The organism is uncultured Tateyamaria sp. (assembly GCF_947503385.1).
Taxonomy (GTDB): domain Bacteria; phylum Pseudomonadota; class Alphaproteobacteria; order Rhodobacterales; family Rhodobacteraceae; genus Tateyamaria.
On record NZ_CANNDO010000013.1, the window covers coordinates 1 to 43,992 of the forward strand.

Annotated in this window: 31 protein-coding genes and 7 pseudogenes; 24 read left to right on the forward strand and 14 right to left on the reverse strand. The window is 57.0% G+C overall.

Translation table 11 applies throughout. The annotated features are described in order from the left end of the window. Window positions 1-262: 262 nt before the first annotated feature. Window positions 263-2,107 (reverse strand): adenylate/guanylate cyclase domain-containing protein, encoded by a 1,845-nt coding sequence (locus Q1A85_RS21785; RefSeq protein ID WP_366140626.1) that lies wholly within the window; start codon window positions 2,105-2,107, stop codon window positions 263-265. A 72-nt stretch (window positions 2,108-2,179) separates the two neighbouring features. Here Q1A85_RS21785 and Q1A85_RS21790 point away from each other — a divergent pair. Continuing rightward, window positions 2,180-2,812, forward strand: a pseudogene (locus Q1A85_RS21790) (tyrosine-type recombinase/integrase). 197 nt (window positions 2,813-3,009) lie between these two features. On the opposite strand, the pseudogene Q1A85_RS23020 reads toward Q1A85_RS21790, so the two are convergent. Then, window positions 3,010-3,222 (reverse strand): annotated as a pseudogene (locus Q1A85_RS23020) (integrase core domain-containing protein); the annotation flags it as partial. A 303-nt stretch (window positions 3,223-3,525) separates the two neighbouring features. On the opposite strand from Q1A85_RS23020, the gene Q1A85_RS21795 reads away from it, so the two are divergent. Both Q1A85_RS21795 and Q1A85_RS21800 read left to right on the forward strand, forming a co-directional pair. Continuing rightward, window positions 3,526-5,019, forward strand: a complete 1,494-nt coding sequence (locus Q1A85_RS21795) for an exosortase/archaeosortase family protein (protein ID WP_299694855.1) — start codon at window positions 3,526-3,528, stop codon at window positions 5,017-5,019. Continuing rightward, on the forward strand, window positions 5,016-6,845 hold the full coding sequence (locus Q1A85_RS21800) for a hypothetical protein (protein ID WP_299694858.1): 1,830 nt from the start codon (window positions 5,016-5,018) through the stop codon (window positions 6,843-6,845). The genes Q1A85_RS21795 and Q1A85_RS21800 overlap by 4 nt, the downstream gene beginning before the upstream one ends. 525 nt (window positions 6,846-7,370) lie before the next feature. On the opposite strand, the gene Q1A85_RS21805 is transcribed toward Q1A85_RS21800, so the two are convergent. The 5 genes and pseudogenes from Q1A85_RS21805 to Q1A85_RS21825 all read right to left on the reverse strand — a co-directional run bounded on the left by Q1A85_RS21805 (window position 7,371) and on the right by Q1A85_RS21825 (window position 13,807). Further along, complete coding sequence (locus tag Q1A85_RS21805; protein WP_299694862.1) at window positions 7,371-8,027, reverse strand: hypothetical protein; 657 nt, start codon at window positions 8,025-8,027, stop codon at window positions 7,371-7,373. A 1-nt stretch (window position 8,028) separates the two neighbouring features. Beyond that, window positions 8,029-9,405 (reverse strand): hypothetical protein, encoded by a 1,377-nt coding sequence (locus tag Q1A85_RS21810; RefSeq protein WP_299694865.1) that lies wholly within the window; start codon window positions 9,403-9,405, stop codon window positions 8,029-8,031. Between the two features lie 124 nt (window positions 9,406-9,529). Continuing rightward, window positions 9,530-9,901, reverse strand: coding sequence for a hypothetical protein (locus Q1A85_RS21815; protein WP_299694868.1), 372 nt, complete (start codon window positions 9,899-9,901; stop codon window positions 9,530-9,532). 7 nt (window positions 9,902-9,908) lie between these two features. Next, window positions 9,909-11,993 carry a type VI secretion system tip protein TssI/VgrG gene (gene tssI / locus Q1A85_RS21820; protein ID WP_299694870.1) on the reverse strand — a complete coding sequence of 695 codons (2,085 nt, stop codon included), beginning with the start codon at window positions 11,991-11,993 and terminating at the stop codon, window positions 9,909-9,911. 624 nt (window positions 11,994-12,617) lie between these two features. Then, window positions 12,618-13,807, reverse strand: a pseudogene (locus Q1A85_RS21825) (IS3 family transposase). A 17-nt stretch (window positions 13,808-13,824) separates the two neighbouring features. Between Q1A85_RS21825 and Q1A85_RS23025 the strand changes: the two are divergent. The 18 genes and pseudogenes from Q1A85_RS23025 to Q1A85_RS21910 form a co-directional block, all read left to right on the forward strand. After that, window positions 13,825-14,055 carry an integrase core domain-containing protein gene (locus Q1A85_RS23025; RefSeq protein ID WP_366140627.1) on the forward strand — a complete coding sequence of 77 codons (231 nt, stop codon included), beginning with the start codon at window positions 13,825-13,827 and terminating at the stop codon, window positions 14,053-14,055. 225 nt (window positions 14,056-14,280) lie between these two features. Beyond that, entirely contained in the window at window positions 14,281-15,852 is a 1,572-nt protein-coding gene (locus tag Q1A85_RS21830) for a CoA-transferase (RefSeq protein ID WP_299694873.1), read from the forward strand. Then, complete coding sequence (locus tag Q1A85_RS21835; protein WP_299694876.1) at window positions 15,849-16,616, forward strand: enoyl-CoA hydratase/isomerase family protein; 768 nt, start codon at window positions 15,849-15,851, stop codon at window positions 16,614-16,616. Before Q1A85_RS21830 ends, Q1A85_RS21835 begins: the two co-directional genes overlap by 4 nt. A gap of 3 nt (window positions 16,617-16,619) precedes the next feature. Next, window positions 16,620-18,143, forward strand: a complete 1,524-nt coding sequence (locus Q1A85_RS21840) for an aldehyde dehydrogenase family protein (RefSeq protein WP_299694879.1) — start codon at window positions 16,620-16,622, stop codon at window positions 18,141-18,143. A 51-nt stretch (window positions 18,144-18,194) separates the two neighbouring features. After that, the gene (locus Q1A85_RS21845; RefSeq protein ID WP_299694882.1) at window positions 18,195-19,439 is read left to right on the forward strand and encodes an ABC transporter substrate-binding protein; all 1,245 of its coding nucleotides are present in this window, start codon (window positions 18,195-18,197) and stop codon (window positions 19,437-19,439) included. Window positions 19,440-19,530: 91 nt separating this feature from the next. After that, entirely contained in the window at window positions 19,531-20,424 is an 894-nt protein-coding gene (locus Q1A85_RS21850; RefSeq protein WP_299694885.1) for a sugar ABC transporter permease, read from the forward strand. Next, entirely contained in the window at window positions 20,424-21,305 is an 882-nt protein-coding gene (locus Q1A85_RS21855; protein ID WP_299694888.1) for a carbohydrate ABC transporter permease, read from the forward strand. Before Q1A85_RS21850 ends, Q1A85_RS21855 begins: the two co-directional genes overlap by 1 nt. A gap of 102 nt (window positions 21,306-21,407) precedes the next feature. Beyond that, window positions 21,408-22,658, forward strand: coding sequence for an ABC transporter substrate-binding protein (locus Q1A85_RS21860; RefSeq protein WP_299694891.1), 1,251 nt, complete (start codon window positions 21,408-21,410; stop codon window positions 22,656-22,658). Between the two features lie 56 nt (window positions 22,659-22,714). Next, entirely contained in the window at window positions 22,715-23,827 is a 1,113-nt protein-coding gene (ugpC, locus tag Q1A85_RS21865) for a sn-glycerol-3-phosphate ABC transporter ATP-binding protein UgpC (RefSeq protein ID WP_299694937.1), read from the forward strand. Beyond that, complete coding sequence (locus Q1A85_RS21870; RefSeq protein WP_299694894.1) at window positions 23,827-25,311, forward strand: GMC family oxidoreductase; 1,485 nt, start codon at window positions 23,827-23,829, stop codon at window positions 25,309-25,311. Before ugpC ends, Q1A85_RS21870 begins: the two co-directional genes overlap by 1 nt. A 23-nt stretch (window positions 25,312-25,334) precedes the next feature. Next, window positions 25,335-26,903, forward strand: a complete 1,569-nt coding sequence (locus Q1A85_RS21875; RefSeq protein WP_299694897.1) for a GMC family oxidoreductase N-terminal domain-containing protein — start codon at window positions 25,335-25,337, stop codon at window positions 26,901-26,903. After that, window positions 26,900-27,208, forward strand: a complete 309-nt coding sequence (locus tag Q1A85_RS21880) for a Dabb family protein (RefSeq protein ID WP_299694900.1) — start codon at window positions 26,900-26,902, stop codon at window positions 27,206-27,208. Before Q1A85_RS21875 ends, Q1A85_RS21880 begins: the two co-directional genes overlap by 4 nt. A 24-nt stretch (window positions 27,209-27,232) precedes the next feature. Beyond that, the gene (locus Q1A85_RS21885) at window positions 27,233-28,237 is read left to right on the forward strand and encodes a LacI family DNA-binding transcriptional regulator (RefSeq protein ID WP_299694903.1); all 1,005 of its coding nucleotides are present in this window, start codon (window positions 27,233-27,235) and stop codon (window positions 28,235-28,237) included. Window positions 28,238-28,253: 16 nt separating this feature from the next. After that, window positions 28,254-29,420 carry a Gfo/Idh/MocA family oxidoreductase gene (locus Q1A85_RS21890; RefSeq protein WP_299694906.1) on the forward strand — a complete coding sequence of 389 codons (1,167 nt, stop codon included), beginning with the start codon at window positions 28,254-28,256 and terminating at the stop codon, window positions 29,418-29,420. 102 nt (window positions 29,421-29,522) lie between these two features. Beyond that, complete coding sequence (locus tag Q1A85_RS21895) at window positions 29,523-31,502, forward strand: FAD-binding protein (RefSeq protein WP_299694940.1); 1,980 nt, start codon at window positions 29,523-29,525, stop codon at window positions 31,500-31,502. Beyond that, window positions 31,499-32,455 carry a sugar kinase gene (locus Q1A85_RS21900; RefSeq protein WP_299694909.1) on the forward strand — a complete coding sequence of 319 codons (957 nt, stop codon included), beginning with the start codon at window positions 31,499-31,501 and terminating at the stop codon, window positions 32,453-32,455. Before Q1A85_RS21895 ends, Q1A85_RS21900 begins: the two co-directional genes overlap by 4 nt. Beyond that, window positions 32,452-33,107 (forward strand): annotated as a pseudogene (gene eda, locus Q1A85_RS21905) (bifunctional 4-hydroxy-2-oxoglutarate aldolase/2-dehydro-3-deoxy-phosphogluconate aldolase). Before Q1A85_RS21900 ends, eda begins: the two are co-directional and overlap by 4 nt. Window positions 33,108-33,478: 371 nt before the next feature. Further along, window positions 33,479-34,030: pseudogene (locus Q1A85_RS21910) on the forward strand (IS5 family transposase); the annotation flags it as partial. Window positions 34,031-34,242: 212 nt separating this feature from the next. Here Q1A85_RS21910 and Q1A85_RS21915 read toward each other — a convergent pair. The 7 genes and pseudogenes from Q1A85_RS21915 to Q1A85_RS23030 form a co-directional block, all read right to left on the reverse strand. Continuing rightward, window positions 34,243-35,547 carry a ferredoxin reductase family protein gene (locus Q1A85_RS21915; protein ID WP_299694912.1) on the reverse strand — a complete coding sequence of 435 codons (1,305 nt, stop codon included), beginning with the start codon at window positions 35,545-35,547 and terminating at the stop codon, window positions 34,243-34,245. Continuing rightward, window positions 35,544-35,747 carry a hypothetical protein gene (locus tag Q1A85_RS21920; protein WP_299694915.1) on the reverse strand — a complete coding sequence of 68 codons (204 nt, stop codon included), beginning with the start codon at window positions 35,745-35,747 and terminating at the stop codon, window positions 35,544-35,546. The genes Q1A85_RS21915 and Q1A85_RS21920 overlap by 4 nt, the downstream gene beginning before the upstream one ends. 13 nt (window positions 35,748-35,760) lie before the next feature. Continuing rightward, window positions 35,761-36,885, reverse strand: coding sequence for an ABC transporter permease (locus Q1A85_RS21925; RefSeq protein ID WP_299694918.1), 1,125 nt, complete (start codon window positions 36,883-36,885; stop codon window positions 35,761-35,763). Continuing rightward, window positions 36,886-39,582 (reverse strand): ribosome-associated ATPase/putative transporter RbbA, encoded by a 2,697-nt coding sequence (gene rbbA, locus Q1A85_RS21930; protein WP_299694921.1) that lies wholly within the window; start codon window positions 39,580-39,582, stop codon window positions 36,886-36,888. It lies immediately after the preceding gene. After that, window positions 39,579-40,574: an HlyD family efflux transporter periplasmic adaptor subunit gene (locus Q1A85_RS21935; RefSeq protein WP_299694925.1), complete on the reverse strand. Its 996-nt coding sequence runs from the start codon at window positions 40,572-40,574 to the stop codon at window positions 39,579-39,581. Before Q1A85_RS21935 ends, rbbA begins: the two co-directional genes overlap by 4 nt. 823 nt (window positions 40,575-41,397) lie before the next feature. Beyond that, entirely contained in the window at window positions 41,398-42,141 is a 744-nt protein-coding gene (locus Q1A85_RS21940) for a LysR family transcriptional regulator (protein ID WP_299694928.1), read from the reverse strand. 9 nt (window positions 42,142-42,150) lie between these two features. Next, window positions 42,151-42,315, reverse strand: a pseudogene (locus Q1A85_RS23030) (LysR family transcriptional regulator); the annotation flags it as partial. A 94-nt stretch (window positions 42,316-42,409) separates the two neighbouring features. On the opposite strand from Q1A85_RS23030, the gene Q1A85_RS21945 reads away from it, so the two are divergent. The 3 genes and pseudogenes from Q1A85_RS21945 to Q1A85_RS21955 all read left to right on the forward strand — a co-directional run. After that, window positions 42,410-42,886: a cytochrome c gene (locus Q1A85_RS21945; RefSeq protein WP_299694931.1), complete on the forward strand. Its 477-nt coding sequence runs from the start codon at window positions 42,410-42,412 to the stop codon at window positions 42,884-42,886. A gap of 6 nt (window positions 42,887-42,892) precedes the next feature. After that, window positions 42,893-43,777, forward strand: coding sequence for a cytochrome c (locus Q1A85_RS21950; RefSeq protein ID WP_299694934.1), 885 nt, complete (start codon window positions 42,893-42,895; stop codon window positions 43,775-43,777). A 70-nt stretch (window positions 43,778-43,847) separates the two neighbouring features. Next, a pseudogene (locus Q1A85_RS21955) lies at window positions 43,848-43,992 on the forward strand (IS5/IS1182 family transposase); the annotation flags it as partial.

Below are 43,992 nucleotides of genomic sequence, written 5' to 3' on the forward strand. Positions count from 1 at the left end.
TGAGACCGTTGATCTTGGTGGTAGCAGCTTGAGCTTGAGTGGCCTTCTGCCTTGAACAAAGGCAGCTCGCGGCCCATTCCGGACCTTCGACGCACGCTCGGGATGCTGTAGTCGCAGCCCGCATTCCTGCCATTCGCCGCGCCTGCAAAATCGGAATATGATCGAACGCACAATCTGCGGGACAAGGCGCGCTTTCGCTGCGATTGCGCCAACGGGTACCTGTTGACGATCTAGACCTACGCTCAACGGGTCAAACAGTCGGTTAGGTCTTCAAGCCGATGTCGGGCAAGTGCTCCAGTTCCATCTGCCAGACCGGCCAAACTCGGCTCCTGTCAAAAATTTCGGCGATGGCTGACATTGAAAGTGCCGGAAACAGAGTATGCGCAGCTGAGATGTGCTGTTGCGCAATCTGCCTCTTGCCCCGCCGCAGTTCTGCCAAAGCGAGAAACAAGCTTGGCCACCAATTGGCACCAGCAGCACCTGCTGATCTTTCCAAGGTGGAAATGCCAAGTTGTAGGTCTGATGCATCATCCAGCAACTGACCAATACCCAGAAAGAAAAGGTGCCCAGATCGAAACTTGGATGATTGCGCCAGTTCCAGTGTCCGTTCCGCATTCGAGATCGCGAGCAACGCTTCAGGATCGTGCATCCGTGCCCACTCTGGCGCCGCAAACGTGTACGCAATGGATCTTCCATGAGGTACGCCCCAGGCGTTTGGATTCAAGCGTTCAACTTGCGCCGCCGCTTCAAGAGCGGCTTCGGTTTTCCCCATCATGCCGTTCACACTGGCCAACATGACATAGCCACCTGGCGTTTTGGGGTCCATCCGAACGACGTCCAAGGCAGGTTGCAATGCCGCCGCGAGCGTTGCCTGTACGGGCCATGCACCGCTCATGGCCTTACGGTAACCCACGAAAGACCTCTGTATATGAGCCGACGTGTTCCTTGGTTCGAGCGCAACCGCCCGCTTGAGCATGGCTTCCGCTTCCTCAAATGCGTCGGATTGGCCTGATGACATCAGATCATTGGCGCGCGCACTGAGCTCGGCCGCGTTCAACTGTTCTGGCGGACGCATCTGGGCTTGCATTTTTTCGTGTGCGTCGATCTCTGCGCTGATCCGCAAAGCAAGCGCCAAACTAAGCTCATCTGTTAGTTCGAACTCATCGATGACGACCCGATCAAACCGTTCGCTCCAAAGCCGCCGCCTGTCATGTCGAACGGAAAGATGGACTGTGAGCCGTATCCGATCCCCGGACCGGCGCAGTGTAGCGTTCAAGACATACTTCGAAGGTGCGCCCTCGTTTTCCGGTCGGAGGACATGTAGCCAGCGGTACTTCTCGAGCTCGATTGCGGTCGCTTCCACGATCTCTGGGGCGAAGGTATCGAGTGATGCCTTTTCGACGAAATTCTCGAGTTGGATAGAAATTGGTTCAGATGTCACCGCAGTCTGAGGAATGCCTCCAAACGCCCAGACCTTCACCGGCTCTGCAATGTTCTTGAGTACCCGCGCTCCCGCATTCTCAAAGGACACTTGCAAGTCTTCGGACAGGTTCGCGAACACAGCATCTGAAATGGCAATGCCGCCCGGTTTTGCGAGCGCCTCGAGCCGCGACGCGATATTGACGCCGGTCCCAAAGACATCTTCATCCACAAAGCTGGCCAGTCCTTGGTGAAGACCGATGCGGAGTGCTGCGGTTCCATCATTGGCTAACAGGTCTTGTATCTTGAGTGCCGATGCGCACGCGTCCGAGCATCCATCGAATGCGGCCAGCCACCCATCCCCAAGACGTTTGATAACCACACCGCCGCCCGCTGCAATGCATGGCTCGACAATACAGTCGCGGACGTTTCTCAGGGCGTCCAACGCGACGCTGTGATCCTCATCCATCATCCGCGAATATCCCACGATGTCCGCCGCCAGAATGACTGTTTCTAACTCTGAAGAACCCAACTGAAACCTTCCAAATTTGCCATCGCATGTCCGAAGCGAGCTGCAATCCGTGCATAGCATGTAACCTATGGCAACTGACCATGAATGCAGACGTCCGTACAGAGTGCAGCATCCCGCAGAGTGGGCTCGTAGCCGACTTCGGATGCGGCGCGGCATGTTGTGATAGGATGTTTCGGTCAACGTCGGGTTGTCGTTTTTGGGAGGGCGTGGCGGATCGGAGGATCAGTCATGGAAACACCAAACTTACCTGACATTCGTGCGCTTCGGCCTGCCTGGAACAAAGGACGCATTGTCGGTCAGAAACGACCATTGAAGCCAAAGCATGTCTGCGCAATCCGGGTGCGACTTGAACTGGCCGAGAACCACCGTGATCTCGCGCTGTTCAACATGGCCATCGACAGTAAATTGCGTGGCTGCGACCTGGTGAAGATGAAAGTCGTCGACGTCATGGCGTCTGGTCAGATCAAAGAACGGGCATCGGTTTTGCAAAGCGAAACCAAAAAACCGGTGGGGTTCGAAATTTCTGAAGGCACACGTGCCTCGGTTGAGAAATGGATGGAAGATGAACTCATGGTCGGTTCCGAGTTCCTCTGGCCGCGTCGGTTCCATGAGCGCCTGCACATCTCAACCCGGCTGTATGCAAGGTTTGTCCGCGACTGGGTTACGTCGATCGGTCTCGAGGCGAGTGCTTACGGTACCCATTCGATGCGCCGAACCAAGGTCACCCAGATCTACAAGAAGACCGGCAACCTTTGAGCCGTTCAGCTTCTTCTCGGTCACACCAAGATGGACAGCACCGTCCGGTACTTAGCCGTAGAACTCGAGGATGCCCTGGCCATCGCCGAAGCCATTGAAATCTAGCGTATTTGGGTCGCCTTCACTGGCGGCCCATTCCGGACCTTAGACCTAAGTTTAAAATTCTGCGTTTGCAGCCCATTTGTGGTCATGCGCTGCAATCGCAGCAGAGAGTCTTTTCAACCACAATCACTCATGTGACGCTTTGGCCTGCGCAGCCTCTACGAATTCGACGAACTCTCTGAGTTAGCGACCAGAAGTGTCTAGCTCTCAATGATCGGACCACAGATTTGTAGTTTCTCTAGTACGATTTCTAGCAGGGCCGGACGCAGGTTGAGCGCTTGATGGGGACGGGTATGGCTGATCTGTCGAAGCGAATGATTCATCACGATCGGGGCTTGCTTCGTTGTTGTTAACCACTCGGCATTCAGTACGTCTCGACGCAGCGCCCTATTGCAACGCTCATTGTATCCGGAGCGGGCCCTATGCGTTGCCGCATATCGGGCTGTGGTGCACTACCACTGACGTGATTTGCAGTGCGCATATGGCGGAATGCGCCGGTTCGCTTCACTTCCCGCACACCACATCGTGCAGATTTAAGAACCAATGACTGCACGGACATAATTTCTAAGTGAAGTACGTTTCCTTCACCCGGCCTTTGGCACTAGTGTTTAAGCAAAACTCGTTGATGCGTTTGGATAAGTCGTATGTCTCTTGCACAGGAAGGCTCACACGCCCCAAATCCTGTTACATCGTTCCGGTTTCCAGGCATTCTAGGGTTGTTTCTGATCCTTTTGTGGACAGGGCTATCATTTATTGTCGGTTCTTGGGCGCGCCCAGAATACTCCCACGGGCCGCTTTCCGCTTTACTCTTTGTTATGCTTGTCCTGAGGCAAGTAGGGCTGACAGAAGGCGACTTCTGTCGCGATCGCCCTCATTGGGGCGCATTTTTTATCCTTGTCGGCGCCTTGTTCTTGGCTGGTACCGCAGCTTTTTTTTCGTTGGGCGCGTGGTCCGGATTGGCCGTATTTCTGGTCATCTGTGCAGTGGCGGCTTGCATACTGAGGAGATCGATAATTGCGAGATTTCTGCCCGCAGCGCTGGTTTTGTTGACGACACTACCGCTGTCAGAGAGTGCTTTTCTGCAACTCCAGAATGCGCTGCAAAGAATTACGGCGATCGGGTCGGTGCAGTTGTCACAATTCTTTGGGTTACCCGCGGCCCTAGAATACAACGTCATTGATGTAGCAGGCGTTTACTTGGTTGTGGCACAGGCCTGTTCGGGCTTGTCCTACATCCTGCCGCTGCTCAGCTTTGCCGCCACGCTGGCGGCAGTGTTGCGCTGCGACGGGTGGGTCAAAGTCATAGTTGTTCTCATGGCGGCGCCCATTGCCATCGGGATGAACGTCATCCGCGTCACCTTCATCATTTTCACGGTGAACCTGCTCGGCGATCATTCCCACGTCGAGGGTTTTGCGCATTTTTTGGAAGGCTGGTTGATTTTTATTGCCTCCGTCGCCGTCCTGTTTGGCCTGGCCTTTGGACTGACGCGACTTTCGGGAGAAAAAAAACTATTTGCGGATCAGTTTGATCTCGATTTTGCACCGGTTTTTGAAGGTGCACGGCGGGCTTGGCGAACTTCTACTGCCCAACTCTTCCCGCCCGTGATCTACCTCGCTCTGGCAGCCTCAATTACTCTCTCTTTCGCTGGTCGGTGGTTTGCGCCACCTCCGCCCACAGTCGAAGTGCAAGACGCTGGAAATCACGGACCTTGGTACATTGTGCGAAACACTTCATCCGAGATGACATTCCTGTCGGACGAGATGGATCAAACGGTCTCGAAAGTTTTGGTCCGGGATGCGCCCTACGGTGTTGTGCGCTATGCGCGGTTGGTCCGCGGCAAGGAATTCTTCGAACCCACTCTGCCCACACAATTTTTGTCGGATGCCCCCGATTGGGAGGTTGAAAGCCTAAGGTATGTCTCGATTCCCCAAGAAACAGGCGGGAAGGTGCCTGATCGGGTCGCCGCGCTGACCATTGTACGGGGGTTCAACCGACAACTTGTGTATTACTGGTATGAGGGTCGCTGCGGACGCTATCCTGACCTGACCTCCACCCGCATCGGCGCGCTTTGCATCCAATCAGACCACGCCACTGACGGGAAAGGGTGGGTTCGCCTGTCGACTCCAATTTCAGCTGAACCGGGGGCCGAGGAGACCGCCACACAAAGATTAACTAGCGTCTTGAGAGAAATTTCGGCGGTAGCGCCATGACATTTTCGGAATTCGTCGCAACGTTTGTCACGCCGGGCAAAGAAGCCTTGGCAATAGCCGTTGCAATATGTGCCCCGATCGCCGCGCTGGATGGCGCGGCAAAGCTTCGAACAAGGCTTAGTGCTTATTTTGAACGGACGGAAGACGTGTCATGGCAAGAGGGTTTCATCGACCGATTTGATCAATGGTTCGGACGCTCGTTCCTCAGCTTCAAAGGCTTTTTCTGGTCCTCCGCCATTTCGTTACTCTCGGTTTTGATCGTTTCGGTCACGTTGTGGATTTATCTGCCCGCACGGGTGTTCTGGACCAATCCTGATCCGGACATGTTCAAGTTCGTAATCATTGGCGCGCTGATAAATATCCTCCCCGACTACCTATCTTTGCGCCTGACCCGGGTCTGGATTGGGCTTATGGCGCGGTATCGTGCTTTCTGGGCACAGGTTATCCTCATTGCGGTTGATCTTGGATCTTCGGCTTTCATCATATGGTCCAGCCTAACGGTTGTTCGATATTTCCGAGGTGAGCCCGGCATCTCAATTCTCGAAATGGCGGTACTTTTTTCACCCTATTCGGCGTATTTCTATTCCACCTTCACGACGTCGTTGGCGGCCTTGGTTTTTTTCTTCGTGATTGCGGCGCGACGATTGGTTCTGAGCTATGTCGCCCGCCTAGGCACCGTATTTGCCCGCAAATCGATTGACCCAAACCTATCCCGACAGAAGGCGCCTTTCCGGGTCCTTGCGGTATCGTTGTTTTTCGTCACGTTGCTTTTGTTTTACGCGGCGCTGGTCGCGGTGAGCCCCAGCCCCTCTGGCGTGACCAAGTTAGATGAGTTTCTGTGCGACAAATCTGGCGAACGTTTGTGCCTCTATGCCACCCGATTGTCTCCTGATGACGCATCGAGGCTGGTGATGTTGCGGCGCGCATGTCACGGCACCTTGACGCTCGAATGCGTTGCAAATGCCGAAGCAATCATCGACGTGCCACGCCCCAAAATGGAAAGGCTCATGAGCTATGCCTGTGATTTGGAGGAGCCAGACGGCTGTCTCGTTGCTGGGCGGATGGCTTTTGTCGCCGGTGACAATGCCAGTGGCGGAACATATTTCGGTCGTGCTTGCGACCTTGGGGAACGGTCCGCCTGCATCGTCGCACGGCAGACAGACCCGGGCTCCAATGGGCCAAGCAGCCAAAGCAATGGACCACGCCTTGCTCAGTTGGAGTTGTCTTGTGACGACGGCGGTGGCGTGGAATGCGCTCAGGCAAGCCGCCTGATGATGGAGATTGAAGACAGTTTGTCCGATGCAGCTTTCAACCGCATGCATCAGGCTTGTGATCTCGGGCTGGCTGCGGCCTGCGCCGAAATTGGCTTGTGGTATTTGCAAGGCGTTCGCGGCGACGTGGACGTTGCGCGCGGCAGGGCCTTCATTGCATATGGATGCGCAAGTGGCGCCGCCGAGGGATGCATGCGTTTGGTGACGGTTTGGATGTCCGAAGGGTTTCAAAACCCGGTCCAGGTCGACCTTGCGGTCCTAATGACAAGGTCTGCCTGCGCGGGACGCCACGAACTTGGCTGCGACGTGTTCACCAGAATTGTTCCGTCGCACGGGGAAAGTGGCGGCGAAACGATGATCGAAGCGCTGCGCGCCATCCTTTTGGAAGACCCAGACAACCACGTCGCGCGCCGCCGATTCTTGGATATCTTGATCACCGCGGGTGACTTCCAGGCAGCCGAGTCCGAGCTTCGCAAAGGCCTGCGGCGCCCGGGTGCGGAGGGAGTCTTTGGGGACGTTGAGCAGCGGCTAAAAGATGATCGCCAAGGCAATTGATCGGTAAACGGCCCATTCCTGCCTTTGGCCAACCGGTTTAGATGCTGCGGTCGCAGCCCGCTATGCGGTCATTCGCTGCAAGTGCGAATTCCGGGCTTCTTCAAATTCACACATCGCGGGACAAAGCCGACCTTGAGTTTTCGCACTTTGCTGGCGCAGCAGTCTCTCGCCGATGCGGCATCGCGCTTCTCCTATCGCAAAACAGGTCGTCGATCAGGTCATTCGCGAGCGTAAAATTCGCCACCTTTGGTTTAACTATTGGCGTTGGGTTGACCCCTGATGCAAAATCATCAATGAAATTTTGCGCAGTTTATTCGAGTACACGCCCCGACATAACTAGAAAATGATCAACCGTTTCTAATCAGAATTGATGCCAAATTAATTGGCCGTATGAGCACCAAAATATGAGTCCAAATATCGTCAAACTGCGCCCAATATTGCCCTTTTCTGTGCTGAGCGGACTCACTGTTGCGTAGTGCGCGCCTGCTGGGTTTCGCGTCGGCATTACACCGAGTCATTGACGCCTCAGCTTTGGTTGCTAGCCTCAACAAATTCAGTTTGCGGTGAGAAAATAATGGTTTGGTTCTCTGCAAGCAGGATGTAACCACCGTCCCTCTGGAAGGCGTAGGCTGCGTCGAGGTCAATTTGCAGGCCCAGCACAGGGTTCAAAACCCAATGCGTGACCTCGAATGAACGTGTTAACTCCATGATGGCTTCCTGAAGCGCAAAGAGGCGACTGTCAGCGGACGCCAATAAATCGAGAACGACGTCGTTCAGGAGGTCGGGCACCTCGCTGCGCTGGACTTTGCGGTCACGGAACATCGCTTCGAACGTGTCGCGGTCGTCGACCGTGACGAGTGGCGCGTTGCGCAGGCGGTCGGCTTCATCCATTTCGCCTTCTTCGGTCGCGAATTTAACTAACGAAGCTACGTACGCTCGGGCTCGCGCGATCTGCTGTTCTAATGGGGCGTAGCCCCGGCTAACGTAGTAAGCGCGTCCCAATTCCCATTCAGTCACCAACTGGCGCACATTACGCGCGATGGCGCGTCCCTCTGGTAACGACGAGAACAATGTCTCCACATTGTCCAGAGCGCCATTCTCGTAGAGAAGATGGCTGAAATGGTCGTCTTCAAACGCCGCTGGCTGCGCCAGAAAATCGGTCCAGTCGGTTTGCAAGCTCATGCTATCCTCCTGCCGCATTAATAGCATTTCGTAGGCTCTCGGGGAAGCTTGCAACCCCATCATCCAGCCAATCTTCGGCAAAGTCACCTAACGCTCTAAGCAAGCCGTTTCGGGTTGTTGCATTGTCAATCACATCTCCCAATGCATTGTGCATGTTGCCTGAATTCGGCCCGCTTCCTGGACCTCCATCTTGTGGACGGTGACTCCAGCGTTCTCCGGGCCGCCCTGGTACAGGCCCTGACAGTCCATCCGTCGCATCGACAAATTCCATAATGTCGTCAGCTGTAAACCCAAGCCTTTTCAAGTGCGGTGCACGCGAGCGCATCAGCCATTCATGGTGGCGGCCACCATTCAAAAGTCTGTTCCTGATGGCTCTCTGGTGGGTCGGGTCGCTCCACAGGTCGTCGAGCTCAGCCGGCGAGAGATCGTCGAACCATGCATTGAACCGTCGTGCACCCGGGACGCGGCCATTGGTTAGCAGTTCGTCCCGGCTGCGCGGGGTATCGCCCTCGCGTGGGTGGCGAAAGACGGGGTCGGGCTCCCTGGTGGCGCCGGCGCTGCCACTCGGGCGTTCGGTACTTGGGTTTTCGACTTCCGCGCGTTCGGTCAGATCGCCGCGCTGCGACCGGGTCCGCAGATTTTCCTCGTCCAGAACTTGTCTGACGATGCGCTGGTCGATATCTGCGTCGGGAAGGTTAATCACCCTGATAATATCGGCGTCGGGCACCGCGTTGCTTGCCACGTTCACCGCCCGGATCACCACACGCGATGCTGTGGCCGAAACCCGCCGCGCTACAATGCGGATTGCAGCCGCTGCGCCGCCGGTTGCCACGGCCAGAGCTACGTCGATCGCCAATTCCGCTGCCAAAAAATCCGCGTCGGCGCGCAGACGCGCCATGGCCGACATCAGACCCTCATTGTCGAAATCGTCCCAAAACTGGTCCCAACGCGCCTCGCAGGCATCCCAGAGCGACTGCAGCATGTCGGCCCCGACATTCGAGATGAGGTTATCGGGATCCGTCGTTCGGAGCCGATCTCCTATTGCAGACCAGTCTTCGCCAACCCGCTGTGCATAAGTGTCGTCGGGCGAGACACCGCGCACGATGCCGCCCAAGGCCTGATACCAAAGACCAAGCATGGTGCTTCCCGCGTCCAACGGCGACGAATTTTGTGTCCAGTGCGTCCGTTGTGATCGCTCTAGAAGGTGGTCGAAGTAGTTTCCTGCCGCCTCTGCGACGGCCGCCCTGTATTCTTCCGTAGGCCCATCGATCACGCCCGCGAGAATGCCGAGCACCTGCAGTTGGGCCGCGTAGGCCATGAGGTTCTGGTAAATCTCATCGTTATAGGCCCGCTGTGCATCCAGAAGCAATTGTGGCACTGAAAGATCGACATGGGAACTGACCCCACCGGCAGCCTGTTGTGCCCGCGGGCCTAGCTCGCCCACCTGCTGCCATACTGGGTTGGGAAGCGAGAGACCTGCTGGAGGTGACCGCATCACTGGGTCAGTTCCGCGATCTGAGGTCGTAGCTTTCGGTAAACCACTCGCATAAATCGCGCGTCGTTGTCGCGTGCGGCGAAAGAACAGTTCTGCTCACGGTGGCCATCGGCCCCCCGCTGCCCAAGCCGGTCGAGAGCAGCGTGCGCGCCATCAGCGTAAGAATGTCCAACTGCTCTGCGCCCACTGGACCGTCACGCGTTACCTTCATCAGGCTCACGACCCGGCGGCGCATGTCGTTGGGAGCAAGATTAAGGTCCTCAAACGATCCGAGCGGCGCGGTACCCGACTCTGTCGTGAAAGCAGCGCGAGCCTCGTCCCTGATGCTGCGGCGTTTGCCTGCACGTTTCTTCCACGCGCTTTTTCCATACTCGGTCATGCGCGCCTCAATTCAAATCTATTCTTCCGGCTTTCGCCGCGATCGAAGACTTGCCATTTATAGTGATATCAACGCCGGAAATATCGATCTTTCCGTCCTCGGTCATCACCAACTTGGACTCACCTACAATTATTTCGAAGACTTTACCGACCACAATTGACTTGTTGTGCCCGACCTCCTCAATCGCACCGATCCCAACGGACGTGTTCTGGATCCCACCTACAACCACCTGATACCCGCCGCCCACCGTGACTGCCTTGCCAGCGCCGACCACTTCGGTTGAACTCACCATAACGGTTTCAGCCTTGTTCTTCCCCACACCGATCACGAGGTTACCCTCGCCCATATTCAGAATATCCGGCAAACCCAGGTTGTTTGCCATGTCACCAATTGCATTTGTGAACTTGGAGAACGCAGAGGTAACGGCATTCTGCAGCTTGTTGGGGCCGACCATCAGGGTCATATTGCCCCCGATGACCTCTTGGTGGTTATTGCCGATCTCGATGGACTTATTGTTGCCGACGCTTTCCGACTGATTGCGATCAACCCGCTTCGAGCGATTGTTTTCTATGTGGAGCTCGTGGTCCTTTTCGGCGTGCAGATAGATCTTTTCTTGCCCCTTTTCATCTTCGAATGTGAGTTCGTTGAACCCGTCGCCTTTATGAGTATCGGTTCTGAAAACGCTCTTTGTCTTGTGTTCCGGTAGAGGATAGGGTGCATCGTTCTTACCATTGAAGACACAGCCGGTGACGATGGGCTTATCGGGGTCGCCGCGCAAGTGTTCTACGATCACCTCCATGCCGATACGCGGGATGACCATGCCGCCCCAGCCCTTGCTCGCCCAGTTCTGGCTCACCCGCACACGCATCGTATGCGCGCCCTCAAGATCCCAGTGAAAGCGGCACAGGATGCGGCCATATTCGTCGCAGTCAATCTCACCCTCGCCAACCACGACGGCGGTTTCGGGCCCCTGCACGCGGGGGCCCTTGGTGCACTGCTCGGGCCGGTACGGCGTGTCGTCGGGCATCAGGACATAGGCGCCCGCATAGGGCGCCTCGTCCCCACCCGCTTCCCCTGACCCGTAGGCTTGCGCCCGGAAGCGGTGCGTGGCCTTCAGGCACACGAAACCGCGGCCCGTCGCGTCTGCCACCTCGTCCCCGCCCAGGGTCACACGCCAGCCTGCGCCCAGCGACACAACATCACCCGCAGCCTCGTGCCGCGGCGCCTGACCGCGCTCGGCATCCACCCGCGTTCCAACCACGCCGCGCCCCTGACCTTGCTCCAGATAGTCGCCGGGCCAGTCGTAGCTCTCGATATCGCCCGCGGGGTGCGTCGCGTCGCCGGTCTGGTCAACCTCTTGTGCGGCCGTGGGAATTTTGAAGTTATACTCCGTAAGCCGCACCGCCCCCGTGGTCATGCGCTGGCCGGGCGACCAGCGGCTGAAGTGTTCCTCATCATGCTGATGAAACCCTGCGATCCGGTAAAAAGGACGGCTGCCACCGGGCACTGTAGGCAGGCTGAAAGCCGCATCCGTCAACAGCAGCGTGTGGTTCCCGGCCTCGTGCCGCCAAGACCAGGAGATGCCGTGGCGTTCGAGCTGGCGGCGCACGAAATCGGCGTCGCTGTCGCCATACTGAACCGTATATTCCAGCGTGGGATAGTCGCCCGTCACCTGCACATCCAGATGCGGGGAGCCGAGACCGGCATAGTCGCCCAGCACAGCCTCCACGATCTGGATCACGGTCTGGTTGTGGAAAATCCGCATGTTCAGTCGCAGCCCCGCCACATGCAACCAGGGCCGCAGGGTCAGGTCATAGCGAAAGCCGTTCTCGTCCGTGCCCCGCGCCTGCGCCTCCGCGACGATGCCGTCAAAGGCGCGCGTGCCGCTGGCGTGGTCGATGAGCACGGTGGCGTGGGTGCCCAAAAGTGCGTGCAGATCGATCTCCGCATCTTCGGAAAGCGCCTCAACGGTCCACTCGAAATCGCCTGACATCTTTTCGGTGCCGTCCATGCGCAGAAGCACCAATGCGTCCCGGCCTAAAGCCGTCTCCAGCCGACCCTGACGACCCGCCTGACCAAAATGCGCGTTCACAAATAGACACCCTAAAAAGTACTACCGATGGGCGAACGGTGACTCAGATGATGCGCCAGTGCAAGAGATGTGTACAGTCGGGGGCAACTGATATTGCTCTGGTTGGAGTTTTTCTCAGAAAGTGAGCAAAGGACACTTTTTGCAAACTATCCCTGATTTTAGATGGAATTAATGTGAAGGCTGATCCTGCACGCAACCTGTGCTGCTTATAACATCTTTTCAACGACGCTCATCAATAGCCTCAATTCCGGCCACCGTGTCGCGTTAATTATCGCGCAGAAGCAGCGATTTTCGTGCTGCGAGCGCGTGCAGCACGAAAATCGAGTTTACAATATGGGCTCAGTTCCGACCCTAGTCGCACACAGCATTGAGGTTGGCGGGCAGCCCTTTGCGGACGTTAAACAATCAGATTGCGAAACATCTCCAACAGTCAAAGTATGACGGTGAACGCGGGACTTGCAAATTAAGAGCTACTATAGCTGTGCAACTTTCTCGACGACACTCTGCGGTGTCACGTTCGAGTCATGTGTGATTTTCTCATCAGCAATCAACTGACCATAAAGCATACCGACCCTTTTTACGTCATCCACTTCCTGGCCTTCTGCCGGTTTTGTGGACGGTAATTTAAGCTTTCATAGCTCGCTCCTCGAATGTGATAGGGCTTAAGTGCCCGATGGTCGAGTGTCGGCGCTTCGGGTTGTAGAAGCATTCGATGTAATCGAAGACTTCTGCACGCGCCTGCTTTCTGGTCCTGTAGGTTTTGCGTTTGATCCGTTCTGTCTTCAGCGACGAGAAGAAGCTCTCCATGGCTGCGTTGTCCCAGACATTCCCGGAACGGCTCATTGAGCGGGTAATGCCACGATCGGCCATCAACCTTTGGAACTGTGCACTGGTATATTGGCTGCCCTGATCGGAATGATGCCGCAACTCGTTCGGTCTACCCCTGCGCCAGATCGCCATAATCAAGGCATCTGTCACCATCTGGGAGGTTATCTGATCACTCATCGACCAGCCAACAATGCGCCGGGAGAACAGGTCGATGATGGCTGTAACGTAGAGCCACCCTTCCGCAGTCAAATGTAAGTAAAGTCGGCCACCCATTTCTGGTTCGGCCCATCCGCATCAAACCCTCGTTCAAGAACGTTGGCAGCTATGATCGACCTCGTGCCCTCGTCTTTAGGTGATTGTCGACGCTTTGGACGAGCTCTGAAGGCCTCCTGCCGCATTAGTCGCTCGACGCAATGCAACCCGCAGGCATAACCTTCTTCGAGGAGATCATGCCAGACACGACGCGCCCCATAGGTCCGATCCGACCGAAGAGAGCTGGAACGGATCGCTTCTGATAGGTCCTCATCCCGGATCGACCTGTCGCTGCGCGGGCGCGTCAGCCAGGCATGGAAGCCGCTTCGGTACACACCGAGCGCATCACACATCCAACTCACGGGCCAAGCCTCTCGGTGCTTCGCCCCTCTCGGCAGATTTGCGATGCAAATCGCCTGCCGGGCAATGCACAAACCCAAACATCACAGCTGGTCCTTGGCGAAGTAGGCGGCCGCCTTTTTTAGAATATCACGCTCCGCCATCAGATTGGACACCTCGCGCCGCAAACTGCGCAGTTCTTCTTGTTCCGGCGTCAGCTTTCCATTGCCGGGGAACACCGCCGGTCTATCAGCAACGGCAGCGCGCACCCAACGGCGCAGCACAGTCGCATGTATTCCCAGATTCCTCGAAGCTTGCGCCGCACTCACGCCGCGCTTCGTTACCAATTCTACCGCTTCCTGGTTGAACTCGCGGCTGAACATCCTTCTCGTCATATAGATTCTCCAGTTCCATAAACACCTTATCTCGGTGTCCTCAAAACCGGCAGAAGGCCAATGGCACACTACGCCGGGAAGTCCTCAATGCGGAGTGCACGACGACCGAGCAAGCTCAGGTCGTCATCAATCACTGGCTCAGGCAGTACAATCACACACGACCGCGCCAGGCACTTAACATGCGACCACCCGTTCCTGAAACCTTACTGGAGAAAGCCCAAATTAGTGGCCCAGACACTGGGGGCTAGACAGCGTTGAGATTGAACCGGTACGAATCGATCCTCAAACGCAGGCCGGTTTTACGTCTTTCCAGGACCCACAAGGGCTGCCTTTGGACCTCCGTGATCTTCACTAGCTACTGAAATCGAGAGGATTTTTGCAGCAACTACTTTTTCTGATTGCCATTTATGGAACGTTCCAATAATGATTTATGGAACGTTCCATAAATACGAAGGACCGTGTGGGGGGAGAAAATGTCCAAGGTCGTAGCGGTTTTTGACGCTGTCGCGCAGATTGCAGATGACGCCATTATTTCGGTCTCGGCATCGTCAACGCTTGGCTGCCCGGACGCTGTGCTGGCCGCCATCGGTCAAAGGTTTGATAGCGAAGGTCATCCGCGCAACATCACATCGTTGCATCCGATTGCTGCCGGTGACGTCTACGGCGTCAAGGGCATGGACCACCTTGCAAAGGACGGCCTGTTAGCACGGGTGCTGGCAGGGTCCTACCCGTCCGGTCCATCGAGCGCCCCGATGCCCGAAATCTGGAAGATGATCGTTGAGGACAGGGTTGCCGCCTATAACGTCCCATCTGGCATCATGTTCGACATGCATCGCGAGGCCGCAGCCAAGCGCCCCGGTGTTCTGACCGAGGTTGGGCTGGATACTTTTGTGGACCCGACGCGGCAGGGCTGCGCGATGAACGGCAAAGGTGCCGCTGCTCCGATCGTCGAGCGTGTCGAGTTTGGTGGCAAGACATGGCTGCACTTTCCCAATATTGCACCCGATGTCGCGATCATTCGGGCCACCACCGCCGATGAGCGCGGGAATCTAACGTATGAGCATGAGGGCGCCTATCTGGGCGGGCTCGAACAGGCAATTGCCGTGCGCAACAACGGCGGCTTGGTGATCGCCCAAGTAAAGCGGATGACAGCGAATGGGTCATTGCGCCCGCATGATGTGCGGGTACCGGGCCATCTGGTGGACTGCGTTGTCGTCGATCCTGATCAGAAGCAGACAACAGAAACATCATATGATCCCGCGATTTCCGGTGAAATCATGCGCCCTTGGAATAGCTTTTCCCTTGCTGAGTACGGGGTTGAAAAGGTGATCGCCCGGCGAGCAACGATGGAGCTGCGTCGCGGGATGGTTGCGAACCTTGGATTTGGGATCAGTGCCATGGTCCCGCGCGTTTTATTGGAAGAGGGTTATCCAGACGCCGTTACGTGGGCGATTGAGCAAGGTGCTGTTGGTGGCGTTCCGCTCACTGGATTCGCCTTTGGCTGTGCCTCGAATGCCGACGCATATGTTCCGTCGCCGCAGCAGTTTATCTATTTCCAGGGTGCTGGTTTCGATAAGTCGTTCCTGTCGTTCATGGAGGTCGATGTCGAAGGGAACGTCAATGTCTCGAAGCTGGGCAAGAAGCCCTATCTGACCGCCGGATGTGGTGGTTTCGTGGACATCACGGCCAAGGCCAAAAACATCGTCTTCTCCGGTTGGTTCGAGGCCGGTGCCAAAGTCGAACTGACCAACGATGGCATCATCATCGAGGCCCCTGGTAAGTTCACCAAGATGGTCGACGAGGTCGAGCATGTGACGTTCTCGGGCAAGCGTGCCCGCGAGCAGGGACAGAATGTCATCTACGTGACTGAGCGGTGTGTGATTTCATTGCAGGGCAACGGGCTTGTCGCGACTGAAATTATGCCGGGCATCGACCCGCAAGAGCATATCGTTGGCCCGTCACAGGGCCGGGTGCAGGTGGCCGAAAATGCAAAGGTCATGCCCAAAGCATTGTTGGCTGATGCACCGATGGGGCTGGCACTGTGAGCGCAATCACCCTGTCATATGAAGGTGCCGTCGCCGTGCTGACGGTGTCGAACAAGGCAAAGTTAAACGCCTTGACGATGGCGATGCTGGACGCGCTTGACGAGCATTTGACCCAGATTGACCGGAGTACGGACACGCGGGCCGTCATTGTTACCGGGGGAGGCGACAAAGCGTTCTGCTGCGGCGCCGATATTGCCGAATGGGGTGCGCTTTCGCCCGCGGAGTTCGCAAGGGGTTGGGTGCGTAACGGTCACCGTATATTCGATCTTCTGGCTCGACTGTCGAAGCCGACGATTGCCGCATTGAACGGCCATACTTTTGGCGGCGGGCTGGAACTGGCTGCGGCCTGTGACATTCGGGTAATGACCCCAAGCGCGACGCTGGCTTTGCCGGAGGCGAAGGTAGGGATTGTGCCCGGTTGGTCTGGCACGCAGCGGTTGATGCGCCTGTTGCCTGAACCTGTCGTCAAAGAGATGGCATTGTTTGGCCGACGCATTTCGGCAGAGCGTGCCTTGGGTTTTGGTTTTGTGGCTGAGGTTGCGGAAAACGCTTTGGGCGCTGCCATGCAGATCGCTGATGGTCTGGCCGATGTATCCCCTCGTGCGAACGAAATCACAAAGGCGATGATCCATGGCGCTGTCGGTGAGGACCGAGGTGCTGCGATTGAGGCGTTGGGCGCCGCCGCTGCTGCCCCAAGCGCTGACCGGGAGGAAGGCGTCGATGCCTTCCTGAACAAACGTTCCCCAGATTTTACAGGGCAATAGGACATGAAAGACCTGACCATCAACACGGCGACCGCCTACGATTTGCCCGCGGCCTTTGTAGGTCGGCATCTGATAGACGGCGCATGGGTCGACGGAGCCGCGTGGTTTGAGCGCATTTCGCCATCCCACGAAGTTGTCGTCAGCCGCAGTGCTATGGCCGGCGAAGCCGAGACAGTGGCGGCGGTTGCAGCGGCCCGCCGCGCTTTTGATGCCGGGGTCTGGAGCCGGATTTCCGGCAAGGAGCGCGCAACCGTCTTGCTGAGGGTTGCCGATCTGATCGAGGCAAATGTCGAGCGCATTGCGGTGCAAGAGACGCTGGAAAGCGGCAAGCCAATCAGCCAGTCCCGTGGCGAAGTCGGCGGTGCCGCCGATCTGTGGCGCTATGCGGCCGCGTTGGCTCGGACGTCCCATGGCGACAGTCACAATTCTTTGGGCGACGATATGCTGGGCGTGGTGGTCAAAGACCCCATCGGTGTCGTGTCTATCATCACACCCTGGAACTTTCCGTTCTGGATTCTCAGCCAGAAACTGCCCTTTGCCTTGGCCGCTGGATGCACTGTCGTTGTGAAGCCGTCAGAGATGACACCGTCCTCGACCATCATGCTGGGAGAGTTGCTGATCGAAGCGGGCCTGCCTGCGGGTGTGTGCAACATCGTGCTGGGGTATGGCCAGCCGGTCGGCAGTATGATGTCCACCCACAAGGACGTGGACATGGTGACGTTCACTGGCTCGACCGCGGTGGGCAAGCTGATCACTCAAGCCTCTTCAGGCACCCTGAAAAAGGTCGCGCTGGAATTGGGCGGCAAGAACCCGCAGGTCATCATGCCAGACGCGGATTTGGAGAATGCTGCCGACGCGGTGACCTTCGGCATCTATTTCAACGTGGGTCAGTGCTGCAACTCATCCAGCCGGATCATCGTGCACGAGGACATCGCCGAGCGCTTTGTCGCTCGCGTGGTCGAGCTATCGCGCCAGGTTAAATTTGGTGACCCGCTGGATGACAGCACACAGGTCGGGGCGATCGTGACGGCGGAGCATAACGCCAAAATCGACGGCTACGTACAGGATGCGATCAAGGCTGGGGCCAAGGTCGAGTTGGGCGGTGGGCCTTTGCCTGTCGACGGGCTTGGTCCGCAGTTCTATCAGCCGACCGTGGTGACAAACGTGACGCCGGACATGGCCATCGCGCGTGAAGAGGTCTTTGGCCCGGTCCTCACTGTATTGACGTTCAAGACGCTGGACGAGGCCATCGCGCTGACCAATGACAGCGACTACGGCCTGTCTGCAGGGATTTGGAGCAGCGACATCCACACCTGCCTTGAATTCTCGCGCCGTGCCCATGCTGGCACGGTTTGGACGAACACCTGGATGGATGGTTATCCAGAGCTTGCCTTTGGTGGGGTCAAGCAATCCGGCCAGGGCCGTGAGATCGGAAAATACGGATACGACGAATTTCTTGAGGTGAAATCCGTGGTGATGCGCGTCGGACGCGACAGCCGGGCACCTTGGGTGGAGGCGAGCGCGTAACAATGCGCTTTTACATGACGCGATATGGGAGGAAACCAAATGCGTTTTTACATGAAAACAACAGCCATTGCGTTGGCGCTGACGGCCGCTGCTGGCTCTGTCAAAGCCGACGGGCACGGTGCGGTAGAGGTCCTGCACTGGTGGACATCCGGCGGTGAAGCGGCAGCACTGAACGTATTGAAGGACGATCTGGAAGGTCAGGGTGTCGGCTGGACCGACATGCCCGTTGCCGGTGGCGGCGGTGAGCAGGCGATGACCGTGCTTCGCGCTCGCGTAACCGCAGGCAACGCGCCAACAGCCGTGCAAGGCCTTGGCTTTGACATCATCGATTGGGCCAACCAAGGCGCCTTGGCGAACCTCAATGACGTCGCAGCTGCCGAAGGCTGGGATGATGTTGTGCCCGTTGCTCTGCAGCAGTTTGCGAAAGTAAACGGTGCGTGGGTGTCTGCCCCGGTGAACGTGCATTCCACCAACTGGGTCTGGGCGAACAAGGCTGTCCTGGATGCCAACGGCATCTCTGTGCCTGCGACATGGGACGACTTTGCCGCGGCGCTCGACACGCTGGCTGCGGCCGGTGTGACACCGATCGCCCATGGCGGCCAGCCTTGGCAGGAGGCCACGGTGTTTGACGCGGTGGCAATGTCCACGCTGGGCCCCGACGGCTATCAGGCCGCCTTTATCGACTTGGATCCGGAGGCACTGGCCTCGGACGCGATGAAAGAGGCCTTCGACCGCATGGCGGTGATCCGCGCCAACGTGGACGAGAATTTCTCGGGCCGCGACTGGAACCTTGCCACCGCAATGGTCATCAACGGTGAAGCAGGCTTCCAGATGATGGGCGACTGGGCAAAGGGCGAATTTCTGAACGCTGGTCAGACCCCAGGTGAAGACTTCCTGTGTTTCCGTTTCCCCGGCACGCAAGAACAGGTCACGTTCAACGCCGACCAATTCATGATGTTCGATCAGGGCGGCTCGGTGTCTTCCGAACAGGCCGCATTGGCCTCAGCGATCCTGTCGCCATCGTTCCAGTCCGCATTCAACGTGGTCAAGGGTTCGGTACCAGCACGGACAGACGTGTCCGACGCTGATTTTGATGCGTGCGGCAAACAGGGCATGGCTGATTTGTCCGCTGCTGCATCTAGCGGTAACTTGTTCGGCTCCATGGCCCACGGCCACGCCAACGAAGCCTCCGTCAAGAACGCAATGTATGACGTGATCACCGCTCACTTCAACGGTGAGTACGACAGCGAAACCGCCGTCGAAGAACTCGTCACAGCGGTTGAACTCGCGCAGTAACAACCGGCGTTCCTCCCAGTGGTGGGGTGGCGATCCTGCCGCCCTGCCACGAACAAAATACACTCACCACTCAGCCTAAAGGGGGCGCGTGATGGCACGTACTGCCGACGCGGATTTCAAGACGCGGCTACAAGCCTTGTTGCCAAAGTTGGTGTTGTCACCTTCGCTGGCCCTGGTGCTGGTCTTTGTCTACGGCTTCATCATCTTTTCGGTGTATCTGTCGTTCACCGATAGCCGTTTGTTGCCATCCTTTGGTTGGGTCGGGTGGGAGAATTACTCCAAGCTCTGGCGGCTGAGCCATTGGGAAATATCGCTCACGAACATGGGCATCTTTGCCGCCCTCTATATCACAATCTGCACGGTGCTGGGCCTCAGCCTCGCGATCTTTCTAGACCAGAAAGTGCGAGCCGAGGGCGTGATCCGCACGATCTACCTTTATCCTATGGCCTTGTCGTTCATCGTCACGGGGACTGCGTGGAAGTGGTTTCTTGATCCCGGTATCGGCCTTGAGAATGTGCTTCAAACCTGGGGTTGGACGACCTTTGAATTCGACTGGATCAAGAACCGCGACTTCGCCATCTACACCGTGGTTCTGGCGGCCGTCTGGCAAACCAGTGGGTTTGTCATGGCGATGTTCCTAGCCGGGCTGCGGGGGATCGACAACGAAATCCTGAAGGCCGCGCAGATGGACGGCGCTTCGAACTGGAACCTTTATCGTCGGATCATCATTCCGCAGCTACGGCCAGCATTCCTGTCGGCCTTCGTCATTCTCAGCCACTTGGCTATCAAGACCTTTGACCTCGTGATCGCACTGACTGGCGGCGGGCCCGGCCGGGCGACCGAACTGCCAGCAACATTCATGTATTCCTACACGTTCAGCCGCAACCAAATGGGGATCGGTGCGGCATCGGCCACGATCATGTTGATGACGATTGCCGCGATCATGATCCCTTACCTCTATGCCGAATTGCGGGAGAAGAAGTAATGTCTGCTGCGACCCAAGACACCGCCATTCGCACCGGTCGCGTGACCCGGACGCTGATCTATCTCATTCTGTTGCTTTTCGCGCTGTTTTACATGCTGCCGCTTTACGTGATGGTCGTGAACTCCGTTAAACCGCTGAATGAAATCACCGGCGGCGGCATGATGAACTTGCCGCAGGTCTTTACGCTGGAGCCCTGGGCCAAGGCCTGGTCATCCGCCCAAATCGGGGTCGAGCCGACGGGCTTGCAGCCATACTTCTGGAACTCGATCAAGATGGTCGTGCCTGCTGTTGCGATCTCGACCATACTTGGCGCGCTGAATGGCTATGTTCTGACAAAGTGGCGGTTCAGAGGGGATACGATCCTATTTGGACTGATGCTGTTTGCCTGCTTCATCCCGTTTCAGATCGTTCTCATCCCCATGGCGCGGATGCTGGGCCTGATGGGCTTGGCGGGTACGACTTGGGGACTGGTTCTGGTGCATGTGGTCTACGGTATCGGATTCACCACCCTGTATTTCCGCAACTACTATGCTGTTTTCCCGACCGAATTGATCCGTGCCGCTCAGATCGACGGGGCCGGGTTCTTCCAGATCTTCTGGCGTATCTTGCTGCCCTCATCCGGGCCGATCGCCGTGGTGTCAATTATCTGGCAGTTCACCAACATCTGGAATGACTTCCTGTTCGGTGCCTCTTTTGCCGGGGCGGACAGCCAGCCGATGACAGTGGCTTTGAACAACCTCGTTCAGTCCTCGACCGGCGTGAAGGAATACAACGTCCACTTCGCCGGCGCGATCCTCGCCGCCCTTCCAACCCTTCTCGTTTACATCGTCGCAGGCCGCTACTTCGTCCGCGGTTTGATGGCAGGCTCCGTGAAAGGATGAGTGCCAAGTTGGTCGGGATGCGGCTGCAACCGCTCCCGACCGTGTTGAGATCAACAACCATCGGTCTCGTGAGCCGATCCCAACATGAGAGGAAAATCACAAATGAAGAGAATTGCCAACATAGCTGCACTGACGCTTTGGTTTTCGTCGGCACAGGCGTTCGCAGAAAATAGCGTCGAAGTCATGCATTTCTGGACATCCGGAGGCGAAGCCGCAGCCCTTGGAGTGATCAAGGACAAGGTCACCCTCGCCGGGGTTGACTGGCAAGATGCTCCTGTCGCCGGCGGCGGGGGCGACCAAGCCAAGACCGCGCTTCAGGCTCGAATTGCGGCCGGTAATCCACCAGCAGCAATGCTCATGTTGGGCCAAAACATCGTAGACTGGGCGAACGAAGGGCTCCTGGGCGACGTCAATGCTGTCGCTGAAGCGGAAGGATGGGACAATGTCCTTCCTCAAGCGGTGCAGGGATTTAACAAAATCAACGGCGCGTATGTGGCTGCCCCGACAAACGTGCATCGCACCGACATGATTTGGGCTTCTCGTGCAGCCTTTGAAAAAATTGGTGCAGAATTCCCAACGACTTGGGATGAATTCAATGCACTTGCGCCGCGATTTGTGGAAGCTGGCATCGTGCCGGTCGCTCACGGCGGGCAGGCTTGGCAGGAAGCCTATATGTTTGAAGCCGTGGTTTTGGGCGTCGGCGGTGCGGATTTCTATCGCACGGCATTGGTCGACCTCAACTTGGAGGCGCTCAGATCCGAAACGATGCAATCCGTATTCGCGCAAATGGCAGAAATTCGCGGCATGGTCGACGAAGATTTTTCTGGCCGCGACTGGAACCTAGCCACTGCTATGGTCATCAACGGCGAAGCAGCGATGCAAATCATGGGTGACTGGGCAAAGGGTGAGTTCACGAATGCCGGTCAAACTGCAGGCGAAGACTTTGCCTGCACTCCTGTCCCGAAAACAGGTGATGGAGGGTTTGTTTATCTTGTGAACTCGCTGAGCTTTTTTGCCCAGCCGGACGCGGATGCCGCAAGTGCGCAAGCGACCTTGGCAAGCGCGATTATGGACCCTGAGGTCCAGGTCGCATTCAACCAGGCAAAGGGGGCAATACCTGCGCGGACAGATGCAGATTTTTCGGCCCTTGATGCATGTGCGCAAGCAACTGCTGCGGATTTCTCGGCAAGCGATACCGACGGAACTGCAGTTCCAACTTTCGCGGGAACCCATGCGGCTGGGGCCAGTGTCGTTGGCGCCGCAACCGACGTCATCACCGAGTTCTTCAACACTGACATGACACCTGAAGACGCAGCCGAGCAACTCGCCGAGGCGGTTGAACTGGCTCTGTAACATCACTGGGGTGCGTGTACATCGCGCGCCTCAACAAACGAATTGGAGCGAAGGAAATGGGTTTCCTCGATATCGATCACACAACAAAATCGTACGGAGCTATCGAGGTTCTGCACAATGTAGACATTTCGGTGGAGGAGGGTGAATTCCTCGTCCTTGTCGGTCCTTCGGGCTGTGGAAAGTCAACACTTTTGAACATGATCGCAGGGCTTGAGGACATCACCAGCGGGGAGATCCGCATAAAAGACAAGGTGATGAACGGCGTCCACCCGTCCAAGCGCAACATCGCCATGGTATTCCAGTCCTACGCACTTTACCCAAACATGACCGTTGGCCAGAACATCACCTTCGGGCTCGAAATGCACGGCACGCCCAAACCCGAACGGCAAAAGGCGATGAAGGACGTGGCCGAACTTCTACAGATCGAACAGTTGCTTGATCGCAAGCCCGGAGCGTTGTCAGGGGGGCAGCGTCAGCGTGTCGCCATGGGGCGCGCCTTGGTACGCAACCCAGATGTATTCCTGTTTGATGAACCCTTGTCGAACCTGGATGCAAAGCTGCGCGTTGATATGCGCACCGAGATCAAGAAATTGCACCAGAAGCTGGGCACCACGATCGTCTACGTGACCCATGACCAGATCGAGGCGATGACCCTCTCGACCCGTATTGCAGTCATGTATGGTGGCTATGTTCAGCAATTAGGCACCCCGCAAGAAATTTACGACAGCCCTGCCAACGTCTTTGTAGCCACTTTTATGGGATCACCGGCGATGAATGTCGTGCCTGCCAAGGTCGCGATGGAAGGGGGCAAACCTGTTGCAGTTGTCGCGCTTCACGACGACTCGACCGTATCTTTGCCCTTCAGTCAGAACAACATGGCAGGATGGGACGGTCGAGACATCATGCTTGGCATCCGGCCTGAAACGATCACGGATGAGGACGCAGCTGATCGCAATTCGTCGAATATTGCTCGGATGACAAACCGCATCGTGGTCACTGAACCGGCGGGGTCGGACACCTTTGTCACGATGACACTAGGTGGAAAAGATGTGATTGCGCGAATGCGATCCGATGCAGATGTACGCCCGGGTGCGAATTTCCCGTTCGCCGTAAACATGGAAAAGGCTGTCGCCTTCGATCCCGAAACCGAAATGCGGATCGTCCCCTGATGGATGCAGATGTCATCATCGTTGGATCCGGCATGGGCGGCGCGACCCTGGCTGCTGCGCTGGCCTCCACCGGCCGCAGGATCATGATCCTCGAACGGGGCGGGCATTTGCGTGCCTCGGCGTCGGATCGCGATGCGGGGGCGATTTTTGGCGATGGCGCTTTTCGCCCCGACGAAGCCTGGCTGGATGGGCAAGACCGTTCGTTCAACCCCGGCAACTATTACTATGTCGGCGGAAATTCAAAGTTCTATGGCGCCGCATTGATCCGGTACCGGGCCTCCGATTTTGATGCCGTTCCGCAATCCGGTGGCCAAACGCCCGGATGGCCGATTGGGTATTCGGACCTTGAGGCGGATTATCAGGCCGCAGAAGAGATGTATCAGGTACGCGGGCGACAGGCGGATGATCCGACGGAACCTGCCCATTCAGGGAACTATCCCCATCCTCCCGTCCCCGATGAACCGGATATCGCAGCTTTGCGAGAGCGACTGAAACATGCGGGTCTTCATCCATCACATATTCCGCTTGGCGTTGATCAGGCTGCATGGTTGGCCGCAGGTCTGACGACATGGGATGCCTATCCCAACACCTGTGGCGGCAAGATGGATGCCGAGACCTGTGGCCTTGCTGCGGCGCTGGCCCATGAGAACGTGACGTTGCACACAGGCTGCATTGTCGAGCGCCTTGAATGTAATCAGCGGGGATTTGTGACGGCTGCCGTTCTTGCGAACGGAGAGCGCCTGACGGCGTCGCGGTTTGTCGTGGCGGCAGGGGCGGTGCAGTCCGCTGCGCTCTTGTTGCGGTCAGCCAATGACAATTGCCCCTCAGGGTTGGCAAACCGATCTGATCAAGTTGGACGGAACTTCATGAACCATAATTGTTCCGCTGTGCTGGCCTTGCACCCGATGCGCAAGAACAAAAGTATTTATCAGAAAACGCTGATGCTAAACGATTTTTATCGTGGGTCGAACACCCGTCCACCGCTTGGCAATGTGCAGATGTTGGGCAAGATCACCGGACCCATTCTTGCGGCAACAACGCCGCTGCCGCGATGGCTCGCTCATTGGATCGCAGCCCGTAGTTTTGACTTTTATGCGATGTCCGAGGACCTGCCGAACCCGGGCAGTCGGGTGACGCTCAAGAACGGGCAGATCAAGCTTGATTGGCAACGGTCGAATTGGGATGTTCACCTGCAATTGGTGCAAGAACTAAAGCGTGTCTTAAGACAGGTCGGGTTTCCGATTGTCTTGTCTCAGCCGTTTGACCGACGCACGCCGTCACACCAATGCGGCACGGCACGTATGGGCAACGACCCGGCCTTGAGCGTTGTGGACAGCCACTGCCGAAGCCATGACCACCCGAACCTTTTTATTGTCGACGCGTCGGTCTTGCCGACATCCGCTGCTGTAAACCCGGCGCTGACGATCGCCGCCCTCGCGCTGCGCGCTGGACGCCGCATGACCCAGACGGAATTTGCCGCATGACCGCCCGTGGATATGATTTCATCGTGATCGGCGGAGGCTCTGCCGGATCGGCCATAGCGGCCCGCTTGTCAGAGGATCCCAGTGCCCGTGTCTTGCTTTTGGAAGCGGGCGGCAGTGACCGCCACCCGTTCTTCCATCTGCCCGCGGGGTTTGCAAAAATGACCAAGGGCATTGGGTCTTGGGGGTGGTCGACGACGCCGCAAAAGGCGATGCGGGATAAGGTGTTCACCTATACCCAAGCCAAGGTCATTGGCGGCGGTTCCGCAATCAACGCTCAGATTTATACCCGTGGTGCCGCACAGGATTATGATGGCTGGCGGCAGATGGGCTGCGAGGGTTGGAGCTATGAAGACGTGCTCCCTTACTTCAAGAAGTCCGAGGACAACGACACCCACAACGGTCGATATCATGGCAAGGGTGGGCCGCTTGGTGTCTCAATGCCTGCTGCCCCTTTGCCAATCTGCGATGCTTTTATCGAAGCCGCCGGACAAGTTGGTATTCCGCAAGCGACCGATATGAATGGTGAAAGACAGGACGGTGCCGGTTATTACCAGCTGACCCAAAAAAACGCGCGCAGGTCTTCTGCCGCGATGGCCTTTCTGGGGCAGGCGCGGGGTCGCAAGAATTTGACGATCCAGAAGAAGGCGCAGGTCAATCGAATTGTGGTTGAGAACGGCTGCGCCACAGGTGTCGAGATGGCTGATGGGTCCGTTATCGCGGCGGACCGCGAGGTTATTCTGTCCTCAGGTGCGATCGGGTCACCGCGGCTGCTGCAGCTGTCCGGCATCGGCCCTGCGGACCATCTCGCGGGCCTCGGTATCGACGTGGTCTATGATCAGCCAAACGTTGGTGCGAACCTGCAGGACCATTTGGATCTCTATGCCATTTGCGAGGTCACAGGACCTCATACCTATGATCGCTTCGCTAAATTGCATCTCAGTGCGTTCGCCGCCCTGCAATACATCTTCACCCGTAAGGGGCCTGTGGCCTCCAGCCTCTTTGAGACGGGGGGCTTTTGGTACGCGGATGAAAACGCGGAAACGCCTGACATCCAAATGCATCTGGGGTTGGGGACCGGCATCGAAGCGGGCGTTGTGGCGATGCCGAATGGCGGGGTGACGCTCAACGCGTGCCACCTGCGCCCCCGTTCGCGAGGGACTGTTCGGCTTCAATCGGCCCACCCCAAGGACATGCCTTTGATCGATCCAAACTACCTGTCAGATTCCTATGACCGTGACATGTCGATCCGCGGCTTGAAACTGGTGCAAGAGATCCTCTCTCAGGCAGCGCTAAGCAAATATATCCTGGCCGAGCGTTTGCCCGGACCGGATGTGAAGACGGACGAAGACTATTTCAACTTCATCTGTGTCCATTCAAAGACGTCGCATCACTGCGCTGGCACCTGCCGAATGGGTGCGGATGAGACTGCGGTGCTGAACCCGCGTCTAAAGTTCAATGGAATTGAACGGCTGCGCGTCGCCGATGCGTCGGTCATGCCGACTGTCAACTCATCCAACACGAATGCTCCCTCCATCATGATCGGCGAGAAAGCTGCGGACATGATCAAACAAGACCAAGGAATGTCCCAATGATCCGGCACATAGTCCTCACCAAGTTCAAATCCGAAGTGTCCGAGGAGACCATAAAAGGCATCTATGATGGTTTGGCTGCTGTGGCCGGCAAGCTGCCCGGCGCTGCAAACTTTACCGGCGGGCGGTCCCAAAGCCCTGAACAGATCGAACGTGGCTACATGCACGGCTTTGTCATCGACTTTGACAGCTGGGACGCACTGCTAACCTACGCACACAATGAAGAGCACAAGGCCTTAGGCGGCCAGATTGTGGCAAATGCAGTGGGCGGACTCGACGGTGTTCTGGTTCTCGACCTCGACGTGTAGTTAGGGGCAAAGGAGACCTTACACATGAAAAGCCGCCCCACCATTCTGGACGTCGCCAAACAGGCCGGCGTGTCGAAATCCACCGTCAGCCTTGTTTTGCAAGGCGCGACATCGGTCAAGGATGAGACGCGCAAGTCGGTGCGGCAGGCAATGGCGGAGATCGGCTATGTCTACAACCGGTCTGCGGCGACGTTGCGGTCTTCGTCATCCGGTTTGATCGGGCTTGTGATCAACGACCTGCGCAACCCGTTTTTTACGGAATTCGCGGCCCTCTTTCAGATGGAGCTGGCGCAGGCTGGGTTTGCAACGGTGCTGGCCAACACCGATGAGGACCCAAAATTGCAGGGCCAAATGATCTCGTCGCTCGTGGAACACGGGGTTTCCGGTTTCATCATTTCACCGGCCTATGGGAACGAAGCCGCAACACTCGCGGTTTTGGACGCTGCGAACACACCGACATTGCAAGTCTTTCGAACGCTGGAACGAGACGGCGGTACATTTCCCTTGCTCGCTCCCGATTACCTGACAGGCGGCCGCCTCGCGGCTGAGCATCTGCTGGATCAAGGGTGTAAAAAGATTGCCTTCCTTGGCGGACTGGAAGGACGTCCCGTGACCCGTGAACGTATGGCCGGGTATCTGTCTGTATTGGAAGAACGCGGGCTGGATCCGTTGGTCCTGACCGGACAATCGACACGCGCTTTCGGCAAGAAAATGGCAGCGCACTTGCAGGCGGAGCATCCCGAGGTCGACGGTGTGATATGCTTCAACGACCTTGTTGCGCTTGGCGTCCTTGCCGCCTGTCCCGATCTTGGGATCAAGGCGGGGCCCGAGCTTCGTGTTGTCGGATTTGATGACATCGAAGATGGGCTGGACAGCTACCCGCCGCTGACAACCGTCAGCTGCAATATCCCAGATTTCGCCGCCTCAGCCGCGCGGCAGATCGTGGCGTGGATCAAGGATGGCGTTGCCCCACCGTCCGAGGCCCGTAGTCCTGTGCGGTTGGTTATCCGCGCATCCAGTTGCGATTGAACGAAAGGACAACGAGATGACCGAAGTCAGGGTTGCCGTGCTTGGCGCGTCAGGTTGGATGGGCAAGACCCATACAATGGCCTACCAGAGCTTTCCTCATTTCTTTGGGCCGGAAAACGGCACTGCCCGTGTGGTCGCCCTGGTCGAGGCGAACCCCACGGCGGCCAAGGATCTGGCATTTCGCGCGCCAGATGCAAAGATCCTCGACAATTGGCAGGATGCTGTGAACGACCCAGATGTTGATTTGATCGACATTTGTTTGCCGGACAACATGCATTACGACGTCGCGAAAGCAGCACTGCTTGCTGGTAAGCACGTCTATTGCGAAAAGCCGTTGGCTGACACTGCGCTGCAAGCCCGTGAACTGGCTGATCTTGCCAAGGCAAAGCGGCTGATCACCCGCGTCGGCCATTCGTTCCCGCGCAACCCGATACATGATCGCGCAAAGGAGATCATAGACGCTGGTGAGATTGGTGAGATCAAACTGTTCAAGGCTTGCCAGCACATCGACATCTATGCTGACCCGTTGGCCCCCTACATGTGGCGCGCGGACGGCGACCTCGCGCCGACGGGCATCATTGGTGACACCGGCAGCCATGTGTTCAGCTTTATGGAGTTTCTGGTGGGCAAAGTGTCCTCTTTGATCGCGGACAGCTACATCACCGCGCCAAGACGACCCAGGGTCGACGGGCTGGACTACGGTGACGACCCGCCGCCTATCACAAACGACACCGAATGGGGCGACGTGACAAACCCCGACGGCACCAATATCCTGTGTACGTTTGAAAACGGGGCCAAAGGGCTGATTGATTTCAGCCGCGTGGCCACAGGCCGCAAGTTTATGCAGACCTATGAGATTTACGGCACCAAAGGCAGCTTGGCTTACACCTTTGACGAGGTGAACCGGCTGCGGTTCTACTCGAACGATGATGCCGTCGGACGTCGCGGGTTCCGCGAGATTGACATTGGCCCAGAGCATCCGACCTATGCGGCCTTTCTGCCGCTGCCGAACTTCGCCTTGGGCTACAACGAAAGCAAAATCATCGAGATTGCCGAAGTGATCAAATCCATCACTTCAAACACCCCGATGTGGCCAACCTTTGAGAACGGCCATCACATTTGCCAGATTGTAGATGCGTGTATGGCATCGTCCGACAAGCGTGCTTGGACGGACATCACCTAAAGCCGAGGAGCCGCTGTGTCGCTTTCCGTCCCTCAAGAGATCCTTGATGCGCTGACCGATGTGGTCATGCCGCGATTGAAACCAGAGCCTGAGGTGGCCGAGATGCTCCGTATCGGCGGTTTTGATGTGCCGGTTTATCGGACAGGTGCGCTCGTTATCGGTAGTGGCGCGGCTGGTCTGCGCGCGGCGGTCGAGATGAAACGCCGCGGTGTTTATGTCACGATCATCAGCCAAAGCGCCTGGGGCGGGACGTCAGCCTGTTCCGGTTCTGACAAGCAGACCTTGCACACCGCAAATACCAAAGATCAGGGCGACAACTTTCAGGCGATGGCCGAGGCGATCCGCGCGGGCGGCGCCATGGACGAGGACACCGCCTATATCGAGGCTGTGGGGTCCGTGCGCGCGATGGCGTCCTTGCAATACCTTGGCCTGCCTTTACCACAGGATCATCTTGGCGGCACGTTGCGTTATCAGACTGACCATGATGAAGTTGGGCGTGCGACATCCTGTGGACCACGCACTTCCCGACTGATGGTCAAGGTTTTGGCGGAAGAAGCGATCCGCCTTGATATCCCGTTCTTCAATCACACCACAGCGATCAAAGTCCTAAAAGACGCGCAAGGCGTTACAGGCCTGCTTGCGATCCGTCCTAAGGAAGCGTCCGATGCTAATCCCTACGGCCTAACCCTAAGTGCTTGTTCTGCGATGGTTTTTGCCGCCGGTGGCCCGGGTGAGATGTACCGGGACAGCGTCTTCCCAAATGGCTGTTTCGGCACCCTAGGGCTGGCGTTGGAATCCGGTCTGGAGCTGACCAATATCACCGAAAGTCAGTTTGGCATCGGAACTCGTCGTGAAGGCTTTCCATGGAACCTTTCGGGTACCTATGTGCAGGTGATCCCGCATATCTATTCTGTTGATACCGAGGGCACCGAGCATCATTTCCTCGCCGATTATTATCGCACCACCCAAGAGATGGCGTCGAACATCTTTCGCAAGGGCTACCAATGGCCCTTCCACGCAAGCCGGATGCTCGATTTTCAGTCAAGCCTCGTGGATCTTGCCATTTTCCGAGAAAGCCAGAAGGGCCGTCGCGTCTACATGGATTTCAATCGCAATCCGGTGGCGATTGACGCTCCCTTCAGCCTCGACCGGCTAGACCCGGATGTCGGGGCGTATCTGCGAAATGCAGGTGCGGATCACGCATTGCCCATTGATCGCCTTCGCCACATGAACCCGCTCGCGATTGAGCTCTACAAGCGCTACAAGGTTGATATCACTGCAGATCCCTTGGAATTTGCCGTGAACAACCAGCATATGAACGGGGGCATCGCCGTTGATACTTGGGGACGGACAAATGTCTCGGGCATCTACGCGGTGGGCGAAGCGTCGGGCACACATGGTGTCACCCGCCCTGGTGGTTCGGCCCTCAATGCAGGGCAGGTTTTTGGAACACGTGTCGCAGAGCATATCGGCGCGTCGAGTGTTGCCGCCGCGCCGTCATCGGCCAACATCTCCACCGTGGGAGAGGCAGCCGTTTCTGAGGTAATGCGCCTGCTGACCCGTGAAAGTGGTCAGTCATGGAAGGACATTCGCACAGAAGTGCAAGCCCGGATGAGTGACCATGCGGGCATCTTGTGCACAGCCCATGATGTGACCATGGCCATGGAAGGGGCTCGCACCTTGAACGCGCAAATCCGCGCACATGGTCTTCAGGTCTCGCGCACGGGCGAGGTGGCCCGCGCCATTCAATGGCAGCAGATGGCAGTCGCATCCGAGGCCGTGTTGTCAGCGCTGGATCATTATATCGCGCAGGGTGGTGGAAGTCGGGGTGCCCGAGCGATCTGCGACCCAACAGGGGACTCCTTGCCGCAATCGGTGCATGGGTCGCTGCCCGAGGTGCGGTTCCGCGCGGAACGCGACACCGACAAACAGAGCCAGCTGCGGGTTCGACTGGAGGGAACCTACATGATTGTCACAAAGGTACCAAATCGCCCCTATGACGGCGACCAATCGTTCTTTGAACGCGATTGGCCGGCATGGCTCACTGGTGGAATCTACGACCAAGATACCGCGCCACTATGATCAGCTTTCAGTCAAACAGGACGGTTGCGCTGGGCGAGGCCATGATCGAGATGGCCGAAACGGGCGGCAGCACCTATCGGAAGGACTTTGCAGGCGACACGTTCAATACCGCTTGGCATATGGCGCAGATTCCCGACGTAGAACTGCCCGTGCGTTTCGCCACAAAGGTTGGGACTGACACCCTGTCCACAAAGTTCATCGCGAGTTTGCACGCGGACGGGCTTGATACATCGCATGTCGGTCGTGTCTCGGATCGCATGATGGGCCTTTACATGATTGAGCTCGACGGGGCAGAGCGCAGTTTCCACTATTGGCGTGAGGCTTCTGCCGCACGTCTTTTGGCCGAAGATGAAGATTGCCTGAAACAGTCAGTGCAAGGCGCGGGTCTGATCCACGTCTCAGGTGTAACCCTTGCAATACTGCGGCCCGACGCGCGCGCACGGCTGATCTCAGTGCTGGCGTTTGCGCGAACGCAGGGGGCGCGTGTTTCATTTGACCCAAATGTACGCCCACGGCTGTGGTCGTCTTCCGTTGAGACCTGTGACGCGATTGAGGCTATGCTTTGCGTAACCGACATTGCCTTGCCGAGTTTTGACGACGAAGCAGCACTGTGGGGCGATGGGTCGCCTCATGAGACAATCGAACGGCTTCGTGCGGCGCGCGTTTCGGAAATCGTGGTCAAGAATGGCGCGGCACCCGTGACATTTTGGGATGGTGAACAGGTCGCCGAAGTCCCTTGTAAATCCGTCTCAGGTATCCGTGACACATCCGGGGCAGGGGATGCCTTCAATGCTGGATATCTCGCTGCTCGTCTCGAAGGCCGCGTGCCGGTACATGCGATCGCTAGCGGACAGATTATGTCAGCGGCCGTATTGCAACAATTCGGAGCGCGAATTCCTTCGGGTCAGGTCCCGAGCCTCGAAATTTCTACGCCCCAAATGGAAGACAGATGAGCGTATTCGAGTCCATTGCGCGATACGGAGTTGTCCCTGTCACCACGATTGAAGACGCAACGGACGCGTTGGCATTGGCTGACGTGCTTATCGGCGCAGGACTGCCTGTTGCGGAAATTACGCTTCGAACGGAAGCGGCCATAAGTGCGATTGCGCAAATCGCGAAGTATCGGCCTGAGATGCTTGTCGGAGCAGGAACTGTGTTGAATGAAGAACAGCTGTGTGCGGCGCAGACTGCTGGTGGGGCATTCGCGTTACCTCCGGGCATTGATGTCGCCACTTTGTCAGCTGCGCAAACCCTCGGATTACCTTTTGCCCCGGGGTAATGACACCTTCCGATGTACAGATCGCATTGCGATCAGGTTGCGAAATGGTGAAGTTCTTTCCTGCGACAGCCTCAGGTGGTTTGACGATGCTTAAAGGCGTGGCGGAACCTTTCCGCCATACCGGTCTCAGGTTCAATCCCACCGGTGGCATCACCCTTGATACGATGACGGACTGGCTGAGTTATGGCCCCGTGAATGCGGTCGGTGGGAGTTGGATCGCGAAGTCTCAGGACATTTCCGAGGGAAACTGGGAAGCGATCCACCATCGGGCGAAAACGGCAAGAGCGATGGCTGACCAAATTGCAGCAGATGAAGGTCCGTTTTAAGAACATATCGGGACTTCCTTTGGCTGCTTCTTGTCCAGCACAATGTGATCCTCCTCCACAGAAGTGGTCCTCCGCACTATTTCGCAAAACGGAGGAAACACATATCAAACAAGTGGCTGGAGCCGGAGTGGATTGTTACGAATTTACTGCGGGTTGAGCTTCTGACGGGGCAAACTATGCCACGTCTTCGAGCACAGCCGAGAATGTCTGGCCATTCGTGTGGATCGCCAACTGAGTTTAGGCAATGTCATCTACACCTTGGGTGATCTGTCCGTCCTGCGTGGCATCCTGTCGTGCATTTGTTTGGGGTCATGACCCATTGATTTTTTGTGTATCGGCATGATCCACGGCTCGAAAACCAACTGCTGAATATGTCTGATCTTTTTTGGCTTGCGGACACGCAGATGGCGCGTATTACCCCCTTCTTCCCTACGTCCCATGGCAAGCCTCGCGTCGGTGACAAGCGGGTGTTGTCTGGGACTATATTCAACAATGGCAATGGCTTACGATGGCGCGACGCACCCGTTGCCTACGGTCGTACAAGACGCTTTACAACGGTTGGAAACGGTGGAGCGACAAGGGCATCTTTGCCCAGATGATGGCCGGTCTTGCCGCTGATCACGGTGAGCAGACGATGGTCATGATCGCCCCCACCTATCTGAAGGCACATCACACGGCGACCAGTTGGGACGTCGAAAAAGGGGGGCGTTGACGCCTGATTGGCCTGACCACGGGCGGCATGAATACCAAACTGCACGCCTTTCGCGACAGCCAGGGACGCTCGCTGAACCCGTTCGTGACGACTGGTCAGGTCAGTTGACGGCATCGGTGCAAGGGCGCTTGTCAGCAGCCTGCCAAAGGTGGATTGGCTGCTCGGTACCCGTGGATATGACGCCAACTGGTTCAGAGAAGCGTTGCAAGACAATGGGAAGCGTCACGAAAACACTGAGCGCTTGGGTTTTCGTGCGGCCTACAAGAGACCTTGGCTGATCCTTCTTCCCTTTGATCAAATTTCGCAAAGGCCAGACGCCACTTTCAGCGCAAAGAGAATGCCAGCAAAACCAAGCACAAGCAGGTATTCAGGCCCCAAACCAACAGAGACAACCTGTGTTTCGATTTCATTCGGCGCAATTGATCAATCATAGTCGAACCGTTCTGCGAGGATGTGATTGGACGGCGCACCCCGGCTGAGAAGGTGATCTTCAACCACATCCATCATCTTATTAGGTCCGCATACAACAAAGACCCACTCCGTGAATTCTTCCGAGGTGAATACACTGTCGAGCAGTTCTGGATCGATAAGTCCAGTTTTTCCCTGCCATGTCTTTGGGGGCTCTGACAGGACAAAAGTTACATCCTCGTTGTCGAGTTCATCGCGGTAAGCGATTTGATTGATACTTCTGTTTCCATAAATGACCTTCACACTCCGCGCGTCGCCGGTAAGGCGTAGCTGTCTTAGGATGCTCATCAGAGGCGCAATGCCGATGCCACCTGCGACCAATGCGATGCCGGGCTCTTTGCGATCGTCAACAACCAGAGTTCCATAGGCCGCATCAAGGTATGCGACTGTTCCTGTCTCGATCTGGCCAATTGTCCCAGTGAAGTCGCCAAGCTCCTTTATCATAAAAGAAACCGCCGAGCCGGACGCAGGCGCAGAAGAAATCGAAAACGGGTTTTCATGAAGTGAAAACGGGCCGTGCCCAACATTCAGCCAGGCAAACTGTCCCGCTTTGTAGTCGAGACCCTCGTGGCCGTTTGCTGCGACCGTCAATTCCCATTGCTTCGGAGTCAATTGCGTGACGGTTGTTACGCGCCAGGATCGCCGCTTCTCCAATAGCGGCACCAGCAGATAAACATAGAACAGCGATCCGACAGACACGACTGTCAGTGCCAGCCAAAGCCACGTCATAAGCGTTTGTGATCCATAACGTCCTGCGTAGACCGTGTGGTGCAAAAGAAGCATTGCGATCAAAGCCGCGCCAAGACCATGCATCAAGCGCCACGTTTCGTATTTGTAGTCCAATTGCGTGCGATAGACCGCAAAAAGCACAAGGCTTGGCAGAAGCACGTAGGCTGCCATGCCGGAGGAGAGGTAGGACAAGTCAGTTGTGAGCGACAATTGACGCGTAGGATCCCAAGGGCGCTGCCCGCCTGTCGGGGTACCGCCATACAAAAAAGGGTGCACTAACGCGAAGAGCAACGCCGAACGCGCTATAATTTGGTGGAACCGCATCGTCCGATCCATTCCGATGCTGTTCGAAATGCTTTTGAAACGGCCCGAAAGCAAGAATTCCACGAGAATTATGGAAAAGGCCAGTATCCCAAGACCAGACGCAAGCTCTTGCAGAAACGGGCGCGGTGGACTTCCGAGGCTCCAGGATGCGACCAACGGAAGAAGCACTATGCATAGGTAGGCAATGATCAAAAAACGCGGTTTCACAACGCCACTCTGATGCGCATGTCGCGCTGACGCAAACTGGCTTGCATGTGTGGGCATCTGCCGTGGGTGTAACAAAGTTCAAAGTCGGAGGCCTGCATGAATTTCGGTACGGGTGCTGGAATGGCGTTTGGGCGCAGACCGATATTGGTTTCGGACAGTGCCTGATCGACCTCAAGTCGGTCCACGACGAACCCGGTCATTGAGCTGTTCCTTTTAGTTTTCTTGTGCGACAGACCGCCGGAAAAGCATGATGCTTGTCGTCAAAAGCATTGTGCCCAGTGCAGCCATCCACATGAACTCCGGCCAGACAGTTTCGACCCCGGCGCCCTTGAAGACGATGGCTTGGCTGGCCGCCATATAGTGGCGAGATGGAAGAACAAGGGTGCCGACTTGCAACCAGTCTGGTTGGCTTTCCACGGGGGTTTCCCCGCCTGACAACATCAGCATGGGCAAGACAACCAACATAACCAACAGCGCGAATTGAGCCATTGAACGCGCAAGCGTGGCAAGGAAAACGCCCAGAGCGGTTGCAGTAAACAGAAACAGCGCCGTGCCAATCAGAAACAGGGCCTTTGAACCCGCGATGGTGATCCCAAGGGACCCCTGCATCACGAATGTTAGCGAAAGTGCTGCGGCCACGAGAACAACAGCAGCATTCGCCCAGATCTTTGCAACCGCGATATCAAAGGGCGCGAGCGGCATAGCAAGGAGATGTTCGATTGTGCCATGCTCACGCTCCCGGATCATCGCGGCCCCGGTCAGAATTGTGGTCAGCCACATGATTTGTCCGATTAGCGCGACAATCCCGGCAAAGCGCACTGTGTCGCGGTTTGGATTGAACGCGCTGCGCACAACAAGATCGACCGGGGCCGGATCGACCAGGTCTGCCCCGATGGCAAAGCGTCGGATCTCCGTGCTTAGGATGTTTGTGATATAGCTTGCACCAATGCCTGCCTGTTCCATCGCAGTTGCGTCGATCAGAACCTGGATCTCGGGATTTCGGCGGGCACGCACGTCCTTTTCGAAGCCGGGCGGTATGGCAACGATAAACAGAAAACGCCCCGCGTCCAAATGCTCGGGACCGGACCCCGGTTCTATTTGTACCATGGGTTGAAATTCCGGCGGGAAAAACGCTGCGCTCAGTGCGCGTGAAAGGGGTGAGTTATCCTCGTCTGCAAACGCGATCGACGCGTTATTGACTGAACTCGCGACCCCGGTTGCCTCCATCAGCGGGGCCAGCGTGAACGACCAGACCAGCAGCGCCATCATTACCCAGTCGCGGCGCAAACTGACCATTTCCTTGAGCCCGAGCCAGAATATGCAAGCGAGCCGTTGCATTCATTTCTCCTGCGCGCGCAGGGACAGCGCCGCGAATGCCGTCAGGACGGGCCCAAAACAAGCAAGAGCCAGGATATCCGGGCCAAGCGCCTCCCAACTCAGCCCTTTGGTGAAGGCGCCGACATTCAGGTGCAAAAAATATGAAGAGGGCCAAAGCGATCCGATGGTTTGCGCACCGCCTTCCAGTGTGGAAACAGGCTGCAACAAGCCAGAAAACTGGATCGTCGGCACGACCGACGCAATAGCAGTGGCAAAGGTTGCTGCAACTTGGCTCGACGTCATGGTGGCAATCAAAAGCCCATAGGACGTGGTTGCCCAGACATAGAGAAATGCGCCAACTGCCAACGGGATAGGATTGCCCTTCAGCGGCACTTCGAAAATCCAGACGGTCATGCCAGCCAGAAGCAGGAAATTTGCAAATCCGATGACGATGTAGGGAATCTGCTTGCCAATCAGGAATTCCAGTCGCGTGGTTGGCGTGACGTAGAAATTGGTCACCGAGCCCAACTCGCGCTCCCGCGCGATACTGACCGCGGCCAAAACCGCCGGAAGCATAATTAGCAGAATCGCTGGCATTGCCGGAGCCATCGCTGCGATGCTCTCGAAGCTCTGATTGTATCGGAAACGCGGTTCGATTCGAGCAACGTCTGCCTGACGCACTCCGCTTTCGCGCGCTATCTCCTCGAGGAATCTCAGATGCAGGCCGGCAACGTACCCCTCGACCGTTTCCCCTTTGAAGGGGATCGCACCGTCGACGGTTGCCAGCACTGCGGTATGTTCGCCTGCACGTAATTTGCGCCCGAAATCGGGTGGCAGCTCAACAATCAGAGAGACGTCGCCAGCCTTCAACCGGCTGCGGCCCTCTGCGGGATTTGCCAGCGGCGGCGTCGGGCTAAAGTATCGCGAGCCGGAAATCTCGCTGATAAAGGTCCGGCTTTCAGGGCTTTGCGACAGATCGAGAACGGCGAAGTCCAAATCCTCGATGTCCAGCGTAATGCCATAGCAGAAAACCAGCATCAGCAGAGCCGATCCAAGGAAAGCAAAGCCGAGACGTATGCGGTCGCGGAGCACTTCCACAGCCTCACGACGCGTGTAGGCCAACGCGCGGCCGATGCTGGTGCCGGATCTTGCGCCTGGCTCCTCGACCGCAATGCCCGGCGCGCTGACCGGAGTGGGTGGATCAGCGGCCTCCAAAATCGAGATGAATGCGTCCTCGAGGGTGCCAGCGCCTTCAGTTGCCATCAAAGCGGCAGGGGTATCCTCAGCCAGAACGCGACCGGAATGCATGAACGAGACCCGGTCGCAACGCTCCGCTTCGGCCATGAAGTGCGTCGAGACAAAAATTGTCACGCCCTCGGTGCGTGACAATTCGACGAGCAATGCCCAGAAGGCATCGCGCGCTTCGGGGTCTACGCCTGACGTCGGCTCGTCCAAAATCAAGACACGCGGGCGATGGATCACAGCAACGGCAAGCGACAAGCGTTGCTTGATGCCGAGCGGCAGGTCCGACGCCAGCGCGTCGCGATGCACGTTCAATCCAAACCATTCCATCAGTTCGTCAATCCGTGCTTTTTGATCTTCTATGGCAAAAATGCGAGCGTGAAGCTGGAGGTTTTGTCGAACGGTTAATTCGCCATAAAGCGAAAACGCTTGGCTCATGTATCCGATGTCGCGGCGCAGCTCGCGATTGCGTGCATCAACAGGTTTTCCGAACAGTGAAGCCTCTCCTGCGCTGATTGGAAGAAGGCCAGTGAGCATTTTCATCGTTGTTGACTTGCCGCACCCGTTGGATCCAAGAAAGCCAAAAATCTCGCCCCGGCGGATCGAAAAATCGACACTGTCAACCGCCGTGAAATCGCCAAAGCGGCGCGTGAGGCCATGGGCGGTAATCACGGCATCCCCGTCGACCTGTCGCATCGGCGTAGGACCTGTTTCTGATGGCTGTTTATCGTGGGTCCGCAGCGCCCTGTAGGCCGTTTCTACGTCTGCGGCCTCTCCTTTGAATTCCACAGGGCTGCCCTCAAAGAGGATGCGCCCTCCATCCATTGCAATGATCCGGTCAAACCGTGCGGCTTCCTCCATATATGCCGTTGAAACCAGAACCGAGAGATCGGGCGAGATGTAACGGATCGCGTCGATCAGTGACCAGAACTGCCGACGCGACAGCGGGTCGACCCCTGTGGTGGGCTCGTCCAGTACCAAAAGCTTTGGATCGTGGATCAGTGCGCAGCACAGCCCCAACTTCTGCTTCATACCGCCCGAGAGTTTGCCCATGAGCCGATCCGAAAACGGTGCAAGGCCCGTTGCTGACAAAAGAGCGGCGATCCTGACATCGCGTTCCTGCGCCGTCTGACCAAACAGGCGCGAGAAGAATTCAAGGTTTTCGCGTACCGACAGTTCGGCGTAAAGGTTGCGGCCCAATCCTTGCGGCATGAAGGCAATGGCCGGACACACCTTGCGCCGATGCGTCGGATCGTTGATTGGCCCGCCAAGAACGCTCATCGTCCCCGATTGAAGCCTCTTGGCACCCGTGATCAGACTCAGGAGCGTAGATTTCCCAACACCATCTGGCCCGATAAACCCCATGAGTTGGCCGGCAGGCAGTTCAAGCGAGACCGCGTCTAACGCGATTTGTTTGCGGTAGCGATGCGTGACGTTCGCAATGCGGATTGGGGTTCCATTCACGGGCTCGATCATTCGAAAAGCTCTTGCGGAATACGCCTCTCCAATGCATCGGACCATGTTGCATCAGGAAGGAGCCGGATGACCGAATAACCACGCAAGCCGGTTTTGACATGCTCTATCCGGCCGGCGACCAGATCGGCGGGGATGCGCACGCGCACGCGAAACATCAGTTGTTCGCGTTCGCTGAGTGTTTCAACTTGTTTTGGTGTGAATTGCGCCTCGGGTGAGACGAAACTGACATTTGCGGGTATCGCGAAATCTGGCAATGCATCCAGAACGATGCGTGCCTCAGACCCGATCGGCAAGAGCCCTGCCTCACGTGCGGGCAGGAACACCTCCATGTAGACGTTTTCAAGGCTGAGAAGGGTCAGGATCGGCTCACCGGCACCAACGACTTCGCCCGGTTCTGCCAGTCGGTAGAGGATCCGGCCCTGCATCGGTGCAACAAGCGTGCTGTCCTCGAGTTGCGAGGCAATCCGGCGTTCATCGGCCTCTGCTGCGGTAATCTGGCTGTCGGCTGTCGCGACCCGTGCCGTGGCAGCGCCCAGCACGGCGGACGCCACTTGATGTGCCGTTTCACGGTCTTCAAAGATTGCCTCAGATATATTTTGACCAGCCAATAATGCCCTCGCGCGCCCCAGTTCCTGTTTTGCGCGACGTTCTTCGCTCTGGCGCTGCAAAACCACGGCTTCCGCTTCCGCCTTGCCCTGGCGCGCTAGCGCGACTTCCGCTTTTGCCCGGTCGAGTGCGGCCGCCAGTTCGTCCGTATCCATTTCGACAAGGACGTCCCCCGTGTTGACGAGGCTGCCTTCCGCGACCATGACCCGGGCAACACGTCCAGCAAGCGTTGGAGCGATTTCAACCTGCTCCGCCTCGAGCCGCCCATTTCCCTGGACGAAACCCTCTGGCAGGTCTTTAACGTTATCAGTGGCAAAGAAGTAAGCAGCTCCTCCGCCAATCAAGAGCACCACCACAGCCAGAATAGCGCCAACTGGTTTATCCATGACCCAATGTCCTTAAATCGACGATCGGGTTTCACCATGTTGTGATTCCAGGGAGGGAAACTTGCGCTATGTCAAAACGGCGCTGATCTGTCGGGTATGCGAGTTGGACGACGATTGGCTGGTATGCCAATTGCTTTTTCGACTGTTTGCGGCTGCATAGACCAGTAAACTCCCAACGCTGGTCTGAATGGCCTTTCATTCGCGGGCCGTGTCGCCCTGAAGCGCTCTTCGTCAATCGTATCGGCAGACCTTGCTGTATCGTTCTGAGAGTTGACAAGGCGCCGGGCCGGATCGCTTGGTATTTTCTTCAACCACTTCATTGTACGAATGCAGCGTTTGTAGGTGTGGCTTCAGAGCAGCCGTAAGCCGATAGACGGTTCAAAGGTTGCCAATAAAGGCAATGTTTCCAAACTGCTAACAAACTGATGTTTCTGAATATTTCCCAGCGTTCTTCGAGTTCAACACGGTGCATCCAGTACTTGAACAGGCTATGCTGGTGTGGATTAATATTAATCTAAACCAATGACTTATACTGTGTACCCGCGGTAATTCTGTTTGACGCTTGGAACGTGTGGTCGCGGGAGCTACCAGCGAAGCAGGCGGCTGTCGCAAACACCGGCGTCCAAGTTACGACTACGCGGGCAGACAACCCACAAAAGTGTTTAGCGCAGCAATTTGAGAGGTAACGCGCAGAATATTTTCAGTATCATTCCAGCAACTCAGAGTGGACGGGTTGCGTCCAATCAAAGATATTCACCACTGCCGAGGAATGCTGCGATTGCAGCCCGCTTTCCTTTCGGACGACGTAAACGCAAATCGACGGTTAGCTGATTTTTGGTCGCTTGGCATCAGGCAGCGTGGGGTAGGTGGGCTCGCTGTTATGCAATAGTGACACACCGAGAAACTCATCCGATCTCTTTGCCAGTTCATCTAGCAAGAGATTGCGCACAGCGCGGATGCGCGGCACGTCTGCCATATCCGGATGGCAAGCCACCCAAATCCCCACTGACATGTCAGGCATACCATTTTCGATTTTGTTCAGTCGGGGATCTGCGTCGCCGAGGACGCATGGAAGAATAGACTTTCCAACTCCGGCGGCCACCATCTCTCGCAATGTGAGAAAGCTGTCCGCCTTTGAGACAAAGTCTTTCTCCCTCACTTTCTCAATCAGCCACTGGGCTGGCTTTGAGCGGGCAATCGCACCACGCATCCCAAGCCACGGCAGGTTCCGGTCGCCGTAAACGGCAAAACCCAACTTTGCGCCCATTGAACCCACGAGCCCATCCTGTAGGTCGATCGCAGGTTTTACGGCAAGGTCTGCATCGAGCCGCCCGAGATCGAGATGTGTGTTGGAGCAAATCAGTTCGAACCGGAGGTCGCTTGCTTTTTGGGCCAAGCCGGAGAGCATCTTGGGCAGCAATCCGTGGCAAAGCGTATCGGTGGACGTGACACGAACGGTTCCGCGCAGCGGCGCCTGCGCGCCTTCGATCAACCGCTCAAGTGAATACACCGCAGCCTCGACCTCGCGTGCGGCGTCCACCACCTTTTGCCGATCCGCCGGGATCACGTAGCCTTGTGGTGTGCGGTCAAAGATTTCGCCCCCATGGCGGGTTTCAAAGGCGGAAATGCGGCGCAGGACCGTTGCGTGGTTGACCCCCAACTTCCGTGCCGCAGCCGACACCGATCCGTTCTCAGCGACCGCGAGCAAAAAGCGCAGATCGTCCCAATTCTCCCTGTGCATTTTCTAACGGCGTCCTTGCAATAATGGCAACTGTTCATTGATTTTCACACAGGTAGGCTAGACCCACCAACGCTATTTTCAGGGAGGCATGACAATGCTCATAAAGAAGGGCGTGATTTTGGGACTCGTAGGGGCGGTTGTCGCCGGAACGATCGCAATTGCGGGCGGACACAGTGGCAATCCTGCCGTCAAGGCCCGCAAAGCGCACATGCAACTCTATGCGCACAACCTCGGCATTCTGGGCAGTATGGCAAAAGGTGAGGCGGAGTATGATGCGGACCAGGCCGTGGCTGCCGCAGACAATCTGGTGGCGCTGGCCACGATGAAGCAGATGTCCTACTGGCCTGCAGGCACATCGACCGAGGATCTGGGTGAAGAGACCCGCACGTTGCCGGTCGCCTGGGATCCCGCCAATTGGGACGACTTGATGGCCAAGTCTGCGGCACTGGCAGATTCCGCTGCGGCGATGCAGACAGCTGCCGGATCGCTCGAAGGCGTTCAAGCCAGCATTGGCGCTCTGGGTGGCGCGTGCGGTGCCTGCCACAAGGTATACCGCCAGCCCATGAACTAGGTGCGATTGGCGCTGAAATCCTTCGCCGCCCTTGTGATCACCGGGGCGGTGGTCTTCTGGTGGATCACCCGACCAATCACCTCAGACGAGTCGGTGTTGGCCGGACTCCAGCCTAATCTTGCACAGGGGGCGCTGGTGTTTCACGCGGGGGGGTGCGCGTCTTGTCATGCCGCGCAAGGCGCGGAAGACGACGCACGGCTTGTGATGGCAGGAGGGCGTGCCTTTCCCAGCGAATTCGGAACGTTCTACGCCCCGAACATTTCGCCGGACCCGGATCATGGCATCGGCGGGTGGTCTGCCATCAATCTGTACAACGCGATGCATCATGGTGTTTCGCCTGAGGGTCGACATTACTTCCCGGCATTTCCCTACACATCCTACGTCCGTGCCACGCCAGGGGACATTGTCTCGCTGTATGCGTTTGTGATGACGTTGCCGGCGACCAAAACGGCAAGCAAACCCCACGACGTCGGTTTTCCATTTTCGATCCGGCGCAATCTTGGTGGCTGGAAATGGTTATTCCATGACCCGGAATGGGTTTTGGACGGCGACCTGTCGGAGGAAGAACTCAGGGGGCGCTATCTCGCCGAAGCTTTGGGGCATTGCGGCGAATGCCACACGCCGCGCAACGCCTTGGGCGGGCCTGATCGCGCGCGCTGGATGGCTGGCGCGCCCAACCCGACCGGCACCGGAAACGTCCCCAATATCACGCCGGCGAAGTTCGATTGGTCAGTGAGCGACACCGTCGAGTATTTCACGTCTGGCTTTACACCAGAATACGACACTGCAGGCGGTCACATGGCGGATGTAATCGAAAACCTGGCGCAGTTGCCCGTCGAGGACCGCCGTGCAATCGCGATGTACCTCAAACGCATCTTGCCAGTCGAGTGACACTAGGGTCATGACCCATTGATTTTCTGTGTATCGGCATGATCCACGGCTCGAAAACCAATTGCTGAATATGTCTGATCTTTTTTGGCTTGCGGACGCGCAGATGGCGCGTCTTACCCCCTTCTTCCCTACGTCCCATGGCAAGCCTCGCGTCGGTGACAAGCGGGTGTTGTCTGGGACTATATTCAACAATGGCAATGGCTTACGATGGCGCG

What these genes read in the sequence shown, in the direction of transcription:
- Q1A85_RS21785 (WP_366140626.1), bottom strand. Translation starts at nt 2,107, where the DNA reads ATGCCGCGCCGCATCCGAAGTCGGCTACGAGCCCACTCTGCGGGATGC.
- Q1A85_RS21935 (WP_299694925.1), bottom strand. Translation starts at nt 40,574, where the DNA reads ATGGATAAACCAGTTGGCGCTATTCTGGCTGTGGTGGTGCTCTTGATT.
- ugpC (WP_299694937.1), top strand. Translation starts at nt 22,715, where the DNA reads ATGGGTTTCCTCGATATCGATCACACAACAAAATCGTACGGAGCTATC.
- Q1A85_RS21830 (WP_299694873.1), top strand. Translation starts at nt 14,281, where the DNA reads ATGTCCAAGGTCGTAGCGGTTTTTGACGCTGTCGCGCAGATTGCAGAT.
- rbbA (WP_299694921.1), bottom strand. Translation starts at nt 39,582, where the DNA reads ATGATCGAGCCCGTGAATGGAACCCCAATCCGCATTGCGAACGTCACG.
- Q1A85_RS21945 (WP_299694931.1), top strand. Translation starts at nt 42,410, where the DNA reads ATGCTCATAAAGAAGGGCGTGATTTTGGGACTCGTAGGGGCGGTTGTC.
- Q1A85_RS21925 (WP_299694918.1), bottom strand. Translation starts at nt 36,885, where the DNA reads ATGCAACGGCTCGCTTGCATATTCTGGCTCGGGCTCAAGGAAATGGTC.
- Q1A85_RS21870 (WP_299694894.1), top strand. Translation starts at nt 23,827, where the DNA reads ATGGATGCAGATGTCATCATCGTTGGATCCGGCATGGGCGGCGCGACC.
- Q1A85_RS21855 (WP_299694888.1), top strand. Translation starts at nt 20,424, where the DNA reads ATGTCTGCTGCGACCCAAGACACCGCCATTCGCACCGGTCGCGTGACC.
- Q1A85_RS21885 (WP_299694903.1), top strand. Translation starts at nt 27,233, where the DNA reads ATGAAAAGCCGCCCCACCATTCTGGACGTCGCCAAACAGGCCGGCGTG.
- Q1A85_RS21805 (WP_299694862.1), bottom strand. Translation starts at nt 8,027, where the DNA reads ATGAGCTTGCAAACCGACTGGACCGATTTTCTGGCGCAGCCAGCGGCG.
- Q1A85_RS21895 (WP_299694940.1), top strand. Translation starts at nt 29,523, where the DNA reads ATGCTCCGTATCGGCGGTTTTGATGTGCCGGTTTATCGGACAGGTGCG.
- Q1A85_RS21850 (WP_299694885.1), top strand. Translation starts at nt 19,531, where the DNA reads ATGGCACGTACTGCCGACGCGGATTTCAAGACGCGGCTACAAGCCTTG.
- Q1A85_RS21900 (WP_299694909.1), top strand. Translation starts at nt 31,499, where the DNA reads ATGATCAGCTTTCAGTCAAACAGGACGGTTGCGCTGGGCGAGGCCATG.
- Q1A85_RS21815 (WP_299694868.1), bottom strand. Translation starts at nt 9,901, where the DNA reads ATGACCGAGTATGGAAAAAGCGCGTGGAAGAAACGTGCAGGCAAACGC.
- Q1A85_RS21920 (WP_299694915.1), bottom strand. Translation starts at nt 35,747, where the DNA reads ATGACCGGGTTCGTCGTGGACCGACTTGAGGTCGATCAGGCACTGTCC.
- Q1A85_RS21890 (WP_299694906.1), top strand. Translation starts at nt 28,254, where the DNA reads ATGACCGAAGTCAGGGTTGCCGTGCTTGGCGCGTCAGGTTGGATGGGC.
- Q1A85_RS21860 (WP_299694891.1), top strand. Translation starts at nt 21,408, where the DNA reads ATGAAGAGAATTGCCAACATAGCTGCACTGACGCTTTGGTTTTCGTCG.
- Q1A85_RS21880 (WP_299694900.1), top strand. Translation starts at nt 26,900, where the DNA reads ATGATCCGGCACATAGTCCTCACCAAGTTCAAATCCGAAGTGTCCGAG.
- Q1A85_RS21845 (WP_299694882.1), top strand. Translation starts at nt 18,195, where the DNA reads ATGAAAACAACAGCCATTGCGTTGGCGCTGACGGCCGCTGCTGGCTCT.
- Q1A85_RS21800 (WP_299694858.1), top strand. Translation starts at nt 5,016, where the DNA reads ATGACATTTTCGGAATTCGTCGCAACGTTTGTCACGCCGGGCAAAGAA.
- Q1A85_RS21840 (WP_299694879.1), top strand. Translation starts at nt 16,620, where the DNA reads ATGAAAGACCTGACCATCAACACGGCGACCGCCTACGATTTGCCCGCG.